At 49.7% G+C, this 57671-nt stretch carries 52 protein-coding genes, 1 pseudogene and 1 riboswitch (2 of these 54 cut by a window edge); of the genes and pseudogenes, 9 read left to right on the plus strand and 44 right to left on the minus strand.

The window, feature by feature from the left end; all coding sequences use genetic code 11:
* The 19 genes from D5E69_RS20980 to D5E69_RS21070 all read right to left on the minus strand — a co-directional run.
* On the minus strand, positions 1–1371 hold the 5' portion of the coding sequence (locus D5E69_RS20980; protein ID WP_249931626.1) for a response regulator. The gene continues 192 nt to the left of window position 1, outside the view; only the first 1371 of its 1563 coding nucleotides appear in the window; the start codon lies at positions 1369–1371; its stop codon lies beyond the left edge, outside the window.
* Between the two features lie 33 nt (positions 1372–1404).
* Positions 1405–3102, minus strand: a complete 1698-nt coding sequence (locus tag D5E69_RS20985; protein ID WP_159130213.1) for a sensor histidine kinase — start codon at positions 3100–3102, stop codon at positions 1405–1407.
* A gap of 733 nt (positions 3103–3835) precedes the next feature.
* Positions 3836–5152 (minus strand): multi antimicrobial extrusion protein MatE, encoded by a 1317-nt coding sequence (locus tag D5E69_RS20990; protein ID WP_159130214.1) that lies wholly within the window; start codon positions 5150–5152, stop codon positions 3836–3838.
* A 14-nt stretch (positions 5153–5166) separates the two neighbouring features.
* Positions 5167–6123, minus strand: a complete 957-nt coding sequence (locus tag D5E69_RS20995) for a M24 family metallopeptidase (RefSeq protein ID WP_159130215.1) — start codon at positions 6121–6123, stop codon at positions 5167–5169.
* A gap of 168 nt (positions 6124–6291) precedes the next feature.
* Positions 6292–7095: a 5-deoxy-glucuronate isomerase gene (gene iolB, locus D5E69_RS21000; RefSeq protein ID WP_249931530.1), complete on the minus strand. Its 804-nt coding sequence runs from the start codon at positions 7093–7095 to the stop codon at positions 6292–6294.
* A gap of 132 nt (positions 7096–7227) precedes the next feature.
* Positions 7228–8268, minus strand: a complete 1041-nt coding sequence (locus D5E69_RS21005) for an L-threonylcarbamoyladenylate synthase (protein WP_430757488.1) — start codon at positions 8266–8268, stop codon at positions 7228–7230.
* A gap of 316 nt (positions 8269–8584) precedes the next feature.
* Positions 8585–9019 (minus strand): GNAT family N-acetyltransferase, encoded by a 435-nt coding sequence (locus D5E69_RS21010; protein ID WP_053072106.1) that lies wholly within the window; start codon positions 9017–9019, stop codon positions 8585–8587.
* Positions 9020–9117: 98 nt separating this feature from the next.
* Entirely contained in the window at positions 9118–10005 is an 888-nt protein-coding gene (gene spoIIR, locus D5E69_RS21015; protein ID WP_048004841.1) for a stage II sporulation protein R, read from the minus strand.
* A 171-nt stretch (positions 10006–10176) separates the two neighbouring features.
* Entirely contained in the window at positions 10177–11037 is an 861-nt protein-coding gene (prmC, locus tag D5E69_RS21020; protein WP_048014156.1) for a peptide chain release factor N(5)-glutamine methyltransferase, read from the minus strand.
* A complete protein-coding gene (gene prfA, locus D5E69_RS21025) occupies positions 11037–12110 on the minus strand; it encodes a peptide chain release factor 1 (protein ID WP_159130217.1) in 1074 nt (357 codons plus the stop codon). Before prfA ends, prmC begins: the two co-directional genes overlap by 1 nt.
* A 120-nt stretch (positions 12111–12230) precedes the next feature.
* Positions 12231–12677, minus strand: a complete 447-nt coding sequence (locus tag D5E69_RS21030; RefSeq protein ID WP_048004838.1) for a hypothetical protein — start codon at positions 12675–12677, stop codon at positions 12231–12233.
* A 107-nt stretch (positions 12678–12784) separates the two neighbouring features.
* Entirely contained in the window at positions 12785–13393 is a 609-nt protein-coding gene (locus D5E69_RS21035) for a thymidine kinase (RefSeq protein WP_048004837.1), read from the minus strand.
* Between the two features lie 223 nt (positions 13394–13616).
* On the minus strand, positions 13617–13826 hold the full coding sequence (rpmE, locus tag D5E69_RS21040) for a 50S ribosomal protein L31 (protein WP_048004836.1): 210 nt from the start codon (positions 13824–13826) through the stop codon (positions 13617–13619).
* A 169-nt stretch (positions 13827–13995) separates the two neighbouring features.
* Positions 13996–15258, minus strand: coding sequence for a transcription termination factor Rho (gene rho, locus D5E69_RS21045; protein WP_048004835.1), 1263 nt, complete (start codon positions 15256–15258; stop codon positions 13996–13998).
* Positions 15259–15532: 274 nt separating this feature from the next.
* Positions 15533–16495: a class II fructose-bisphosphatase gene (gene glpX / locus D5E69_RS21050; RefSeq protein WP_048004834.1), complete on the minus strand. Its 963-nt coding sequence runs from the start codon at positions 16493–16495 to the stop codon at positions 15533–15535.
* A 137-nt stretch (positions 16496–16632) separates the two neighbouring features.
* Positions 16633–17919 carry a UDP-N-acetylglucosamine 1-carboxyvinyltransferase gene (murA, locus tag D5E69_RS21055; RefSeq protein ID WP_048004833.1) on the minus strand — a complete coding sequence of 429 codons (1287 nt, stop codon included), beginning with the start codon at positions 17917–17919 and terminating at the stop codon, positions 16633–16635.
* A gap of 164 nt (positions 17920–18083) precedes the next feature.
* Positions 18084–18725: a fructose-6-phosphate aldolase gene (gene fsa / locus D5E69_RS21060; RefSeq protein ID WP_048004832.1), complete on the minus strand. Its 642-nt coding sequence runs from the start codon at positions 18723–18725 to the stop codon at positions 18084–18086.
* 169 nt (positions 18726–18894) lie between these two features.
* Entirely contained in the window at positions 18895–19752 is an 858-nt protein-coding gene (fdaB, locus tag D5E69_RS21065; protein WP_048004831.1) for a class IIb fructose-bisphosphate aldolase FdaB, read from the minus strand.
* A 178-nt stretch (positions 19753–19930) separates the two neighbouring features.
* A complete protein-coding gene (locus D5E69_RS21070; protein WP_048004830.1) occupies positions 19931–20293 on the minus strand; it encodes a response regulator in 363 nt (120 codons plus the stop codon).
* A 189-nt stretch (positions 20294–20482) separates the two neighbouring features.
* On the opposite strand from D5E69_RS21070, the gene D5E69_RS21075 reads away from it, so the two are divergent.
* On the plus strand, positions 20483–21007 hold the full coding sequence (locus tag D5E69_RS21075) for a DUF2529 domain-containing protein (protein WP_048004829.1): 525 nt from the start codon (positions 20483–20485) through the stop codon (positions 21005–21007).
* Positions 21008–21040: 33 nt separating this feature from the next.
* Here the strand turns inward: D5E69_RS21075 and D5E69_RS21080 are convergent, their stop codons facing one another.
* From D5E69_RS21080 to D5E69_RS21150, 15 genes are all read right to left on the minus strand, one after another.
* Positions 21041–21982 carry an ABC transporter permease gene (locus tag D5E69_RS21080; RefSeq protein WP_048004966.1) on the minus strand — a complete coding sequence of 314 codons (942 nt, stop codon included), beginning with the start codon at positions 21980–21982 and terminating at the stop codon, positions 21041–21043.
* A 16-nt stretch (positions 21983–21998) separates the two neighbouring features.
* Positions 21999–23504 carry a sugar ABC transporter ATP-binding protein gene (locus D5E69_RS21085; RefSeq protein WP_048015316.1) on the minus strand — a complete coding sequence of 502 codons (1506 nt, stop codon included), beginning with the start codon at positions 23502–23504 and terminating at the stop codon, positions 21999–22001.
* Between the two features lie 31 nt (positions 23505–23535).
* On the minus strand, positions 23536–24609 hold the full coding sequence (locus D5E69_RS21090) for a sugar ABC transporter substrate-binding protein (protein ID WP_159130218.1): 1074 nt from the start codon (positions 24607–24609) through the stop codon (positions 23536–23538).
* Between the two features lie 99 nt (positions 24610–24708).
* A riboswitch (SAM riboswitch) is annotated at positions 24709–24815 on the minus strand.
* 391 nt (positions 24816–25206) lie between these two features.
* A complete protein-coding gene (locus tag D5E69_RS21095) occupies positions 25207–25353 on the minus strand; it encodes a hypothetical protein (protein ID WP_159130219.1) in 147 nt (48 codons plus the stop codon).
* A 133-nt stretch (positions 25354–25486) separates the two neighbouring features.
* On the minus strand, positions 25487–26368 hold the full coding sequence (locus D5E69_RS21100) for an IS3 family transposase (protein ID WP_159130220.1): 882 nt from the start codon (positions 26366–26368) through the stop codon (positions 25487–25489).
* Positions 26365–26658 carry a transposase gene (locus D5E69_RS21105; protein WP_048014404.1) on the minus strand — a complete coding sequence of 98 codons (294 nt, stop codon included), beginning with the start codon at positions 26656–26658 and terminating at the stop codon, positions 26365–26367. The genes D5E69_RS21100 and D5E69_RS21105 overlap by 4 nt, the downstream gene beginning before the upstream one ends.
* A gap of 352 nt (positions 26659–27010) precedes the next feature.
* The gene (gene pyrG, locus D5E69_RS21110; protein ID WP_048004827.1) at positions 27011–28615 is read right to left on the minus strand and encodes a CTP synthase; all 1605 of its coding nucleotides are present in this window, start codon (positions 28613–28615) and stop codon (positions 27011–27013) included.
* 370 nt (positions 28616–28985) lie between these two features.
* Entirely contained in the window at positions 28986–29555 is a 570-nt protein-coding gene (rpoE, locus tag D5E69_RS21115; protein WP_331457949.1) for a DNA-directed RNA polymerase subunit delta, read from the minus strand.
* A 301-nt stretch (positions 29556–29856) separates the two neighbouring features.
* Complete coding sequence (gene icmF / locus D5E69_RS21120) at positions 29857–33114, minus strand: fused isobutyryl-CoA mutase/GTPase IcmF (RefSeq protein ID WP_159130221.1); 3258 nt, start codon at positions 33112–33114, stop codon at positions 29857–29859.
* Positions 33111–33764, minus strand: coding sequence for a TetR/AcrR family transcriptional regulator (locus D5E69_RS21125; RefSeq protein WP_048014989.1), 654 nt, complete (start codon positions 33762–33764; stop codon positions 33111–33113). The genes icmF and D5E69_RS21125 overlap by 4 nt, the downstream gene beginning before the upstream one ends.
* Positions 33765–33817: 53 nt before the next feature.
* A complete protein-coding gene (locus tag D5E69_RS21130) occupies positions 33818–34957 on the minus strand; it encodes an acyl-CoA dehydrogenase (RefSeq protein ID WP_048004823.1) in 1140 nt (379 codons plus the stop codon).
* Positions 34958–34981: 24 nt separating this feature from the next.
* On the minus strand, positions 34982–36118 hold the full coding sequence (locus D5E69_RS21135) for an acyl-CoA dehydrogenase (RefSeq protein WP_048014298.1): 1137 nt from the start codon (positions 36116–36118) through the stop codon (positions 34982–34984).
* 34 nt (positions 36119–36152) lie between these two features.
* A complete protein-coding gene (locus D5E69_RS21140) occupies positions 36153–37001 on the minus strand; it encodes a 3-hydroxybutyryl-CoA dehydrogenase (RefSeq protein WP_048014299.1) in 849 nt (282 codons plus the stop codon).
* A gap of 26 nt (positions 37002–37027) precedes the next feature.
* Complete coding sequence (locus D5E69_RS21145) at positions 37028–38209, minus strand: acetyl-CoA C-acetyltransferase (RefSeq protein ID WP_048015006.1); 1182 nt, start codon at positions 38207–38209, stop codon at positions 37028–37030.
* 166 nt (positions 38210–38375) lie between these two features.
* Positions 38376–40490: a (Fe-S)-binding protein gene (locus D5E69_RS21150; protein WP_159130222.1), complete on the minus strand. Its 2115-nt coding sequence runs from the start codon at positions 40488–40490 to the stop codon at positions 38376–38378.
* A gap of 269 nt (positions 40491–40759) precedes the next feature.
* On the opposite strand from D5E69_RS21150, the gene cls reads away from it, so the two are divergent.
* The 3 genes from cls to D5E69_RS21165 are packed head-to-tail and all read left to right on the plus strand — an operon-like array spanning position 40760 to position 43614.
* On the plus strand, positions 40760–41965 hold the full coding sequence (gene cls / locus D5E69_RS21155) for a cardiolipin synthase (RefSeq protein WP_159130223.1): 1206 nt from the start codon (positions 40760–40762) through the stop codon (positions 41963–41965).
* 13 nt (positions 41966–41978) lie between these two features.
* Complete coding sequence (uvsE, locus tag D5E69_RS21160) at positions 41979–42932, plus strand: UV DNA damage repair endonuclease UvsE (RefSeq protein WP_048004818.1); 954 nt, start codon at positions 41979–41981, stop codon at positions 42930–42932.
* Positions 42933–42966: 34 nt separating this feature from the next.
* Positions 42967–43614 carry a Dph6-related ATP pyrophosphatase gene (locus D5E69_RS21165; protein WP_063191446.1) on the plus strand — a complete coding sequence of 216 codons (648 nt, stop codon included), beginning with the start codon at positions 42967–42969 and terminating at the stop codon, positions 43612–43614.
* 150 nt (positions 43615–43764) lie between these two features.
* Here D5E69_RS21165 and D5E69_RS21170 read toward each other — a convergent pair whose 3' ends face one another.
* Positions 43765–44160, minus strand: a complete 396-nt coding sequence (locus D5E69_RS21170) for a hypothetical protein (RefSeq protein ID WP_213085567.1) — start codon at positions 44158–44160, stop codon at positions 43765–43767.
* A 211-nt stretch (positions 44161–44371) separates the two neighbouring features.
* Here D5E69_RS21170 and D5E69_RS21175 point away from each other — a divergent pair, with 211 nt between their 5' ends.
* The 3 genes from D5E69_RS21175 to D5E69_RS21185 are packed head-to-tail and all read left to right on the plus strand — an operon-like array spanning position 44372 to position 44911.
* Positions 44372–44521, plus strand: coding sequence for a hypothetical protein (locus D5E69_RS21175; protein WP_159130225.1), 150 nt, complete (start codon positions 44372–44374; stop codon positions 44519–44521).
* Between the two features lie 45 nt (positions 44522–44566).
* A complete protein-coding gene (locus D5E69_RS21180) occupies positions 44567–44716 on the plus strand; it encodes a hypothetical protein (protein ID WP_159130226.1) in 150 nt (49 codons plus the stop codon).
* 45 nt (positions 44717–44761) lie between these two features.
* The gene (locus D5E69_RS21185) at positions 44762–44911 is read left to right on the plus strand and encodes a hypothetical protein (RefSeq protein WP_159130227.1); all 150 of its coding nucleotides are present in this window, start codon (positions 44762–44764) and stop codon (positions 44909–44911) included.
* A gap of 146 nt (positions 44912–45057) precedes the next feature.
* On the opposite strand, the gene argS is transcribed toward D5E69_RS21185, so the two are convergent.
* The 4 genes from argS to speE all read right to left on the minus strand — a co-directional run bounded on the left by argS (position 45058) and on the right by speE (position 49182).
* On the minus strand, positions 45058–46728 hold the full coding sequence (argS, locus tag D5E69_RS21190) for an arginine--tRNA ligase (protein WP_159130228.1): 1671 nt from the start codon (positions 46726–46728) through the stop codon (positions 45058–45060).
* Between the two features lie 4 nt (positions 46729–46732).
* Positions 46733–47182 carry a YwiB family protein gene (locus tag D5E69_RS21195; protein WP_053072050.1) on the minus strand — a complete coding sequence of 150 codons (450 nt, stop codon included), beginning with the start codon at positions 47180–47182 and terminating at the stop codon, positions 46733–46735.
* 236 nt (positions 47183–47418) lie between these two features.
* A complete protein-coding gene (gene speB / locus D5E69_RS21200) occupies positions 47419–48288 on the minus strand; it encodes an agmatinase (RefSeq protein ID WP_048014303.1) in 870 nt (289 codons plus the stop codon).
* A 63-nt stretch (positions 48289–48351) separates the two neighbouring features.
* Positions 48352–49182 (minus strand): spermidine synthase, encoded by an 831-nt coding sequence (gene speE / locus D5E69_RS21205; protein ID WP_048014304.1) that lies wholly within the window; start codon positions 49180–49182, stop codon positions 48352–48354.
* Positions 49183–49502: 320 nt separating this feature from the next.
* Here speE and D5E69_RS21210 point away from each other — a divergent pair, with 320 nt between their 5' ends.
* Positions 49503–51572, plus strand: a complete 2070-nt coding sequence (locus tag D5E69_RS21210) for a transglycosylase domain-containing protein (protein ID WP_048004810.1) — start codon at positions 49503–49505, stop codon at positions 51570–51572.
* Between the two features lie 158 nt (positions 51573–51730).
* Here the strand turns inward: D5E69_RS21210 and D5E69_RS21215 are convergent, their stop codons facing one another.
* Together D5E69_RS21215 and D5E69_RS21220 are read right to left on the minus strand one after the other, a co-directional pair.
* Entirely contained in the window at positions 51731–52237 is a 507-nt protein-coding gene (locus D5E69_RS21215) for a YwhD family protein (RefSeq protein ID WP_048004809.1), read from the minus strand.
* Between the two features lie 35 nt (positions 52238–52272).
* Positions 52273–52902 carry a site-2 protease family protein gene (locus D5E69_RS21220; RefSeq protein WP_048004963.1) on the minus strand — a complete coding sequence of 210 codons (630 nt, stop codon included), beginning with the start codon at positions 52900–52902 and terminating at the stop codon, positions 52273–52275.
* A 229-nt stretch (positions 52903–53131) separates the two neighbouring features.
* Here D5E69_RS21220 and thmT point away from each other — a divergent pair, with 229 nt between their 5' ends.
* Entirely contained in the window at positions 53132–53317 is a 186-nt protein-coding gene (gene thmT / locus D5E69_RS21225; protein WP_048004808.1) for a 2-hydroxymuconate tautomerase, read from the plus strand.
* An 80-nt stretch (positions 53318–53397) separates the two neighbouring features.
* On the opposite strand, the gene D5E69_RS21230 is transcribed toward thmT, so the two are convergent.
* From D5E69_RS21230 to D5E69_RS21240, 3 genes and pseudogenes are all read right to left on the minus strand, one after another.
* Positions 53398–53901, minus strand: a complete 504-nt coding sequence (locus tag D5E69_RS21230) for a YwgA family protein (protein ID WP_159130229.1) — start codon at positions 53899–53901, stop codon at positions 53398–53400.
* 48 nt (positions 53902–53949) lie between these two features.
* A pseudogene (locus tag D5E69_RS21235) lies at positions 53950–55250 on the minus strand (HD domain-containing protein).
* A 1146-nt stretch (positions 55251–56396) separates the two neighbouring features.
* On the minus strand, positions 56397–57671 hold the 3' portion of the coding sequence (locus D5E69_RS21240) for an IS110 family RNA-guided transposase (protein ID WP_048007797.1). The gene runs 9 nt beyond the window's last position; only the last 1275 of its 1284 coding nucleotides appear in the window; the start codon falls outside the window, past its right edge — the gene reads right to left on this strand; it ends in the stop codon at positions 56397–56399.

The following is a 57671-nucleotide window of genomic DNA, read 5'->3' on the forward strand; positions in this document are numbered from 1 at the left end:
CTCTCCTTGTTCTTTCTTGAAGAGCTTGCCGATATAGTCCGAATTCATATACAGGACGTCGTTGGAGACCTGGGAAAGGGAGAGGTCGGGATCCGAGAGATGTTCATCCACATAGTCCATCATGCGCTGGATGATGCTGCTCTGCGAGACCTTATTCCGCTGAAACCGCTCGCCGGCAATGTCTCGCGCTGCGTTTTCGATGAAACTCCTCAATTCTTCAAAGGAATCCAGGTTGCTGACGATCATCACATCTTTGAGGAGATCATCCATCCTCTGAGACTGACGGATCATGAGCATGAAGAGCTCGATGCAGTGGGATTTCAACACATTGACATGATAGCGCTTCTCTTCTATCTCAATGAAAAAATGTCTCAGATGGCACTCGGCTTCTTCCACGTTTCCGCTTTTCAGCATATAGAGGAACTCATCGTGATCAAAAAGGAGGGTATCGTTGCTCACCGCTTCATCCCTTACATCCCTTACATCCCTTGTCGTAAGGATACTGTTATTCCCCAGATAAAAGCTTTGGGACAAGCAGGAGATGGTTTCCCCGTATGCTTCTTTCAGTCTTTCCGGTGTGCTCGGTTCACTTACGGCCGTCGTAAACGTTTTACGATAATAGGAGGTATACTCTTTCCTGAATTCTTTGATATGTTCGATGAGTTCCCTTTCCCCCGCCGCTTCCCCTTCAATGAGGAGCAGGATGCGCTCTCCCGTGATGGTGGAAAGGATGATACGGTGGTGTTTCAAGAGCTCGTTCGTCAGTGCTTCCTTCAATACGAAGCGCTCATCGATGTCATGGTCATCATCAAGATGGAAGACGAGGATCCGATACGTCTCTTCCCTGAGATCAAAGAGCTTCCCGTAGTGCTCCCAGTCTTCCGGCCAATAGGTCTTCCCTGTCAGGTAATCCTTGAGGAACTGTTCCTTGGCGATGGGAAGGACCCTGTGCAGACTTTGCTGGATTTCCTGATAGACCTCCTGCTTCTGCTTTTCTTCATCAAGCCCCTCTACGATTTGTTGAAGGGCCTCCTCTATCTTCTCTTCGTTGCTCGGCTTCAGAAGATAATGCTTGACGTTATACTCCATGACCCCTTTTGCATATTCAAACTCATCATAACCCGAGAGGACGATGAACCGGATATGGGGATGGATGGCGTGAACCTTCTGGATGAGCTCCACCCCGTTCATCCCTGGCATCTTGATATCAGTAATGACGATATCGACGGGGTTTTCCCGGATCCACTCGTAGGCCATCACCCCATTATGCGCCTTGTACGTCAATTCCGTTCCGCACTCTCCCCAGCGCACGAGGGCTGCGATCCCCTCCAGGATATTCAGCTCATCATCTGCAATCAACACGCTATACATGTCCTTCACCTCCGCTATAAGGTATGATGATCTTCACTTTTGTCCCGACACCCGGGTCGACTCGATCCTGACCCCGTATTCCTCACCGAACATGAGCTTGATCCGTTCAATGATATTCTTCAGTCCTATGCCTGAGCTTTTGGAGTGGATCTCTCCCCTGTAGATCGCCTGGATGCGTTCCTCGCTCATCCCCGGACCGTTATCCTCGACAACGATCTCGATCTCCCTGCCCTTCGGATATATATAAACATTGATTTCGCACTGGGAGGTCATCTCCTCGAGACCATGGGCCATGGCATTTTCGACGATTGGCTGGATACTGAGCTTCGGGATCAAGTGGCTCTCCAGATCCAATAAGCTGTGGGATGAGAATTTCAATCGATTTTCAAACCGATATTCCTGGATGGTGACGTAATGCTTCACGATTTCCATCTCATCCTTCAGGGTCACAAGGGCTTCTTTCTTACTGATGATATTTCTCATCATATTACCAAGGGCCTCCACCATGACGGAAATCTTCTTTTGTTGGCTGATCCTCGCCATCCAGTTGATGGAATCAAGGGTGTTGTAGAGGAAATGGGGATTGATCTGCGCCTGCAGCGCCTTATACTCGGTTTCTTTGATCATAAGCTGCTTTGTATAGTTTTCCTTGATCAGCTCATTGATCTTATCGATCATGATGCGGAAGTTGGAGTGAAGGAGACCGATCTCATCTTCATTTTCTGTCTCTGTCCGCTCAAGGCTGTGTTCAAAGTTCCCCGATTGCACTTCTTTCATATTCCTCGACAAATTCTCGAGTGGCTTCGAGATGAATTCTGCCGCCTTCCTGCTTACGATGATGGAGAGGATGAACATGGAGATGAAGGTTAAGATCATGATACTCTTCACGACGGCATTTTGCTGGGTGATATCACTGAACGGAAGGAAATGATAATAGGTGAGGTCTGAAAAGCGCGAATGCACATAGGTGGTCATATAATCTTTTCCATTGACGCGCTCATTCTCATACCCGTTCCCTTTTTCCTCATCGGGCGTTCGGATGGGCCCGATTTCACTATCAGGATTCTGATAGAAGATCTCATCCCCATTGGTGATGATGAAATTTTTGTTCGGGGAAAAATTAAGGGCTTCCTCGATCAGTTTGTTCATATCAACGGATATGATCAAATAGCCCATTTTCTTGAGCTCGAGATTCTCCTTTGAACGGATGAGACGCGCAGAGGAAATGATGTTTTCCTCTTCTTTATTCTTCGACCATACATTGGACCCTTTGGAGGCAGCGACGATGGGGAGAATTTCTTTCTTATCAAGTTCTACCTTGGTATTGAATCCGTACGTGTATTTTGAGCCTGTACTGTCGATGACCTGGATGGCGGCGATGTAGGGTTCTGAGGTGGCAAAGTAAAGGAGCCGTTCCTGAAGGCGGACTTTCGCCTGATAGATGTCAATATTGACGTCGCTATCCTGGATGATGCGGAGATCTTTCTGGACCTGGTCGTCCGTGATGACCTGGAAGGATAGATCTTCAACGCCTGCCAGTTCTTCGTCGAGGACGGTGGAGGAAAGCTGGAGCATGGCAGCCGACTCCTCCGAGATCCGGTCTTCGTACATGCTGGTAAAGAATTGGTAGCTGATAATTCCCAGGAGGCCGAATATGCTGAGGAGGAGGAGGGAGACTGCAAATATTTTGTTGCGGATTTTCAGATTTCGGAATATAGGTTTGATCTGCATGCCCCGGCTCCTCCGATCGTTTCCGTCTATTATATCACCGCTACCTGTTTGTGAGAACGCTTACTTTTTTTTGATGGATCTGCTATCTTACTAGGAATTTTTTGATTTGGGAGATGAGAGACTGGTGTTGATTTCTCCTATTTCATCTGCTCATTTGATCAGAGTGCAATGCTATGGGGAACGTTTCGTTTCGCTGCGGATGGCCGCTTCACTACACTCCTTGATGCTGAAGGTAGGGTTGAGATTTACTTGTTCCTGGTTGAAGAGTTCTCATATTGAATTAGAGAATACTAAACGGGCTAGATTAAAATGACCGGGTTGTACAAAAGTTGTTCTTAGACTGGGTTGCGCGTTCTACTCAGAAGGGTTTGACAAGGGGGTTCCCTATCAACCTTTCATCCAGAAGCAAAGAGGTCATTGAAGCGGAAAAGGAGGTGCGGGGAGACCCCGCAGGCACGAGGAGGCTCACCGCCCTCCCCGCTGGAAAGCAAGCGCCTGTAGCGTAAAGGAACGATCTCTTTTTCAATTCTTCCTTTTTTAAAAGAACTCTAGTGTTCCCCAGAGGGAGGCAAGGCCTACACCTACTATATATCTAATAAAATTCACCGGTCCATTCTAAATGAGATGAATTTCAATACCAGTCCACCCCACCACGATTCCTATTGAAAATCAAAGGGTACATGGAAGCGAAAAGGAACGGTCTCCTTCAAAAACCCAAAAAAGAAGAAAGCCCTCAAGCTTCCTTCTTAAGACCAGCCTCTTCGCCCAGCACCCTTGATGCTTTACGGACAATATATATCACAGCGAAAAGACCGATCAATTCCCCGATTGAAACCGCAATGGCCCCGTTTATACCATTCCACTGTGGAACCGTATAAACAAGCAGAGTGAGACATACAACAGCAGCCACGATATTCATCACCTGAGCCATGAGCATCCGCTTCGTCAACCGTTTCAGCATCAGGAAGCCATTCAAAAAGTCCACCCAAGGGAAAACAAGCGTTTTGAAGAGAAAGAACTGCATGACATAGAGTGTAGTCTTGGATAGTTCTGGATCCGCACCCATCACCGACCTCATGAAAGCATCTCCAATCGGCGTATAGCAGAGAATGATCAGAAGAAAAGAAGGCAACAGGCTCACAAAGGAGAAGAATCTGATCACCTTTTTCTTGTTCTTATCATACAGCTGCAGAACGAGCTGATGCGTGTACATAAAAAAGCTCAAAAGTAAGTTCACGATACTATAGGCAAGGGCAAAGGAAGCGATACTCATCTCAATATTTTGAGACTGAGAAAGGAAGATATAAATAATCGGGATCAAAAAGGTCTGAATGACGAAATAGAAGACAAGGGGCGTATAGAATTGCGAGATTTCCTTAATGGTCAGACCCGGACCTTTCGCGGGGTAATAGGTCTTCAAAAGACCATTTCCCTTCCAAACACTGATGGCACATTCCACCATCATCCCGATGAGAAAGATCATGGCACCCGCCATACTCGTTACATAATCGAAGGCAACAAACAAATAGGCGGCTAAAAACATGAGGAACAGCCGAACAACGACCATGATTGAAAGCCACTTGGTTTCAAGCTGACTAATGATGATCCCCTGATAGATTCCTCTTATCCCGGAAAATATGATGACAAGGAAGATTACTTTAAACGTGTCCGAAATGGTCGAGACCATATTGAGATCGGCATTAAAAAGGGTCACATACACCCAATCCCCTACAGAGGTATAAGCCAATAGCAGACTGAATCCTGCAAGCAGGGCAATCACAATAAGCATGAACATATTTAATTTCTTAAATCCAGGACGGTCCTTCACAAGGGTCGAACACGTCTGCCGGAAAACGATGATCGGCCGTTCTACGATACCGAATAGCGAAAGGGCCACGGCGTAACAGGCAATGATAAACGCCGCATTCTCCCCTCTGCTCAGCGTACCATTGATAATGATGTGAGTGAGGGACGTCAAGCTTGCCGAAAAGCCGAGCGGAATGAAGAATGCTGCAAGATTCCCATAGGTGAATCGTGTGGATTGGTCCACTTTACCCCTTCTTTCTAAAGTCGGCGCCTCACCAGGATGGCGGGCCGCTCTTGTTGTGCTCCATCCAGCTGAACCGTTTCCACAGGAAAGTCACCCGTGAAAGTGAGAATCTTTGGTTCATCTTCCACTAGAATGGTATCCTCTGATTTTACTCCTGCAATACTTGGGTTCCAAGCATAAATCTGATCATTTTTCACATATTTCGCCGAAAGTCCGGGAAGAAGGAGCTGCTCTCGGGAGGCGAAACCGCTCAACCCCCCCTGATGATGAAAGGTCCATTCTTCTGGAAATCCTGTATCTTCGTACGCCTGCGTCATTTCATTGAAAAGGTGCGCGTAATCAGTACCGGAACGGGTGGCATTGATTATGCGCGCATCAATGGTGGCGACGGCTTCATGTCTCCTTGTGAGCTCTTCGCCCGGACTACCAAAATGAACCAGGCGCGAGACAGACATGAACCGCCCCTTCCTCCTTCCGCACAGGACAAGAAGAACGTACTCATCGATCACTGCATCCGTCGGCAGGGGATGCCTTCTCGTAAACACCCGGCGATCTGCCGCCACGAGGTTCACCACCGGTTCGATTCCCCTTTCCCAGCAGGCTTTCGCCACGAGTCCGGCCACTTCGAACTCTGTCATCCCCCGTGTAAGGTGGAAGGCCGCGTTCTCGATGGCAGCCGCCGTTTCTTTCCCGAATGTCTTCACCTCTACCTTCTCATCAGGAAGGACGGTGGTCCGCAGGGGCTGCAGGATTCCTTCCAGCTCCTGATCAGTCGTATAGCCTTCCAGTGAAAGGGGCTCATACCAGGGAAACTCCCGAACGTCATAAAAATGTGAGCCAAACTCCTCCTCGATCAGTCTCTTTCCCTCTATATTGTTCACAAACAAGGTGACGTCTTCGCCCGTCAACAGGATGGAGGCCACTGCCCTTTCCGTTGCCGGGTTGACATGACTCCTCCCCCGGTCAGCCATGATACATTTTTTTGCTGTGTGAGGAGGACCGCTTTTGTATGGCTTTCTGCAAGGACCTTCCTGAGCCCTGTCACTTTCTGTTGAAACAAATTCATTTGGCCACTTCCATTCTTTTCGTGATTTTCGTGAAAAAAGGCCCTGCACATTTCGGTGCAGAACCGTTGGATCTTATTTGTCGTGAAGCCATTTATGGTCTGGGTCTTCGTATGGATTGAGCTTGCGTCCGGTTTCTCCAGCCATGAACCATAGGTAATACACTCTGTAACCGCCGGCGCTTCCGACGGGATGGTAGCCTACATCAATGGCAAAGCTGTCCCCGTGGCGGATCGGATAGGCAGTGTCGATGGATCCGTCTTTTGTGTAGTGGTGCTGGACACCGAAGCCTTGTTCGGGATCAACCTGATAATGGTAGATTTCTTCGAGATTCGGTTCTTCGGGAGCGAATTCCCCGTCATGCTTGTGAGGTGGATAGCCTGACCACTGACCTTCATCATTGATCGTTTCCCCGAGGACGATGCGGTCCACCTTGCCATCTGCATTGTCAGCAAGAATGTCATAGACGGTCCTGTTCCACTGCTTTTCACCGCGCTTATGAACCGTGACTTGATCCGGACCGACGACGAACGGTGCGAATTTATTTTCGGCCTTCACCTTGCAGACGGCAATCTTGACGTCTGTTTCCGCCTTCACGCTGAAAGAAGATTGAATCGGCACATACACGGTCGTCGCCTGGCCATCGAACACGGAAGAACGACCGCCGAGACCTGTCCATTCTTCTCCGTCTGCCCCAATGCTAGCCTTACCGGTCAATATGACAAGAGCATGCTCATAGTCGCCTGTCTGCCCTGAAAATTCCTCTCCTTCATCAAGTTGAAGCTTTCCGAATGAAAGAAATTCGAGATGTTCATAGTCTTCTCCGAAGATATCCTGGTAGCCTTTTTGATCACTTGCTTTGATGAATCGTGTCATCATGCCATCCCCCTTAAAATAACAACGTTGTTATTTTGAAGTATACGTGATTAGTCAGAATGTTTCAACTCATAAATGAGTAGAAGTGAAAAAAGATGAACCCGGGTTTCGATCAAACCGGGATCATCTTTTCTTTTAAGGGCGGAGAATGCGGTGGCCGGCTGCTTTTTGCAGACGGTTCATGACCGCGAGACCGACGCCCTCTTCCGGGAACACTTCGGAATAGATGATATCAAGTTCATATTTGTTGAACGCTCTCAGCGTGTCATACAGATGATGAGCGACGCTGAGCAGGTCGCTCCTTGATCCCGCTGTCAAGATGACCTCGGCTTCATAAAGAGAAGCACACTCCTCCGTGGTCAGGACCCCCACTTTCAATCCTTCCCGCTTCCTGTCATCAACAAGCTTCTGGATGTCTTCCCGGGTTCCCTCCACAAGATAGACAGGAGCATCCGGGGCATAATGGGTATACTTCATTCCAGGGGACTTCGGCGCCCCTTTCCCTTCCTTCAGTGAAGGATCCACGTCTACCCGGCCCACGACTTCTTCAAGCTGCTCTCTCGTGACGCCTCCCGGGCGGAGGACCACAGGGATATCCGATGTGCAATCCACTACCGTCGACTCCACCCCGACGCCCGTTTCACCACCATCGACGACACCTGCAATCTTTCCATCAAGATCCTCGATGACATGAAGGGCCGTTGTCGGACTCGGCCTGCCGGACCGGTTGGCACTCGGTGCAGCGATGGGAAGTCCGCTTTCCTCGATGAGGGATAGGGCGACAGGATGGTCCGGCATCCTGATTCCCACTGAATCCAAACCGGCGGTCACACGTTGAGAGAAAACGCCTGGTTTATTTTTAAAGATCAAGGTGAGGGGACCCGGCCAATATGCATCCATGAGCAGATGAGCCTTATCCGGAATCTCCTCTACCAGTTCAGTCAGCTGTTGTTTGTTCTCAATGTGGACAATGAGTGGATTATCGGACGGCCTGCCTTTAGCCAGGAAAATCTTTTCGACGGCTTCGTCAGAGGTAGCGTTCGCTCCGAGGCCATAAACGGTCTCTGTCGGAAAGGCCACCGTTTCATTTCTACGTAAATGGGTAGCCGCATCCACAATCTGTGGATAACTTTTTTTGTTACCCACATCGTTTTCCACATTCCAAATTTTCATCATCGTGTTCATCCACCTTTTCCATTCGCTTGGCCACTTATTCACTGGATGGGGATAAACCCTTAATAAATAAGCTTTCTCTGCGATTGCTCTTTTGAAAGTATAAAAGAAAAGAGTGAATTTCTCAAGTGCTATCCACAATCCGTGTACAATTCGGAAACGACTGTGGATAACCCTGTGGATGAGTGTGTATAATTTCTGAAAACATCAATTGTTTTGTCATTATGGTTTTCTCTTTCTGTTGGGATTTCGCTCCAACAGGAATAAAGCGGTTCCCATTTTGACCCTTTCTAGCTCATTTTCATTATAACGAACAATGTCACATCTCCAGCTTCATGACCATACAGTTATCCACAGTGGATAACTTCTGCGCGTGGACGAATCCCGCTAAATCATCAACGAAAGAACTTTCACTGAATCCGAGAAGGTGGAAGAATCGCAGGGAAGCCTGCCGGTTCGTAATGAGATAGAGTCTTTCGATTTCCTTTTCTTTCGCAAGCTTCAAGCTTTCCTGGAAAAGGGCAAATAACTCTTCGGTGCTGAATGATGGTGTGACGACGAGGGAACGCAGGAGCCCCACTTTCCCCCGGGTCTCGATTCCCAATGTCCCGATGATGTCTCCTTCTTCATTCTCTACGACAAGGAAGCGGTCGATGCTTCCGTATACACCTTCCGTGCTTAAGTCCGCCTGCTTTAAAAAGGCAATGATCGGCAGTGCGTCGGCGATCACAGCCTGACGAATGGTCTTCGACATAATGATTGTCCTCCCTTTTCTATCATCCTTACTGTAAGTGTATGAGTAGCTAGAGAAAGTAGAACAAAAAAAGAGAGCCCGCTCGGCTCCCTTCAAGCTTATTGAAATAATCCTTTGACCATATCGACGATGAAGAAGCGTACTTCGACTTCTTCCTCTTCCTCTTCGGCAAATACCGGCTGCTTCTGAGCTTCTTCTGAATCAGGAGTCATCTGTGCCTCAACCGTTTGTACTTCTTCTGTCAGAGGCTGCTTTCCTTCTTCTGCTTTGACCGCGGTTTCTTCCACAGCAGGATCTGTGTCCGCTTTTGGAGTTGCCCCCTCCTCTGGATCCTCGGCAAGGGTGTCCTCTTCTTGAACGTCCGCTTTCGGCGCAGCGTCTTGTTTCACTTCCGGTTCTTCCATCACACGGTCATCCGCTGTGGTGACCTCCTTGCCGCTCGCTTCGACTTTCGTTTCGAATCCCTGGCTGCTGACGGCATTCCCAGTAGAGAAATCAAGGAAGCATAGGGGCGGATACAGGACGCACCACCAGTTGGCTCCTTCTCCTTTTCCCAGGGTGATCAGGACCGCTTCGTATTCCCCAGCCGGATAGAGGAACTGACCGTAAAGCTTGGTCGGAAAATCGACTTTACCGAATTCGATGGCTACATCCTGGGTTACCCCTTCTTCTTTCAACACGTCCTGGGCAATTTCCTTCAATTGCGGCAGTCCTTCCTTTATGACGTGCTTGGCTTCTTCCTTATCCTCAAGCTCCGATACCCAGCTCGTGATTTCCTTGTTGACCTCATCGCGGACGAGGCGCTTGACGTTTTGATCTTCATCCCGGTCGCTGTTGGCCAGTATCCTGAGCCTGATCGCATCCTCCGGAATCATGACGGTTTCCTGTGCGCTTGTTACGGCTTCTTGCTTCGGAATATATAAACTCAAGATCGTGCCCACTGATAGAATGAGTAAGTAGCTTAATACCAATTGTTTTGTTTTCATGTTTCTCTCCACCTTCCCTTAGTCACATTGTGGACAAGGTGGGGACATCTTAAACTAGTAAAATGATTTTTTTCTCCTTTTTTATTCTCAGGTCAGATCCTGTCATTCTATCAATCTATGTTCTGGCTAAAACAAAAGCGCCCCTGCCTTCTTAGAAGACAGGGACGCTTGCTATGCTTGCTCACAGAAGACCATCCGGTCCTTTCCGTTGATATCCATGACCACTTCGACGGACGATCGCGGGAATGCTTGGGTGAGCATTTCCGCCACTGTCTCTCCTTGTCCTGCACCGACCTCGAAGCCGATGAGGAATCGTTCGTTCATGATGCGGGGCAGCCCTTCCATGAACCGGCGATACAGGTCATATCCATCTTCTCCACCAAAAAGGGCCAGAGACGGTTCATGATCCACTACCACCTCCGACAACGTTTCACGGTCCGAAAGGGGGATATACGGGGGGTTCGAAAGCAACACGTCGAGGGAGACACCTTCTTCCACCAACGGCTGAAGCAGGTCACCATGATAGAAGGTCACATCTGCCTCCAGGCGTTCTGCATTTCCTTTTGCCACCCCGAGGGCATCCGCTGAAACATCCACGGCCCTTACGTTCACATCTCCAACGTACTCAAGAGCAAGGGAAATCGCGATGGCGCCGCTCCCCGTCCCGATATCGGCGGCTTGGATGGTATGGGAGCCGTTGAACAGCCTTTTCATCCGCTCAAGACTGTAATACACAAGTTCTTCGGTCTCAGGTCGCGGGATCAGCACGTGGCGGTTCACCGTGAAGGTACGTCCATAAAATTCTTCGCTTCCGATCAAGTGCTGAATCGGTATCCCGGACACATGGGCATCGATGCCGCTCCGGAACTCTTCCCAGAGAGAATCCTCCAAGACCGTTTTCTGCTCGGCGAAAAGCCTTGCCCGCGACCAATTCAATAGATGACGGAGATAGAGCTCACCCGCATTCTCATCCCGCCCCTGCTCCTTTAAAAAAGAAGAAGCCCATCTCAGGGCTTCGAATACCGACGGCATCAGACTTCTTCCATCCGTTCAAGAAGCTTGGATTGGTCTTCAATGATGAGTGCATCGATGACATCATCCATCTTCCCTTCCAGGATCTGATCAAGCTTCTGAATCGTCAATCCGATGCGGTGGTCGGTGACGCGGTTTTGAGGGAAGTTGTACGTACGGATTCGTTCCGAGCGGTCCCCCGTACCGACTGCGGACTTACGGGTGGCATCATATTCAGCCTGTGCTTCGCGCTGGAATTTATCATAGACACGGGCACGCAGGACCTTCATGGCCTTTTCCTTGTTTTTGATCTGGGACTTTTCATCCTGACATGATACAACGACACCGGTCGGCAAGTGAGTCAGGCGCACGGCAGACATGGTCGTGTTGACACTCTGTCCTCCGGGTCCGCTGGATGCGAATGTATCGACGCGGATATCTTTATCATGGATATCGACTTCGACCTCTTCTGCTTCCGGCAGGCATGCGACAGTAGCCGTGGACGTATGGATCCTGCCTCCGGATTCCGTTTCCGGCACACGCTGCACACGGTGGGCACCGTTCTCATACTTCATTTTGGAATAAGCGCCATTCCCGTTAATCATGAAGATGATCTCCTTGTATCCGCCAACACCGGTGGAGTTCGCTTCCATCACTTCGATCTTCCAGCCCTGGCTTTCCGCAAAACGACTGTACATGCGGTAAAGGTCACCTGCAAATAGAGCGGCTTCATCTCCGCCGGCTGCGCCCCTTACCTCCATGATAACGTTCTTGTCATCATTCGGGTCTTTAGGGATGAGGAGGATCTTAAGGCGCTCTTCAAGTGCGGTGATCTGCTCCTCGAGTTCCGACACTTCTTCCTTCACCATTTCGCGCATATCGGCGTCCAGCTTGTCGTCGAGCATGGCTTTGGCGTCCTTGTACTGTTGATTCAGTTCTTTATATTCACGATAAGCTTCCACTGTTGCCTGGATATCAGATTGTTCTTTTGAATATTCTCTTAGCTTCTTAGGGTCATTCACAATTTCCGGATCACTCAGCAATTCGTTCAATTTGTCATAGCGATCTTCCACTGCTTGTAAACGATCATACACAGCTATTCACCTCAATTTTAGTCCATAACAGTCTAATTATATTATACCGATTAGGTAAACACAAGATGGTTCACAACGGGAAGAAGACAAGCAGAACCTGCTCCTGCTTGTCGAAAAATGCTATTGTTCCGTGATCTTGACGTTCATATGAAAACGGGGCAGGGCCCTCTCAAGCTCTTCTTTGAGCATGGCTTCGTTTTTGTCGATTTCGACATGGCCCATCTGCTTCCGGGTGTGAGCCGTGACCCACATCTGGTCTCCGTTGATCCACACTTCATCCGGTTCAAAGGATGATTCATCCGCCACGACTTGCCGGGCCTTATCGACATACTGACCCATGGATGATGACGTGGCGCCCGGCTGGCTGGACAGATTAGGGAAATTTGGATTTCCATTCGACATGTCCTGTACATTCCGGTCGGATTGCTTCAGACCGTTCTTATGGTTGTTCACGAATCGCGTACCGTTTTGATCTTCATTCGTCCCGAAGCCCGATTCATGATTCACGCCACAACCCGCCGTGATGAGCACGAGCCCGCTGCATAAGCAAAAGATGATGTACTTCATCTTCCAACACCTCCTGATGGTTAGGTTTTCCCTTTCATCGGGAGGTATACAGACACAAGAAGCATGGAAAAATATGAGCATAAAAAAACCGCCTCGAAAAGAGACGGTCAGTTTTTGAGCATATCCGGAGTCACACTGACCCCTGTTGGGACTTCATGATGATGGCGGCATCTCGGCTCGTAAGCTTCCGATGCGCCGACAAGGATGATGGGATCATCATAGCATGCAGGTTCGCCGTTGATGAGGCGCTGTGTCCTGCTTGCCGGCGATCCGCATACGGCACAGACTGCTTGCAGCTTCGTCACTTGCTCGGCGATGGACAGGAGCTCCGGCATCGGGCCGAATGGCTCTCCACGGAAATCTTGATCCAGCCCTGCCAGGATAACCCGATATCCGCTGTTTGCAAGCTTCTGGGCTACTCCTACGATGGCATCGTCAAAGAACTGCACTTCGTCGATGGCGACCACGTCCACCTTCGGATTCAGATCTTCCAAGATGCTGCTTGCATTCTCCATGGCTTTGGCAATCACAGATGTTCCATTATGGGACACCACGGACTCCTCACTATAGCGGTTATCCAACTTTGGTTTGTAGACGGCAATTTCCTGTTTGGCAAATTGAGTCCTTCTGACTCGGCGGATCAGCTCTTCCGATTTACCCGAAAACATACTGCCGCAAATGACTTCAACCCAACCGGTCTGTTTCATGACATACACGAAAGCGTCGCTCCTTTCCCTGTTTCATCCTTATGTTAAGCATGCCTATATGTAAACGAATCATTCAGGTGATTTTTCCAGAAAAAAAGAGGCACGAAACGCTCCATGCCCGACTTTTGTCCTGGTAATCAGCCCGAAATCGTAAAATGGGCTAATAAAAAACAGGCAAGCATGAACATCCTTGCCTGTTCTGGAATAGAAGGGACGGTGCCCCTCTATTTCATTATTGGTTAGATTTAAGACCGTATTTTTTGTTGAAACGGTCAACACGTCCACCAGCATCCGCGAATTTCTGACGGCCAGTGTAGAATGGATGGCATTCAGAACAAACCTCAACGCGCATTTCTTCTGCTACTGAACCAGTTTCAAATTCGTTACCGCATGCACATTTCACAGTGATGGTGTTGTACTTTGGATGAATTCCTTGTTTCATTACGTTCATCTCCTTCCGCCCTGAATCATCTGAAACAGAGTAATTTATTAACGAAGATAAATATGTGATATGAGCATAAGCCTGATTAAAAGCCAGCCCCTTACCACATCCAGTTATTCAAAACACATTGATTATATTATAACAAGGTCGTCCCTATCTTGCAACCCTGTTATCTTTTTTTCGCTTCATCTGCCAGGACGTTGAAGAACTCTTCATTCGTCTTCGTTTGTTTGATTTTACGCATAAGTTTCTCGGCAAAATCAGGCTGATCCGACATGGCTTTACGGATGGCCCACAGCTTATCCAAGTGATCAGGCTGAATAAGGAGTTCTTCCTTACGCGTACCTGAACGGCGGATGTCAATGGCCGGGAAGATGCGTCGTTCAGCGAGTGAACGGTCAAGGTGAAGCTCCATGTTGCCGGTTCCTTTGAACTCTTCATAGATGACATCATCCATACGTGATCCTGTGTCAACAAGAGCCGTGGCAAGAACGGTGAGGCTTCCCCCTTCTTCGATATTCCGCGCTGCACCGAAGAAGCGCTTCGGACGGTGGAATGCTGCCGGGTCGATCCCGCCCGAGAGCGTACGTCCGCTTGGGGGAATGACGAGGTTATACGCACGTGCCAGTCGGGTGATGCTGTCCATCAGGATGATGACATCGCGCTTATGCTCCACGAGGCGCATCGCACGCTCAAGGACAAGCTCTGCCACTTTGATGTGATTCTCAGGCACTTCATCGAAGGTCGAGCTTACTACTTCCGCTTCAACGGAACGCTCGATGTCTGTCACTTCCTCAGGTCGTTCGTCGATGAGGAGGATGATCAGCTCCGCTTCCGGATGATTGGTGGTGATGGAATTGGCGATCTCCTTGATGAGCATCGTTTTACCCGCTTTAGGCGGGGCAACAACCAATCCACGCTGACCAAAACCGACAGGCGCCATCAAATCCATGATCCGCGTCGAAATTTTATTCGGTGTGGTTTCAAGTTTGATTTGACGATCAGGATATAAAGGCGTCAGCCCCGGGAAGTGGACGCGTTCTTTCGCTGCATTCGGTTCTTCCCCGTTGACCATCTCCACTTGGAGCAGTCCGAAATACCGCTCGTTCTCTTTTGGAGGGCGCACTTTCCCTGATACCTTGTCCCCATTCCTCAGATCAAAGCGTCTGATCTGTGAAGCAGAGATATAGATATCCTCCGAGCTCGGTGAATAATTGATCGGTCGAAGGAATCCGAAGCCTTCCGACTGGATGATCTCGAGCACTCCTTCCATGAAGAAGAAGCCTTCCTGTTCCGCCCTTACTTTCAGGATGGCAAAAATAAGCTCTTTTTTCGTTAATTTACTATAATATGAGACTTTGTATTGTTTGGCCAGCTCATAAAGCTCTTTCAGCTTCATATTTTCCAAGCTGGAAATCGTTAATTCTTCCATAATGACACCACGCTTTATTAATTTGTCCTTCTAAAGGGCATAGGTTTTGAGGAAATGACTGAAGAAATGATGAATGAAGCAGTTAAAATGAGTTCTAGCTGAAGTAAAAACCTTACTCATTGTACCCATACTCGTCCAATTGCGCAAGATATCGTTTTGGCCGGATGGACGATCCGTACAGGGGAAATGAAGGAAGGATATAGTGAAGAAAGGGCATGCGGCAACAGAAGTAATGAAGGGCAGAACCATTTCTGCCCTTCATTCTGTATGAGACTTATTTCATGACGAGATTCGGTTTCTTTTGAAGGCTGTGCCTTCCATCGATGAATCGTACGGTTCCGGATTTGGCACGCATGACGACCGAGTGGGTCAACCCGTAAGCGCCTTTCAGCTGAACGCCTTTCAGGAGCTCTCCATCGGTGACACCTGTAGCAGCAAAGATGGCATCATCCCCGCACACGAGATCCTCCATTCGAAGGATCTTGTCGACGTCGAGGCCCATTCCGATGCACCGTTGAAGCTCGGCATCATTCTGTGGAAGGAGCTTCCCTTGGATTTCTCCACCAAGGCACTTCAATGCGACAGCAGCGAGCACCCCTTCAGGCGCACCACCAGATCCGAAGAGGATGTCCACACCCGTATGATCAAAGGCCGTGTTCATGGCACCTGCGACATCCCCATCATTGATGAGCTTGATCCGGCATCCGACATCCCTGAGCTGCTGGATGATATGCTGATGGCGTTCACGGTTCAGGACCGTTGCCACTACATCCTCGATGTCCTTGTTCTTTGCCTTGGCAACAGCCTTCAGGTTGTCGAGGATGGATGCATTGATATCGATCTGTCCAACGGCTTCAGGTCCGACGGCAATTTTGTCCATATACATATCAGGAGCATTCAACAGATTGCCATCATCGGCTACAGCTAGGACGGCAAGTGCGTTCCAGCCACCGGAAGCGACGATATTGGTCCCTTCCAAGGGATCGACGGCTACATCCACGCGTGGACCATAGCCTGTCCCGAGCTTTTCCCCGATATAGAGCATAGGCGCTTCGTCCATCTCGCCTTCCCCGATGACGACCGTCCCTTTCATCGGTACCGTATCGAATACATCCCTCATGGCAGATGTCGCAGCGTCGTCTGCTTCATCCTTCTTACCGCGTCCCATCCAGCGAGCAGATGCAAGCGCGGCGCCTTCCGTCACCCGTACAAGTTCCATCGATAAACTTCTCTCCATGAATAAAAGCCTCCCATTCCCGTTTATGTGAGCCTTCCGCATATGAAGCGAAACAGCTTAAATTGTATAACCTAATGACAGATTTATTGTATCACATTCAAACGGGAGCGAGAGTCATTTTTCTGAAATAATTGTTTTTACGATTTTAATTGTTCCAATTCTTCCTCGGTCATCTTCTCTCTCCAGATGGTGGCTCCCAATCCTTCGAGCTTTTCGACGAGGTCGCTGTAGCCGCGGTCGATATGTTCCAAGCCCGTGACTTCCGTGACACCTTCAGCCATGAGTCCGGCAATGACAAGAGCAGCACCTGCGCGAAGGTCACTTGCCTTCACCTTGGCTCCCTGCAGTTGTACCGGTCCGTTGACGATGGCAGAACGCCCCTCGACTTTGATCGTTGCATTCATTCTCCTAAGCTCATCAATATGCTTGAAACGCGCAGAATAGATTGTATCCGTCACGACGGCTGAACCTTCCGCCCTGTTCAAGAGGGTCGTGAACGGCTGCTGGAGGTCTGTCGGAAAACCAGGGTACACGAGGGTTTTCACGTCGACGGCTTTCAGCTTGTCCGCCCTGCCGATGAAGATTTGATCATCGTTCGTCTCGACGGGTACACCCATTTCCCTGAGCTTGGCGATGACGGATTCCATATGGAGGGGAATCACATTATCGACCAATACGCCTTTACCGACGGCAGCAGCCAGGATCATGAAGGTTCCGGCCTCGATGCGATCAGGGATGATCGTGTGGCGGCAGCCGTGAAGTTCATCGACTCCATCGATCCGGATCACATCGGTACCCGCCCCTTTGATCTTCGCTCCCATATTCGATAGAAGCGTAGCCACATCGATGATTTCCGGTTCTTTGGCAGCGTTCTCGATGACCGTACGGCCTTTTGCCCGCACGGCTGCCAGCATGATGTTGATCGTAGCCCCTACGCTCACCACATCAAGGTAGATCCTGGCACCCCTGAGTTCATCCGCACGGAGATAGATCGCTCCCTGCTCATTCGTCACTTCGGCTCCCAGGGCTTCAAAGCCTTTGATATGCTGGTCGATGGGACGGGGTCCAAGGTGGCATCCCCCAGGCAGACCGATGACGGCTTTTTTGAAGCGCCCGAGCATGGCTCCCATCAAATAGTAGGAAGCGCGAAGCTTTTTCACTTTTCCGCTCGGAAGAGGCATGGACACCATGCTAGATGGATCGACATTCATTTCACCATCTTCCCCGAGGCTGACCGTGCCCCCGATTTCCTCGAGTAGGTCCTTAAGCGTCCGTACATCCGAAATATCCGGAAGCCCTTCAATCGTCACAGGGGAATCGGCCAGAATGGTAGCCGGGATCAGGGCGACGGCGCTGTTTTTGGCACCGCTCACCTTGATCGTCCCCTCAAGCGGATAGCCGCCTGCAATTTTAAGCTTTTCCATAGTTAAACTCCCTTCCTTGCTGCACAGGTTTCAGCCCGCCAGCCAAAAGGATTAATTTTCCATAAGCGAACCGTCTAAGAAGTATTGTCTACTAGTGTATACATCTTTCGTCAAATCATGTATGATTTGCTCGAAAAAATTCCACTCTTTACTATAACGCAGAGTTAGCGGTTGTTCCAGTCTGCCAGGAACGCTTCGATTCCTTTATCCGTCAGTGGATGATGGAACAGCTGCTTGAGCACTTTAAGAGGGACAGTGGCGATATGTGCCCCCCGGAGCGCCGCTTCCGTAATATGTTGCGGATGGCGGGTAGATGCCGCTATGATTTCTGTTTCAAGACCGTGGATGGCGAAGATTTCAGCAATCTTCGATACCAGTTCAAGACCGTCATGCCCGATATCATCTAGTCTTCCTAAAAAAGGCGAAACGTAGGTAGCACCTGCACGGGCGGCCAGGAGTGCTTGGTTCGCACTGAAGATTAACGTCACATTGGTCTTGATTCCTTCTTTAGCAAAAGTAGATGCCGCCGTTAACCCATCTGGGGTCATCGGCAATTTGATTGTGATATTCGGAGCGATCTTGGCCAGTTCCAACCCTTCCTTGATCATTCCTTCGGCATCCGTCGCAATGACTTCTGCACTGACAGATCCCGGTACGAGCTCTGTGATTTCCTTGAGGCGCTCTTCAAAGGTTACCCCTTTTTCCTTTGCCACCAAAGATGGATTCGTTGTCACACCAGACACGATCCCCCAGTTGTACGCTTCTCTGATTTCGTCCATGTTCGCAGTATCAATAAAAAATTTCATTTCCCTCTCCCCCAGGTTTCGACAAAATTTTCAATCAATTTAAATGAACGGAAAGGACTGGACCAGTCGTTTCCACTGGTGCCAGTCCCATCCATCTACATTCTATACGTACCACAAAAGGGAAAAGACTAACCTGACGGCACGCTTTTCCTACTTTTGACCTTATTGATTACGCTTGGTTAGAAGAACCGAATTCACGCATTTTACCGATGACTGTCGCTTTGATTGCTTCGCGAGCAGGTCCGAGGTATTTACGTGGATCGTATACTTCAGAATCAGCAGCAAGTACTTCGCGTACTTTCTTAGCTGAAGCGATTTGGTTTTCAGTGTTCACGTTGATTTTGGCAGTTCCGAAAGAGATCGCTTTTTGGATGTCTTTTGTCGGGATACCAGTACCACCGTGAAGAACTAGAGGAACACCAGTAGCTGCTCCGATTTCTTCCATTTCTTTGAAGCCTAGGTTTGGTTCACCTTTGTAAGGACCGTGAACAGAACCAAGAGCTGGAGCAAGTGTGTCGATACCAGTACGTTCTACTAGTTCTTGACACTCTTTAGGGTCAGCATAGATTACGCCATCAGCGATAACGTCATCTTCTTGACCGCCCACTGTTCCAAGTTCAGCTTCAACAGAAACACCTTTTGCGTGAGCATATTCTACCACTTTAGAAGTGATTTCGATATTTTCTTCGAAAGGACCGTGTGAAGCATCGATCATAACAGATGTGAAGCCAGCGTCGATCGCTTCTTTACATTTATCGAAGCTTGAACCGTGGTCCAAGTGGATCGCAACAGGTACAGTGATGTTCAAGTCTTCCATAAGACCTTCAACAATCTTCACGACTGTTTTGAATCCGCTCATGTAACGTGCCGCACCTTCAGAAACACCTAGAATGACAGGTGATTTCTCTTCTTCTGCAGCTTGCAGGATCGCTTGAGTGAACTCAAGGTTGTTCAGGTTGAACTGACCAACTGCATAGTTTTTTTCTTTTGCTTGAATAAGCATGTCTTTCATAGACACTAAAGGCATGACTGTTTCCTCCTTTTATCCGTCAGTATACCATCCTATCTGGAGATGGCGGTGTTAGTTATAGCACCACGTGACATTGTTTACAATTTCACTTGTATCATACCAAAACAGAATAGATTTTACCAACAGAGAAGACGAAATGCTAAAAATACTACTATTTTTATTTTTCTAACAAATTTTAGGCAGGGATGTACTGTTTGACGGCCCGTCGGATGTCGTCGATATCAAACGGCTTCGCGAAATGTGTTAGAGCCCCAAGGTCTTTCGCCTCTTGGATCATATCAAGCTCACCATAGGCGGTCATGATGATGACCCTGATCCCATCGTCCTTTTGCTTCATCCGTTTAAGGATTTCGATTCCATCCATTCCAGGTATTTTCATATCAAGGAGGACAAGGTCGGGGGAATGCTGATCGACAATTTCCAGTGCCTGTATCCCGTTCGCAGCCTGGAATGTTTGATATCCTTCCTTTTGAAGTACCTCATTCAATAGAATCCTGATACCAAATTGATCGTCCACGATAAGTATTTTCTCGTTCATAAAGCCCTATCCCCTCCGTTTATGGTGTCGGTATGTAAAAACGCTCCTTCACTGATGCCCAACTTTTATTATAAGTAATTCTCTGCCAAAGGGGAATATCCTTCTCTTCCACAACATTTTACTTCTCCACACGTCCCATTTATAATGACGTATAGTCCATTACTCGAAAATAAGGAGAATCCACATATTATGATCAAGATGTTCACGACACAGCTGACCGGTCTCTTTCAGCGAATTTCCGGCAAGCAGGAATTCGAAATCGAAGACTCTTCCCGTCTACTGGCCCAGGCTGCCATAGGAGAGGGCACGATCTATATACAGGCATTCGGTGAAATGGAAGGCGTGGCCGCAGAGGCCATTTCCGGTGCGGAGCCCCTGCCTTCAGCTGCAAGGTATCACGAAGACGTCGAGCTGACGGAAGCCGACCGCGTCCTCATTGTCACCAGGCTTTCCACTGATGAAGAAGCCGTGACCTTCGCCCGCGGTCTCGCAGAAAAAGGCATCCCGTCCGTAGGGATTTCCGGTATGGTGCCCGGAGATGGAAGCCTCGAGGAGATCTGTGACTTCCACGTTGATACGAAAGTCATCAAAGGGCTCCTTCCCGGGGAAGAAATCGGGGAAAGGGTCAGCTTCCCTTCAAGCATGGCTGCCCTCTATATTTATTTCGCTCTATCGTTCCTGATCAAAGAGATTCTATCAGAATATGAAGAATGAAATCGTCCCGCCTGATGATGGCGGGACGATTTTTTATGCACTCCGAAGTTTCCTTGCGTGGATGTAGGTGACCGCGAGCGCAAGCACAAGGACGCTCCCCTTGATGATCTCAAACGCATAGTAAGGAAGATTCATCATGGTGAGTCCATTGAGGAGGACGCCGATGAGGGCTGCCCCGAAGAAGGTGCCCAGCACATTCGGCTTCCCGGCACCGAGGACCGAGAACCCTACGAAGACCGCGGCAACGGCTTCCATCAGAAGCGGAGCCCCGGCATCGATCTGACCGGAACCGACCCTGGCAGTGAACAGGACGCCTCCGATCGAGGCGAACACGCCCGATGCGACATAGGCCAACACCTTCACCCGTTTGACAGGGATCCCCGACAGCCTCGATGCTTCCACATTCCCGCCAGTCATATAAAGGACCCTCCCCCATCTGGTGAAATGAAGGATGGCGTACACGATCGCAACGAGGACGAGCATGATCCAGACCGGTACCGGGAGCCCGAGCCATTTCCCCTGGCCGATGAAGAGGAAGGCATCCGAGAACTCTCCCGGGGCCGTTCCGCCTTTCGACATGGGCATGTGACTGTAGATCGAATAGCCTTCTGTATAGGTCCGGTGAAGCCCGGAAATGATGTACATTGCCCCGAGGGTCGCCAGGAGGTCGGGAATCCCGATCTTCACGATGAGAAGGGAGTTGAATAGACCGACAAGAGCCCCTACGGCAATCGGCAGGAGGATGACCAGCCAGAGAGGCGCCTCATACCATACCATCAGGGAGGCGGTAATGACGGTTGACAGAGAAACCGTGGAACCGACGGACAAGTCGAACCCGTCGACGGCCAGCGTAAAGGTCACTCCAATTGCAACCAGGGTAACAATGGAAATCGACCTGAGGATATCCGAGATGTTTCCATATGTGAAAAACACCGGATTATACAAACTGAAAAAAACCAATATGATGACCATCATGGCGATGGCCCCGTATTTAAACAAATAGTCGAGCGTCTTCACGTGTGTCCTTCCCTCCTGAAGCGTAGTACAAAATCGTCTCCTGGGTTGCTTCTTCCCTAGTCAATTCCTTCACGACCTCCCCGTCGTACATGACCAGGATGCGATCAGAAATTGCCATGATCTCCTGCAGTTCACAGGAGAAGTACAGGATCCCCTTCCCTTTTTCCGCAAGGGACTGGATCAAGTGGAAAATCTCTTTTTTTGCCCCAACGTCCACCCCTTTGGTGGGCTCATCGAACAATAACAGGGATGCATCCATGGTGAGCCACTTCCCGATGGCCACCTTTTGTTGATTACCCCCGCTCAAATAGTGGGCATGCAGGCTGTCACTGGACGCCTTGATGCCAAGGGATGCAATGACTTCCCGTGACATCTCCCTTTCCTTTTCCTTATTGATCCATAGGTTCTTTGAAATGGATCGTAAAGCCGGGAAGCTCAGATTCTTCCGGATGGACTCATGGACGAACAAGCCCTCCTTCCTCCGTTCTTCCGGCACCAGCGCAAGACCGTTACGGACCGCATCCACAGGGCTGGAGTGGCCGATCTCTTTTCCCTTCAGCTTGAATCGGCCTTTGGCCGGCACGGCCCCGAAGAGCGACTTGGCAAGTTCGGTCTTGCCTGCGCCGACAAGCCCGGCCACGCCTACGATCTCCCCTTCACGTACGGTGAGCGATATATCCTTCAGCAACGCACCATCCGAGACACCACTTGCCTCGAATAATACGTCACCGGTCACCGACTGATTCCGGTTGAACTCCTCTTTGTATGTCCCCCCGATCATCGCTTCGACGATGGCCCTCGGAGTGACTTCCTGCGTTTCGTACGTTCCCACCGTGCCACCGTCCTTCATGACCGTGATGCGGTCGGAGATCTGGAAGACTTCCGGCAGCCGGTGGGAAATGAAAATGATGGCAACGCCAGACGCCTTCAACTCTTCAATGACACGGAACAGTTTTTCTGTTTCCGTAGAGCTGAGGGGGGCAGTGGGCTCATCCAATATCAGGACCTTGGCATCCCTCAGGAGGCACCTCGTCAATAAAATCATCTGTTTATCCGCAAGACTGAGCCTGCCCACCGGTTCCTGCAAAGGGATCGATTCATGCTTGATCTGCTTCAACCCTTCCCCCGCCTTTTTCTCCATCGCTTTCTTCCGGATGAAGAAGGATCCTCCCGGGGAAAAATCGTCCAACAGGATATTTTCCATGGCACTCAACCCGGCTATGAGCGCCGTGTCGACTTCCTGATACACACAGTGGATCCCATGGTCCTTTGCTTCCTTAGGCGTGCGGCATGTCACCTTCTCCCCGTTCAGGCGGATCTCCCCTTCATCCTGCTCATACGCGCCGGACAGGATTTTCATCAGGGTACTTTTCCCTGCACCGTTTGCCCCCAAGAGCGCATGCACTTCTCCTGCCCTTACTTCAAAAGAAGCCTCCTTCAGTGCCTGCACCCCGGCAAACGCTTTGTTCATCTTCACCATTTCCACTACAGCAGACACATCGTCCACTCCTTTACGATTCAAATGATGCCTCGAGCTTCTTCAACTCGTCGGAATACCCTTGTTCGCTCGCCCCCCAGCCGTCGATATGCTCACTCAATTGATCGGTGGTGATCGTTTCTTCCGGAAGCTGCTCTTTCTCGACGAAGACCGGTTCAAGCTTCACCGTTTGAGGCGTTTCCTCCCCGTCAAGCTTTTGGTAAAGGAAGCGGACCTGCACGCGGCCGATATCCTTCGGGTCCACTGCTGCGGACGCCACCCATGGGCTTCCTTCTTTCTGGATGATCTGGAGATCTTCGTCGCTCATATCGATTCCGTACACCTTGATCTCGTTTCTCCCTGCCGCTTCGATGGCACGGACGGCCCCTTTGGCGAATTCATCCCACGCGGCCCATACCGCATCGATTTCTCCTTTCGGATACTGCTTCAGGATCGCTTCCATCTGTGCCTGGGTATCCAGGGCCGTGTTATTGGTCGCCGCTCCGAATGCAGCCACTTCTTTGATATCCCGGTTCTCTTTCAGGAACTCCTGATACGCGACTTGACGCCTTTCCATCGGAGCGAATCCTGCCACCCAGATTTTCACGATATTCCCCTTGCCTCCAAGCTCATCAGAGAGTTTGGAAAGGGTCTGTTCCGCCATCTGCTGATCCCCCTGTTCAAGGACGGTCACACCATCCGATTCCACATCGGCATCAAACACGACGACCGGGATCTTGGCCTCTTTTGCTTTTTCCACTCCTGATTGCAACGCCTCCTTCGTGCCGTGGTCAATGAGGATCCCATCAAACTTCTGGTTGATGGCCGCATCCAGATTCGAAGACATTTTGGCCAAGTCCCCTTCAGAAGTGAATACCTGTACTTCCCCGCCGAATTTCTTCACCTGCTCTTTTACTCCTTCAATATACTGGGCCGAGAACGTCCCCAGGTTGATCTGCATGATCAAGGCAATCTTCTTCCCTGCCAGCGGGTGCTCGGACGTCCCCTGCTTTTCTTCCCCTTTGGATTCTGACGATACGTTCGGCTGACAGGCAGCCAGTGTGATGAGTAGTGTCGCAAATAAGAGTACTGATAAAACCTTTTTCATTCTCTCTTCTCCTTCCGGGATCTTCCCGCCTCATTTTTTCTCTACAAAAATAAAAACCTCTTTTCCTGAGGAAAAGAGGTGTATGTACGGATGAACGCACTCTTATCACTCAGGAATCACATCCTGCAGGTCTTAGCACCTTTCCGTGTATACGGTAGGTTGCCGGGCATCATCGGGCCAGTCCCTCTGCCAACTCTTTATAAGAGAAAACTATGAAATTTTGACTACATATTGGATATCTTAACGAGGTGAGTGAATATTGTCAATATTCTTTTTGGAATTCTATAAGTTTAAAGCCTAATCGTTCTCTCCTTCAAAAAGCAATGAACAGGAACGGGGGGCGTTCCCTTTCGCTGCAGGGACTTGATTTCCACGGGGAGGCAGTCGAGACACTTTCGCTTCCGTCCACTCTGTGGTGACTATTACGTATGAATAAACCACTGAAAGGGTGGTTAGATGGTCCACGGGGTTTTCTAAGTTAGCATTCAGCTATTCTATGGTGAGCGGTGCGGCACGTTGGATGGAGTGAACGATGGGTTATTTCAAGAAAAGGAGGGGCGATTTTTGCCGAATGGATCAAAAATGGGTGTAGCGGGGCTATGATCGGGCTCTTTCATCCCTTAATTTGTAGAAAATCCAATCATTTTTCACCATTCCCATCCCTTTTACCTCTCCACCAACCCATTTATTACCGACTTTTTCATTTTTATTTTCAACTTCTGGAGTTTTTTGGACTTCTGTCAATAAAATAGACAGTGAAAAATGCAAATAACTTTATCTAAAAGCCCTACCGCACTACGTTTGGTGGGGCATGAAAAACCATCAATCCAACTGGAGGATTGATTCTTTTTCACGCCAAACGAGTATAAGTTGGAATTTAAAGCAGAAGTTCATGGTTATGGTTTCGCTCAAATTGGTTAGGGGATTGGTAGCCTAATGCAGAATGTTTTCGTCTCTCATTGTACTGGTTTGAAATATAGTATTGAACTGATTTTTCCGCCTCTGCGAGGGTCTTGAACTTGGTACGGTAGATCCATTCCTTTTTAAGTGTCGCATGAAAAGATTCAATACAGGCATTGTCATACGGATCTCCTTTTCGGCTCATACTGAGCTGAAAACCATGTTGCTTCAGTACCTGCACATAGTCATTTGAACAATATTGAGTGCCACGATCTGAGTGGTGAATAAGATTTCCATCCGGATTTCTGGTTGTGCTTGCCATTTCGAGTGCACGTAAAATAAGGATTGTCTTCATGGACGTCCCGAAACTCCAGCCGACAATCTTTCGTGAAAATAGGTCCATAATGGAGGCAAGATAAAGCCACCCTTCGATCGTCCGAATATAGGTGATATCCGCCACCCATATCGTATCTGGTGTAGGGGCCGTGAAATTCCTCTTAAGTAAGTTAGGATAGACCTTCAGGTCATGGTCCGAATCAGTGGTCACGACATACTTTCTTAATGGGATGGCTCGAAGATCCATATCTTGCATATATCGGGCCACAGTCTTTTGTGAAATAGAGTATCCCCACTCAATCAAATCCTGATGAACCCTGGGACTCCCGTATGTCCCAAAACTTTCATGGAAGGATTGCGCTATCTTTTGTTTCACTTCGTTTTTTAGGCGTTGCCTTTCGGTGTTCGTTTCGTTTTGACGGTTTAGCCACTTATAATAACCACTGGTTGAGACATTGAGAACCTGGCACATCTTCACCACCTTGTGTTCATCCGAATGAGATTGAATGAACTGATATTTCACATGTGCCTTTTGGAGAAGATGTGCATGGCCTTTTTTAGGATTTCGTTCTCCTCTTGAAGCTCCTTCATTTGTTTTTCGTGCTGTTTTTTTAGAGCTTCCAATTCAGAGGACGTAATGTACTCCTTAGGTGCGTTGGCAGCATCGATTTTTTGCCTATATTGGTTAACCCATCGGTTAACAGAGGAATAATGAAGATCAAGTTCAAAAGCAAGATCTGTAGCTTTTCGGCCATCCTCCACAACCATCTTCGCTACATATTCTTTGTACTCACTTGAATAATGTTTAACCATGTGAACACGTCCTTTTTAGAAGGTAAGTAAATTGTATGGATTTTCAATTCCTTGTGTCCACTTTTAAGACTAACTTTATTTTCTACCGACTTTCAACTTTTTATTACCAACTTCTGCTTTTTTATCGAAATCTACTGACAACTTTGACGGGTTATTTTCAACTTGGAAGCTTTATGATCAACTACCAACTTTTATAATCGACTTCCGACCCTTATTACCAACTTCCCCCTGCCCCTACTCCATCCCTTCCCCACCACCCTTCTCTTCCAAAGCAAAAGAAGATGTGATCCTTTTAAACGTGTCAATTCACAAAAAAACCGCCGGCATAAGCCGGCGGCGTTCATGATCGTGATCAGTTTTCTCCGTAAGCAAGCGTCGCTTCGATGAAATCTCTGAAGAGAGGCTGCGGGCGTGTCGGGCGGGATGTGAATTCCGGGTGGAACTGGGAAGCGACGAACCATGGGTGGTCGCTAAGCTCGATGACTTCCACAAGGCGTCCATCCGGGCTTGTTCCTGAGAAGACAAATCCTGCTTTCTCCATTTGCTCACGGTAGTGATTGTTGAATTCGAAACGGTGGCGATGGCGCTCATACACCACTTCTCCATCATAGGCTGCATAGGCTTTTGAGCCTTCAGTCAGCTTACAAGGGTAAAGTCCGAGGCGGAGTGTCCCACCAAGGTCTTCGATATCCTTTTGCTCAGGCAGAAGGTCGATGATCGGATGCGGTGTATCAGGATTCAATTCTGCAGAATGTGCGCCTTCCAGTCCAAGGACGTTACGTGCATATTCTACGGAAGCAAGCTGCATGCCGAGGCAGATTCCAAGGAACGGAACCTTGTTCTCACGTGCATACTGGGTTGCCACGATCTTCCCTTCGACACCGCGGTCGCCGAATCCGCCAGGGACAAGGATCCCATCGGCATCAGCCAGTTGTTCTTGAACGTTCTCTTTATTGATGAGCTCTGAGTTCAACCATTTCACTTGGATGTCGCTGTCGAAATGGTACCCGGCATGGCGGAGTGCTTCCACAACGGAAATGTACGCATCTTGAAGCTCTACATATTTACCGACAAGGGCGATCGTCGTTTTGCGCGATAGGTTGCGGACGCGTTCAACGAGCTCTGTCCATTCGGTCATATCAGGCTCATGGCATTCAAGCTTAAGGTGCTGACACGTGAGTTCATCGAGCTTTTGCTCCTGTAGGGATAGCGGGATGGAGTATAGGGTGTCGGCATCTGTTGCTTCGATGACCGCATGCTTGTCGATGTCACAGAACAGGGCGATCTTGTCCTTCATGTCTTGAGTCATCGGCATTTCTGCACGGACAACGATGACATTCGGCTGGATTCCCAGGCTGCGAAGTTCTTTCACGCTGTGTTGCGTCGGTTTTGTTTTCATTTCACCCGCTGCTTTGATGTAAGGAACAAGCGTACAGTGGATGTACATGACGTTGTCGCGACCCACATCACTCTTGATTTGACGGATGGCTTCAAGGAATGGAAGGGATTCGATATCCCCAACCGTTCCGCCGATTTCCGTGATGACGACATCGGAGTTCGTTTCACGGCCGGCACGGTATACGCGCTCTTTGATTTCATTCGTGATGTGAGGGATGACTTGAACCGTCCCCCCAAGATAATCGCCTCGACGCTCTTTTTTCAGAACCGTAGAGTAGATTTTACCTGTTGTCACAGAGCTGTATTTTGTCAGGTTGATGTCGACGAAGCGCTCATAGTGACCAAGGTCAAGGTCCGTCTCGGCGCCATCATCGGTTACGAATACTTCCCCGTGCTGATACGGGCTCATCGTTCCCGGATCCACGTTGATGTATGGATCGAATTTTTGGATCGTGACGCTGATGCCACGATTTTTCAACAATCTGCCAAGGGACGCTGCTGTGATCCCTTTCCCTAGTGACGACACTACGCCGCCTGTTACGAAAATATACTTAGTCATGTATATGTCCCCCTTCAAGAATATAGTTTGTTCAAAAAAAGTAGAGGGTGTCTCTTATGTACGCACGCCATGGGTTTATCATGTTCAAAGTACGGGAAGTCCATTCTTTGAATTATTCCATGGCATCATCGTTAAAAAGACAGCCTCTTTTTTTCGTTATACATGAGATTATAAGGGGTGAGGCGAAATCCGCCCCGATACGCCCATCTTCCGGGATCATTCCCGGAAAAAAATAAAAAACGCCCCGCTTACAAATCGTAAGGGGAGCGTTGATATACTCGATCAGTCCTCTTTTGAGGAGCCCAAATAAAATACTACCTTCCTCAAAGGAAGAAGTCAAGCATAGAATTCAGGACATGGGATGGAGAGATTACTTGTTCTCCTCTTCCTCGTCTTCTTCGAGATCTTCTTCATCTGCATCATCTTCATCAAACTCATCGATATCCAGATCTTCTTCTTCTTCGTCCAGATCTTCCACGTCGTCCGCATCTTCTTCATCTAGATCGTCATCGTCTGTAAGATCGTCTTCTTCTGTATCATCAAGGTCGTCGAAATCAAGGTCTTCATCTTCAAGATCATCGAATTCGTCCAGATCAAGATCGTCTTCATCGGTTTTCTTCGCTTTTTTCTTTTTGGCAGATGATTTCATCGTAGGAACGGTTTCTTCCTCGATTTGATCGACTGGATACCATTCCCTGAGTCCCCAACGATTATCACCAAGGGCCAGGAACTGACCGTCGATGTTGAGGTCCGTATAGAACTGGGCAAGTCTTGATTTCACTTCTTCTTTTGACGCACCTGTCAGACTAGTGATTTCATCAAGGATTTCCTGGAAACCAAGGGCCTGCTTTCTTTCTTTCAAGATGGCGTGGGCAAGCTCGATAAATGCTGTTTGACGCAATTCTTCTTTGGATAATTGCTTTAGACTCAATGTACGCACTTCCTTTCTCTATTTAAACAATCTACTAGGTAGAATAAAAAAGGGCAAAAATTGTCCATTATCAGGTTTAGACCATATTCACCATTATAAACAAATTACAAGTCTTTATGCTAGAATTATCTAGATTTTACCGAACATTTTCTTCGGAAGGTCAGGGCTGTCAGCTTCATGACCGATTCATGGGAATACGCTCATCTTATAGTTTCTAAAGAAAGATGGCAAGCACTCATTCCCCAAAGGATAAAAAAACCGAACTCTGCGCCCGGGTGAGATGGACGCAGCCGTTCGGATGCATACGTTTTTACATATTTCGGCGGTATTGCCCGCCGACTTCATAAAGGGCCCTTGTAATTTGACCGAGGCTCGCCACTTTGACCGTCTCCATCAGCTCTTCGAAAATATTCCCGCCTTCAACGGCAGACATCTTCAAGCGCTTGAGCGCTTCTTCCGTCTTGTCGCCATGGCCCTGCTGGAACGCTTTGAGATTGCGAATCTGGGTTTCTTTCTCTTCCTTGGTTGCACGGGCAAGTTCCATCCCGTCCACATCCTCTTCAGAAGGAGGATTCGGATTGAGATACGTGTTCACTCCGACGATCGGAAGCTCACCGGAATGCTTCTTCATTTCATAGAACATGGACTCTTCCTGGATCTTACCGCGCTGATACTGGGTTTCCATGGCTCCTAGGACGCCCCCGCGATCATTGATGCGGTCGAACTCTGCGAGCACCATTTCCTCGACCAGATCCGTCAGCTCCTCCACGATGAAGGCTCCCTGAAGTGGATTTTCATTCTTCGAGAGACCGTGCTCCTTCGTGATGATCATCTGGATCGCCATGGCCCGGCGGACCGATTCCTCCGTAGGCGTCGTGATGGCTTCATCATACGCGTTGGTATGAAGGGAGTTACAGTTATCCTGGAGGGCCATGAGCGCCTGTAAGGTCGTGCGGATATCATTGAAGTCGATCTCCTGTGCGTGAAGCGACCTTCCTGACGTCTGAATGTGATACTTCAGCTTCTGGCTGCGCTCGTTCGCTCCGTATTTATCCCTCATGACCGTCGACCAGATCCGTCTTGCCACACGGCCGATGACCGTATACTCAGGATCCAATCCGTTGGAGAAGAAGAAGGAAAGATTCGGTGCAAATGCATTGATATCCATTCCCCTGCTGAGGTAGTACTCGACATACGTGAATCCATTGGCGAGGGTGAAGGCAAGCTGCGAAATCGGATTCGCTCCCGCTTCGGCGATATGATAGCCGGAGATGGAAACAGAATAATAGTTCCTCACCTTATGATCGATGAAGTACTGCTGGATATCCCCCATCATCCTGAGGGCGAACTCCGTGGAGAAGATACATGTATTCTGCCCCTGGTCTTCCTTCAGGATATCCGCCTGGACGGTGCCGCGTACGACACTCAAGGTTTCTTCCCGGACGTTTGCATACTCCTCGACGGTGAGGATGCGCCCAAGCTCTTCTTCTTTGATCTTGATCTGCTGATCGATGGCTGTATTCATGTACATGGCAAGGATGATCGGTGCCGGACCGTTGATTGTCATGGAGACCGATGTGGACGGGGCACAAAGATCGAATCCTGCATACAGCTTCTTCATATCTTCAAGGGTACAGATGCTGACGCCGCTCTCCCCTACTTTCCCATAGATATCGGGACGGTGATCGGGATCCTCCCCGTAAAGGGTGACGGAATCGAATGCCGTACTGAGACGCTTGGCGTCATCATCTTTGGACAGGTAGTGAAAACGGCGGTTCGTCCGTTCAGGTGTCCCTTCTCCTGCAAATTGTCGCTTTGGATCTTCCCCTTTTCGCTTGAACGGGAATACACCCGCCGTGTACGGGAACGAGCCCGGTACATTTTCTTTATACACCCATTCAAGGATCTGCCCGTAATCCTTATATCTCGGGAGGGCGACCTTCGGGATGCTCAGGCCGGATAAGCTTTTGGTTTTGAGCTCAGTCACGATTTCACGATCGCGGACCTTCGTGACGAATGAGTCTTTGCTGTATGTTTCCTTGAGGTTCTCCCATCCTCCCAGGATCTCCTTCGATTGCTCCGTCAGTTTCTTTTCCACTTCGTCTTTCAACGTGGTGAGGGAGGCCGTGACATCCCCTTGTTCCCCGATGGCTTCAATGGCCCCTTCGAGCTGGAAGAGACGGCGGGCAAGATCGGACTGCTCCTCTGCTTTCCTGTGATAATTCCGGACCGTTTCAGCGATTTCCCTCAAATAGTAACGGCGGTCGTTAGGGATGATGACGTTTTGTTTTTCCACGTCCACATTCTTCGAAAATCCTGTTTCCCATCCGAGGTTCATCTTGCCGTTTACGGTATCGACGACAGCAGCAAACAGGGCGTTTGTTCCGGGATCATTGAACTGACTTGCGATGGTGCCGTATACCGGCATCTCATCGAGGTCCTGATCGAATAATAGATGGCTCCGCTGATACTGCTTTTGCACCTGCCTCCGCGCATCTTCTGATCCTTTGCGTTCGAACTTGTTGATGACGATTAGGTCCGCGTAATCGATCATATCAATCTTTTCCAGCTGTGATGGTGCACCGAACTCGCTTGTCATCACATACATGGACAGATCACAGATCTCTGCGATTTCCGCATCCCCCTGACCGATACCGCTCGTTTCCACCACGACAAGATCGTAGCCTGCCGCTTTCACGACATTGATCGCGTCTTGGATGGCGAGGGAAAGCTCGGTCCTGGAACCGCGCGTGGCAAGACTTCTCATGTACACTCTCGGGTTAAAGATGGCGTTCATCCGGATCCTGTCACCTAGGAGTGCCCCGCCTGTCTTCTGTTTCGTCGGATCGATGGACAAGACCGCGATCTTCTTCTCTGGCAGTTCGTTCAGGAAGCGGCGGATCAGTTCATCCGTGAGGGAACTTTTTCCGGCTCCCCCCGTTCCCGTGATTCCAAGGACCGGTACTTTGCATGCGAGACCTTTGATTTCCGTGAAGACCGATTGAGCAGCTGCTGCCACTTCCTCTTTGGCACCGACCTGGTACTCAGCGAGTGAAATCAACCTGGAGATCGCATTGACGCTCCCACCTGCGAGATTTTCCACTTCCTTACTTTCCGTCCCTTTGATCGTCGGGTAGTCGCATTCCTCGATCATCCGGTTGATCATCCCTTGAAGGCCCTGTGTCCTTCCGTCTTCCGGTGAGAAGATCCGGGCGATGCCGTACTCATGAAGTTCCTTGATCTCCTTCGGGATTATGACGCCGCCACCGCCACCGTAGATGCGGATATGGCCGGCACCCCTCTCGTTTAAAAGATCATACATGTATTTGAAATATTCGACGTGTCCACCCTGGTAAGAGGAGATGGCGATACCCTGAACATCTTCTTGGATGGCTGCATTGACGACTTCTTCCACGGACCGGTTATGCCCAAGATGGATGACTTCCGCCCCGCTTGCCTGGATGATCCTCCGCATTATGTTGATCGACGCATCATGTCCGTCAAACAGGCTCGATGCCGTGACGAAGCGGACATGGTGCTTTGGCTTATAGATCTCTACCGTGCTCATATGACTCCCCCTGTTCTTCCATGTGTCTCATATCCTACGACTCCTGCGAACAGCAGATCGATTTGAAGATTCATATAGTCTTCCAATGAAAAGCGCTTTTGGAGCGCCCAGCGGCGGAATCCCCACATCTGCCCCTGGACGAAGACATTCTGTGCAAGGAGATGGATCCGCTCTGAATCCAGATCCAGTCGTCCCCTGTCTACACAGCTTTGGATGAGCCCTTCTACCATGCCGACCATTTCCATCTCTTTTTTCAAAACGTACGGCAGGGCGTCTTTCGACAGCGACTTCGCTTCCTGATACATGACAAGCACCTCATCCTGCATCCGGTCCATCACCTGGAAGTAATGGGCGATGCCAAGCTTCAGGCTCTCCATCGTCCCTTCTCCCACATCCAATTCTTCTAGCTCCAATCTTACTTGTTCATAGATCCTGTCGCAGACAAGATACAGCACATCTTCCTTTGTCCGTATATATTCATAGAGCGTTCCGATACTGAATCCGGCGGCCTTTGCAATCTCTCTTGTCGTGGTGCGATGAAACCCCTTTTGTTTAAATAGTGAGACAGCCCCTTTGATCATTTGATCCCGCCTCTTCTCTACCAAACGTTCATCCTTGACCGACGCATGGACTTCTCTTTTGTCTTTCACTACAATCGACCGCCTTCCCGTGCTTTATGACCCCTTAACCCCTTTGTTTCTCTTTATTTCGTTACCATCCGTGAGATGACGAGGCGTTGGATTTCCTGCGTTCCCTCATAGATTTGTGTGATTTTCGCATCCCTCATGAACCGTTCCACCGGGTAGTCTTTCGTATAGCCGTATCCACCGAAGATCTGGACGGCTTCTGTCGTCACCTTCATGGCTGTATCCCCTGCCATCAATTTTGACATGGCCGATTCTTTCCCGTATGGAAGGCCTTCCGACTCGAGCCATGCTGCTTGATAGGTCAGGAGTCTGGATGCTTCGATGCTGGTCGCCATATCAGCAATCTTGAAGGAAATTCCTTGATTCGCAGCAATCGGCTTCCCGAACTGTTCCCTTTCCTTCGCATAGTCAACGGACGCATCGAGGGCACCCTGGGCAATCCCCACTGCCTGGGCTGCGATGCCGTTCCTGCCTCCATCAAGGGTCATCATGGCGATCTTGAAGCCTTCCCCTTCTTTTCCGAGAAGGTTTTCCTTCGGTACTTTGCAGTCTTCAAAGATGATTTCCGTCGTCGGTGAAGAGCGGATTCCGAGCTTCTTCTCTTTTTTCCCTACTGAGAAACCTGGGAAATCCTTCTCGACGATGAAGGCACTCGTCCCGCGCTGACGCTGTGATGGATCGGTCAGGGCGAATACGATGTAGGTATCGGCGATGCCGCCGTTCGTGATGAAGATCTTCGAGCCGTTCAACACGTAGTGGTCCCCATCAAGGCGTGCAGTCGTCTTCATACCGCCCGCATCTGATCCCGATGCCGGCTCCGTGAGACCGTATGCCCCGATTTTCTCCCCTTGTGCCATCGGCCGGAGATATTTCTGTTTCTGTTCTTCCGTACCGAATTTATAGACCGGCCAGCCGGCAAGGGACGTATGGGCGGAGAGCGTCACCCCGATCGATGCGCACACCCTTGAGAGCTCTTCTACTGCGATGCAATAGGCGAGGAAGTCACTTCCGATACCGCCGTATTCCTCCGGCCAGGGAATGCCCGTCAGTCCGAGTTCGGCCATCTTATGGAAAAGCTCCATATCGAAGCGCTCTTCTTCATCTCTCTCAGCAGCCGTCGGCGCCACTTCGTTTCTGGCAAAATCGCGGACCATCTTCCGGATCATTTCATGCTCTTCGGATAATTTGAAATTCATCTTCGTTCCCCCATCTCATGATTGTTAAACAAGCAGGTGCTTCCCGATCACCATCCGCTGGATCTCGCTCGTACCTTCGTAGATTTCCGTCACTTTGGCATCCCGGAAGAGCCTCTCCACGGGATATTCCTTCGTATAGCCGTACCCTCCGTAAACCTGGATCGCTTCCGTCGAAACGTCGACGGCGGCTTTTGAGGCGAATAACTTGGCCATGCTCGCTTCCTTGCCACAGGAGACTCCGCGCGAACGGAGATCTGCCGCCCGGTATACAAGAAGCTTCGATGCTTCCACGGCCGTTGCCATATCGGCAAGCTTAAAACCGATGCCCTGCTGGGCGGCGATCGGCTTCCCGAACTGCGCGCGCTCTTTAGCGTAAGCCGTTGAGAAATCGAACGCGGCTTCAGCGATCCCAAGAGCCTGGGCCGCAATGCCGATGCGGCCGACATCAAGGTTGTTCATGGCGATCCTGAATCCGTCCCCGCGCTTGCCGAGAAGATTCCCGGCAGGTACCTTCATGTCTTCAAACGTTAGCTGGACCGTCCGTGATCCGTGGAGCCCCATCTTATGTTCGTCCTTCCCGATCACGAGCCCTTCCGTCCCTTTCTCGACGATAAAGGCCGAGACGCCGCGGCTTCCCATATCGGGATCCGTCACGGCGAACACGATGTACGTATCCGCTTCCCCGCCATTCGTGATGAAGACCTTGGAGCCGTTCAACACAAAGTGATCACCCCGGTCTTCAGCCTTCGTTTTCAAGCTCTTTGCATCGGATCCCGCACTCGGCTCCGTCAGGCAGAATGCACCCAGGTATTCCCCGCTGGCAAGCTTCGGGATATAGGTTTGTTTCTGTTCTTCCGTACCGAAATAGAGGATCGGATTCGTGCCGACCGACGTATGGACCGACAGGATGACCCCGATTGTGGCGCTCACCCTCGACAGCTCATGGATGGCGATGATATAAGAGGTGAAATCCATCCCTGCGCCTCCATACTCTTCAGGAATCGTGATCCCCATCAACCCGATTTCTGCCATCTTGTTCAGGATCTCCCGGGGAAACTCCCCAGCTTCCATCCTCTCGATGAATGGACTGATCTCAGAATCAGCAAAGTCCCTTACCATCTTCCTCATCATCTTCTGCTCTTCTGTGAAACGAAGTTCCATGCTTCATTCCTCCCTGTTGTATGGCCTATGGGACTCAATATTCGTAGAAGCCTCTTCCTGTCTTGCGTCCAAGCCAGCCTGCCTTGACATATTTCCTAAGCAGCGGACATGGACGGTACTTGTCGTCGCCGAACCCTTCATGGAGTGTTTCCATGATGTACAGGCATGTATCGAGTCCGATGAAGTCTGCCAACGTAAGCGGGCCCATCGGGTGATTCATTCCGAGCTTCATCACACTGTCGATGTCTTCCTTGCTTGCGACCCCTTCATACAAGGTGTAGACCGCCTCATTGATCATGGGCATGAGGATCCGGTTTGCCACGAACCCTGGGAAGTCTTCCACTTCAACCGGCGTCTTCTGGAGCTTGTTCGTCATGTCTTCGATGGCTGCATACACTTCGTCTGACGTGGCCAGACCCCTGATGATCTCAACGAGCTTCATGACCGGCACGGGGTTCATGAAGTGCATCCCGATCACCTGTTGAGGACGATTGGTCGCAGCAGCAATCTCGGTGATGGGAAGGGATGATGTATTCGTCGCAAGGATCGTATGCTCCGGCGCAATTTCATCCAGCTGAGCGAAGATCGTCTTCTTGATGTCCATGTTCTCAACAGCCGCCTCGATTATAAGGTCCACCCCTTTGGCATCTTGTAGGTCTGTGGAGGAACTCAGTCTTCCTGTCGTCTGATCTTTCTCATCCGCAGACATCCTGCCCTTCTCTACGGCGCGAGCGAGATTCTTCTCGATGGATGATAGACCCCTCTCGACGAATTCCCCTTTCAAATCGTTCAGTGTCACGTCATATCCTGCCTGGGCACATACCTGGGCGATTCCTGATCCCATTTGACCCGCTCCGATTACCATTACCTTTTGAATCGACACACTCATTTCCCCCTTTTTGGATTTCCTCACTTCTTCGGTACCTCAATCATGACGGCATCTCCCTGGCCGCCTCCACTGCAGATGGAAGCAATCCCGATTCCGCCTCCACGTCTTCTCAGTTCATATGCAAGGGTCAGGATGATCCTGGCTCCGCTGGCCCCGATCGGATGACCGAGGGCTACTGCCCCTCCATTGACATTCACTTTTTCTTTATCAAGACCGGCGATCTTGGCGCTGGTCAATGCCACTGCCGCAAATGCTTCATTGATTTCGAACAAATCGATCTCTTCCAATCTCTTGCCTGTTTTCTCAAGCAGCCCGTTGATGACGAGTCCCGGAGTTTGAGGGAAATCCTTTGCCTCCACGGCTACGGCATGGGAGCCGATGATCGTGGCAAGGGGTTCCTTCCCTTCTTTCCCGGCCCGCTCTTCGCTCATCAGGACCATGGCGCATGCTCCGTCGTTGACTCCCGGCGCATTTCCCGCCGTGATGCTCCCATCGTGATCGAACACCGGTGAAAGCTTCGATAGCGCCTCGAGGGACGTACTCTTTCTCGGTGCTTCATCCTGAGAGATCACCAATGGCTCTCCCCTTCTCTGCGGAACGGAGACCGGTACGATTTCTTCCGACAGCAGTCCAGAAGCTTCCACGGCTCGCTGATGACTGCGCAGCGCCCACTCGTCCTGTTCTTCCCTTGAGAGATCGAATTCCTTTGCGGTTGAATTTCCGTAGGTACCCATGTGGACCCCATTGAAGCTGCAGGTCAGACCGTCATGGACCATGAGATCCTTCACGCTCGAGTCACCCATCTTATAGCCCCAGCGTGCTTTCGGGAGAAGGTAGGGAGCGTTGGACATGGATTCCATCCCGCCTGCGACGATGACTTCCCCGTCCCCGGCACGGATGATCTGATCACCGAACGTCACACTCCTCATTCCGGATGCGCACACCTTATTGATCGTCTCGGTCCTGACCTCCCACGGAAGTCCGGCATGCCTCGCCGCCTGTCGGGAAGGGATCTGACCCTGCCCTCCCTGGAGTACGCTGCCGAGGATCACTTCTTCGACGTCTGCCGGACTGACCCCGGAGCGCTCCAGTGCTTCCTTGACGGCCAATCCACCGAGTTCCGAAGCCGTAAAACCGCTCAATCCGCCCCCGAATTTACCGAACGGGGTCCTTGCCCCTTCCACTATGACTGTTCTGCCCATCTCCATCGCTCCCTCTCTTTTTTGTATACGCTTACAATATTGTTGAAATAAAAAAGCTGACGACTGAACGCTCGCTCACCAACTGACCAAATGAAGAGGGACTGAAAACGTCCCTCCTTCTTCATTGTACTTGAAATTAATTCCTTTTCAAACCTTTTTTACTAGATTAAGAGGCGGCTTGATCCGGACCGCTTCCACAAACGGCTTTCTCAAGCAGTTCTGCTACATCCAGGGTCGATACCGTTTCTTCCACTTCCTTTGCCTTCGTCCCATCAGACAGCATGGTGAGGCAATATGGACAGCCGGAAGAGATGACAGAAGGTGCGACAGCAAGCGCCTGCTCTGTACGCGATACGTTCACGCGGTGCCCTGCGTCTTCCTCCATCCACATGAGTCCGCCACCGGCTCCGCAGCACATGCCTTTTTCACGATTCCGGTCCATTTCAACCAACGTCACGCCGGAAATGGCTTTGAGGATCTCACGCGGCGGATCATATACTTCATTGTAGCGCCCGAGGTAGCAGGAGTCATGGAAGGTGATCGTTTCCCTCACTTCATACGTTGGCTTCAACCTGCCATCCCTCACCAGTTCGTACAGGAGTTCTGTATGGTGATAGACTTCCGCTTCGAGCCCGAAGTCCGGGTACTCATTCTTAAAGATGTTGTATGCATGCGGATCGATGGTCACGATCTTCTTCACGTCGTTCTTCTCGAACTCTGCGATATTCTGGCCTGCAAGCTCCTGGAACAGGAATTCATTCCCGAGGCGGCGAGGCGTGTCACCGGAGTTCTTCTCCTTGTTACCGAGGATGGCGAATTTCACACCCGCTTCATTCATCAGCTTGGCGAAGGAAAGGGCGATCTTTTGACTGCGGTTATCGAATGAACCCATGCTTCCGACCCAGAAGAGGAATTCGAACTCTTCGCCGGCCTTCTTCAGTTCCTTGACCGTCGGGATGTGAACATCTTCGCGAGCTTCACGCCAGTTCTCACGTTCCTTCCGGTTAAGACCCCACGGATTCCCCTGGCGCTCGATGTTCTGCATCGCACGCTGGGCGTCGGAATCCATCTTTCCTTCCGTCAGGACAAGATAGCGACGGAGGTCGATGATCTTATCGACGTGCTCATTCATGACCGGGCATTGGTCTTCACAGTTACGGCAGGTCGTACATGCCCAGATCTCTTCTTCCGTGATGACATCCCCGATGAGGCTGGGGCTGTAGGCAGATGCCGAAGCCGCTTCTTCTGCGGCAGCAGTCGCCCCTGCCATGGCTAGCTGGTTCCCCTTCGTATGATTGAAGGCAAATGTCGGGACCCACGGTTTTTTCTGCGTGACTGCAGCCCCGTGATTCGTCAGGTTGTCACGCAGCTTCACGATGAGATCCATCGGCGAGAGCATCTTACCTGTACCCGTCGCAGGACACATATTCGTACATCGTCCACACTCCACACACGCATAAAAATCGATCATCTGCGTCTGGGTGAACTCTTCGATCTTCCCAACACCATAGCTTTCGACCGTTTCATCTTCAAAATCGATGGCTTTCAGCTTGCCGGGTGGATCAAGACGGTTGAAGTACACATTGGCCGGTCCTGCAATCAAGTGAGCGTGCTTGGATTGAGGCACGTACACAAGGAATGCGAGAAGGAACAAAAGGTGAATCCACCAGGCGACGTAGAAGATCGCGACAGAGGCCGTTTCCCCGATTCCACCAAGCGCTCCCCCAATGAGGGATGCAACCGGCTCCGTCCATGAAAGTTCTTCAGCGTGCCAGATCAGGCTCATGCCGTTCCCGACAAGGACTGACAGCATGAGACCCCCGATGAACAGGAGCACGAGGCCGGACTTGAATCCACGCTTCAAACGCACAAGTTTCTCCACATACCGGCGATGGAAGGCCCATACGACGGCGACCAGGATCATCAGCGTGACGATCTCCTGGAAGAAAGTAAAGCCGGGATACAACGGACCAAGCGGCAGATGACTGCCCGGTGCTAAGCCCTTCACGATGAAATCAATGGCACCGAATTGCACAAGGATGAATCCATAAAAGAACATCACATGGATGATCCCGCTCTTTTTATCCTTTAGTAGCTTTTTTTGACCGAATACATTCACCAGGATCTTCTGGAAACGCTCTTTGAAACGTTGATCGAACTCTACTTTCTTTCCGAGCTTGATGAATTCTATTCTTGTTTTCACTACATAGACGAACAAACTGATTGCGTAGACAGTCACCAAGATGAATGCAATCCAGTTCACGATCAATAATCCGTTCATGGAACAAACCCTCCCCCTTCTTTGGTCCAGTTCCGCGCGAACTTTTCAAACCAAATAAATATTCTGAATAATCCTTACCTCCATTATATAATGAATGAGCATTCAGTCAATGATTTTTCTTTATTTTTGAAAACCTTTTCATTTCCTTCGTTGCAGGATCCATCCCCGCCAGGTTTCCACCGTCATACGAAAGGGAAAAGAAGAAAGGATGCAAAGGAAATACCTCGTACGGACATACTAATAAGAACTCGAATGAGAGAGTGATGTAGATGTGGTGGATCATAATCATTGGAATACTATTCATTGCGGCTGCCTGGGTGGCAGTCGATTTTAAACTGGGAAGACAACATTTCATCCGGACGCGCATGAAACGCGATTACACGGTACGCGAGAGCGATATCCGGCTCTTTTCGAGGGGACCGGATCTTTTTGACACGATGTTCAAAGAAATGAAGATGGCGACCTCGTCGATCCATGTGCTTTTCTATATTGTCCAGGATGACCATCTCGGCTTCCGGTTCATGGACCTGCTCATGGAAAAGGCAAGGGAAGGTCTGGAAGTGCGACTCCTCATGGATCAACTCGGGAGCTTCAGCGTTTCTAAATCAAAGGTCAGGGAAATGAAAGATGCTGGCGTGGAGGTTGCCTTTACACAGAAAGTAAGGCTCCCCTACCTCTTCTTCTCCTCCCAACAGCGGAACCACCGGAAGATCACCGTCATCGACGGGGTCATTGCCTACATGGGTGGCTACAATGTCGGGAAAGAGTACATCGATGAGAACGACAAGCCAGAGCTTTCTCCTTGGAGGGATTATCATCTGAGGATCGTAGGTGAGGGCGTGCATGATCTGCAGACGGAGTTCACCATTGATTGGTACCGTGGCTCCCGAAAGCAGATCGAGGATGATCCGAAATACTTCCCTGAACCGGAGAAGGGTCTGATCAAGCATCGGATCTTCCCTACAGAAGGAGTCAACATCGAAGATTTCTTCCGGGAATTCATCGACGAAGCCAAGGAAGAAATCATCATCGGGACGCCCTACTTCATCCCTACTCCCATCTTGATGGATGCCCTTTGCCGCGCACTCGACCGTGGCGTTGATGTGTCCATCATCGTCCCGGACAATGCCGACCATATGATCGTCAAAGAGACCGCCTTCCCTTATTTCAGGGAGCTTATCCCAAAAGGTGCGAAGGTTTACCAATTTCTGAATGGCTTTTATCATGCGAAGATTCTTGTCATCGATGACCACTTCTGCGATATCGGCACGGCCAATTTTGATCAGCGGAGCTTTTTCATCAATTTGGAATTGAACAATCTGATCTTCGATAAGGCCTTCATCGGTACGCTTAAAAAAGAGATCGCGAAGGATATGATGGAATCGGACCTGCTTTCAGCAGAGGACCTGTCGAACGTATCCGTCATGACCAGGATCAAGGAAAAGATCGGCGGAGCCATATCAATCTTACTCTAGGAGGGATCGCCTGATGAAGATACGCTTCGGATTCGTGGCCAACTCCCTCAGCCTGTGGGATGCAAGCCCAGCCAAAACGATGACATTCAAACGCTACACGGAGCTTCCAGCCTCCGAACGGATGGATAAATTGAAGGAAGTGACCGCACTCAACCTGTACCATACGAAGCGGATCCTCTACTTCTGTGCCTCCCATGAAATCGAAGTATACCGGCTCTCGAGTTCCCTCGTACCCCTCGCTACCCATCCAGAGGTGGAATGGGACTTCCACGCACCGTTTAAAAATGAATGGAAAGAACTTGGAGACCTGATCCGGAAATTCGGGATCCGTGCAAGCTTCCATCCGAACCAATACACCCTTTTCACCAGTCCCCGGGACCATGTAACGGAAAACGCGGTCAAGGATATGATGTACCACTACCGGATGTTGGAACTCATGGGCATAGAGGATCAAGGCGTCATCAACATCCACATCGGCGGGACCTATGGGGACAAGGAAAAAACCTTGGAACGGTTCCATGAAAACCTTAAAACGCTCCCGGATGAAGCACGCAGGGTCATGACGCTCGAGAATGACGACAAGACCTACGACGCTGGCGAAACGCTGGCTGCGTGCAAACAATCGCACATCCCCATGGTCCTCGATATCCATCACCACGAGGCGAACCTAAGTGAACAGCCGCTCGAGGATCTTTTACCGGACATCTTCAACACCTGGCATCACCGGGATTTAGTACCGAAAATCCACGTCTCTTCCCCAAGATCGGAGAAGGCGTTCCGCTCCCATGCCGATCTCGTCGACTCATCCTTTGTCGAGGGCTTCATGAAACAGGTGAAAGAGCTCGATCAGGACATCGACATCATGGTGGAAGCAAAGCATAAAGATCTCGCCATGCTGAAGCTCGTGGAGGACCTTTCCTCCATCCGGGGTGTCAAACGCATTTCCGGTGCCTCCCTTACCTGGTGAGTTTGATATACTGGGAAGAAAAAGGATGATTCCCATGACCAAAATATGCCTGTCCTGGAGCGGGGGACGCGACAGCATGATGATGCTGGACAAAATCGGAACCGCTCATGGACTACTGACCACGTTCCAAAAGGCCTCTTCCACGATGATGATGCACGAGGTCCCCCTGGAGCTTGTAAAGATCCAGGCTGAAGCCCTGGGCATCCCCCTATATCCCGTTTTATTCGAAGATACGCCGTCCAATAAACAATACGAAGAGACCATGGGCACAGCCGTCCATGGGCTTTTGCATGAGGGCTTCACCGAGATGGCGTTCGGTGACCTCTTCTTAGCCGAGATCCGGAACTATAGGGAGAAGCAACTGGAGTCGTCTGGACTGCAGCCCGTCTTCCCTTTATGGGGAGAGGACACGAAAAGCTTGTCTAAGCGCTTCATCCAACGCGGCTACCGGGCCATCATCGTCTGTGTGGATGAAGAGCAGCTTGATTCTTCCTTTTTAGGCAGGGAGTATGATGAATCTTTCCTCCAAGACCTGCCTGAACATGTGGACCCCTGCGGAGAAAACGGTGAATTTCATTCCTTTGTCTTCGACGGCCCCCTCTTTGCATTCCCTGTACCGTTTTCCATTAAAGGGACGTTTCAGAAGTGGGAGCGGTTTGGATATGTGCGTTTGGAAACTTGAGGTCCATCCTTCAGACAGTGGAATGTAGAGTCTGTGCTGGACTTTCCCATGCACAGGGTGACCCGAACTGCCTACACACTGGAACCCGGGCAACTGCATACAACAGGAGGTCAGGACTTCTTGGTTCGCCTTCAAAAGCAATGGGCTATCTTACTTGGTATTGATAGAAAGAGCATATATGCCGTCCCCTTCCGGCCACTCAGCTCTAATGACGTATAGGAATGCCCCCTTTTCATCCGGTAGGTTAATGGTACGGCCGGCAATTCGTTTAAGATCCACGTCTTCATCCTCCCAAACGCCAACCTCAATCAAAGTCGGCTCCTGTTCAAACTCGATCGATACTGTTTCCCCTGCTTCTACCTCATTGGTCCCATCGACAAGGTCAGGAATAGAAGGAGCGTCAGACGCAACCGCCCTTTTATTTTCCGACCAAGTAAACGTACCCAACGTATACGACAAGTCCTCTTCCCCCGCAGAAATGATCAGATCAGGCGGCTTCAAATCATCCCAATCCGTCACCCCACACCCCGTCAAAAAACACAACACAGCAAACACACATAGATACTTCCTCATCATCCACCCCTCCGTCTCTTATTGAATGATCATAACAGGAAAATTATTACACATCAAAGAGTACCTACTCACTCCCCGAGGAAAGCAGGCGGCCGCAGCGGAATGAAACGGTCCTGATTCCACCTTGTTCCTCATCTAAAGCAGATAGTAGCCTTCACAACCTCCTCCATCACTACACAGTGCAATGCAGCGAAAACCGGCCGACTCCTTCGGAAATAGAGGAAAGCTCGAGACCCCGGAAGCGCAGCTGAGGAGGCTCGACTCACTCCCCGAGGAAAGCAGGCGGCCGCAGCGGAATGAAACGGACTTTGATTCCACCAAGATCCTCTTCTAAAGCAGAAAGGCATCATGCCTACCTACTCCATCACCACAGAGTGCAATGCAGCGAAGGCCGACTGACTCCTTCGGGAATAGAGGGAAGCTCGAGACCCCGGAAGCGCAGCTGAGAAGGCTCGACTCACTCCCCGAGGAAAGCAGGCGGCCGCAGCGAAATGGAACGGACCTTGATTCCACCAAGATCCTCTTCTAAAGCAGAAAGGCATCATGCCTACCTCCTCCACCACCACAAAGTGCAATGCAGCGAAGGCCGACTGACTCCTTCGGGAATAGAGGGAAGCTAGAGACCACGGAAGCGCAGCTGTGGAGGCTCGACTCACTCCCCGAGGAAAGCAGGCGGCCGCAGCGGAATGAAACGGACTTTGATTCCACCAAGATCCTCTTCTAAAGCAGAAATGCATCATGCCTACCTACTCCATCACCACACAGTGCAATGCAGCGGATTGAACGGCCCCTATTCCCACATCTCTCCATATCCACAACACAAAAAAACGAGCACGCTCCAAAACGAAGCGTACTCGCTAAATAAAAACCTTACATTTTCTCCGGTGCAGAAACCCCAATCAATGCCAAAGCATTCTGAAGCGTAATCCGTACCGTCTTCACTAGCGCCAGACGGGCCGTTGTCAACTCACGGTTCTCCCCATCAAGAACTTTATTCGCATTATAGAAGCTGTGGAAAGCCGAAGCCAAGTCATTGATGTAATTGGCCATGCGGTGAGGCGTACGTTTCTCGGCTGCATCCGCGATCGTCTGCGGGAATTCACCAAGCTTCTTCAATAGATCGATCTCTTTCTCCGTCCCGATAAGGCTCAAGTCCACCTTGTCTTCAGACGCAAGCCCCTGCTCCTCAGCCTGACGAAGGATACTGCAGATCCGCGCATGGGCATATTGTGCATAATAAACCGGGTTCTCATTCGACTGGGAAACGGCAAGATCCAGATCGAAGTCCATATGCGTATCCGCACTTCTCATCGCAAAGAAATAACGAACGGCATCGAGGCCGACTTCTTCTACCAATTCACGAAGCGTCACGGCTTTACCTGTACGCTTGCTCATCTTCATCTTCTCGCCGTTCTTGTACAGATGGACGAGTTGGATGATTTCCACTTCAAGCTTGTCGCGGTCGAAGCCAAGTGCCTCGACAGCAGCCTTCATACGAGGGATGTAGCCGTGGTGATCTGCTCCCCAGATGTTGATGAGGACATCATGGCCGCGGTCGAACTTATCTTTATGATACGAAATGTCAGGGGTCAAGTACGTGTACGTACCGTCATTCTTGATCAACACACGGTCTTTATCGTCCCCGAGTTCAGTTGATTGGAACCAGGTCGCTCCGTCTTTTTCGTATACGTGGCCGTTGTCTTTAAGCGTTTGTAGGGCAGCATCGATCTTCCCGTTATTGTAAAGGGATGTTTCGGAATACCAGACGTTGAATGGTACACGGAACATTTCCAGATCCTTTTGAAGCTTCGCCATTTCAGTCTTCAAACCGTATTCACGGAAGAACGCATAGCGATCCTCTTCACTTGCTTCTGCGTATGTGCGGCCGTACTCGGCAGCGATATCCTTCCCGATCTGGATGATATCGGCACCGTGGTACCCATCCTCAGGCATGGCTTTGTCTTCGCCGAGTGCCTGGAAGTAACGTGCTTCCACTGAGACAGCAAGGTTATGGATCTGGTTCCCTGCATCATTGATGTAATACTCACGCGTTACCTCATAGCCTGCCTTCTCGAGGACGTTGCATAGGGAATCACCGACAGCAGCTCCACGGGCATGACCAAGGTGAAGGTCACCGGTAGGATTGGCGGATACGAATTCCACGTTCACACGCTCTCCGTTTCCGGCATTGGATTGTCCATAGTCATGGCCTTCATCAAGGATGACAGGAATCAAGTCGTTGAGGTAGGCATTGTCCATGAAAAAGTTGATGAAGCCCGGTCCTGCGATGTCCAGCTTCTCGATGGACGCTTTGGATTGATCAAAGTGGTTGATCAGCTCTTCTGCAATCATGCGTGGAGCTTTTTTTGCCACCCGCGCGAGCTGCATCGCCATATTCGTGGAATAATCCCCGTGGGTTTTATCCTTCGGAGTCTCCAGGATCACATCAGGGATCTGGTCTTCAGTGGCAAGTCCCGCTTTAATGACAGCGTCCTTGATTTCAGCTTTCAGTTTTTCTTGCACGTTTTCAACAATATTCATGGGTCTACGCTTCCTCCTTGTAATGAATGGACATGATATACTCTCCAACCGGATTGCCTTGCATCTTCAGTTGATAGGTGAGATTGAAATCCCCTTCAAGGGATGTATCCATCTGTGTGTGGGATAGGGAATGGGTCTTGGTGGTCAATAACAGTGTCCCCAACTGACTTTCATACGAGCCATTCTGTTCTTCCTCTTCGTTGAAGGCCATCCTCATCTTGACGGCTCCGCTACGGAGGATCAGGGCCTGACGGTCGGTCAGCTTGACGATCGTATTGGTGGTGCCCTCTTCTTGTACCTCATCGTATTTCAGGAAAACGGCTCCTGCTTTCTCATAATATCGGCCGAACGAGATCAATTCATATGAATCGCTCTCTTCCCCGATGGTAATCTTCGTTTTCAAGTGAATTTTGACAGGGGTGGAATCGGTCGGTGAAGCTGTCAAACCACTCACATCCTTTTTAGTATGCTGTATTGGTGCTATGTGTAATGGCTCAGATCGGTCTTGTCTCACCTGAACCATTGAATCGTCTATTCATTGGACTCGGCTGCCTGTTGGAGCCTGCCCTCTAACTTATTAATTATAAGAACTATCCTGATAAAATGCAATGGAAGGTCCGGGATTTCGGTGAGGATATGAGGAAAAAGCCCCTTGGACCGGAGTCTCAAGGGGCTTAGGAAAATCATTGATTACATCCAGCCGAGAAGCATTTCACGGATCAGCTTGCTCGCTGTGTTGGCCGTTTGCTCGGATGGGTCATAGATCGGCGCAACTTCCACCAGATCTGCACCGACGATGTTCACTTCAGAACGGGCGATTTCATGAATGGACGCAAGAAGTTCTTTGGACGTGATGCCTCCAGCATCCACTGTACCCGTGCCCGGAGCATGGGCCGGATCAAGGACATCGATGTCGATGGTGACATAAACCGGACGTCCCGCGAGTGTCGGCAGGATTTCCTTAAGTGGTTCCAGGACTTCGAATTTTGAGATATGCATCCCATTTTCCTTCGCCCATTGGAACTCTTCTTTCATACCGGAACGAATCCCGAAGGAGTACACATTTTCAGGTCCGATATGCTCAGCGATCTTGCGGATCGGAGTCGAGTGGGAAAGGGGCTCTCCTTCATACTCTTCACGAAGATCGGTATGGGCATCCATGTGGATGATGGCAAGATCCGGATGCTTCTTGGCTACGGCTTTCATGACCGGCCACGATACAAGATGCTCCCCACCCATGCCGAATGGTGTCTTCCCATCTGCCAGCAGACCATCGATGTAGTCTTCGATCATATCCAGACTGCGCTGGGCGTTCCCGAATGGAAGGGGGATATCCCCTGCGTCGTAGTATTTTACTTCTTCCAGCTCACGATCAAGGTAGGCGCTGTACTCTTCAAGTCCGATGGAAACCTCGCGGATACGGGTTGGGCCGAAGCGTGAACCCGGGCGATAGCTGACGGTCCAGTCCATCGGCATGCCGTACAGGACGACTGAACTTTCTTCATAAGAAGGATGACTCTTAATAAATACATTGCCTGAATAGGCTTCATCAAAGCGCATGGTGTTCTTCCTCTCTTCAAGAAGGACGGACCCTGATTCGGAGGTCCGTCCTTTTCATTTGTTTTATTCTGTCAGGTCTTTCACGAATTTAGGCAGGACGAATGCTGCGTTGTGTAGCTCTTTCGTGTAGTACTTCGTTTCGATTTCGTGGAAACGCTCTGCCGGTACGTCTGTCGGATCGTATTTCTTTGAACCGATCGTGAATGCCCACATGCCGCTTGGATAGGTCGGGATGTTCGCAGTGTAAAGACGCGTGATCGGGAAGATCTCTTTCACGTCCTTTTGTACTTGGCGGATCAGGTCTGCTTTGAACCATGGGTTATCACACTGAGCGACGAAGATCCCGTCTTCTTTCAGCGCTTTGGAGATCCCAGCATAGAAGCCTTTTGTGAAGAGGTTCACGGCAGGTCCTACAGGTTCTGTTGAATCGACCATGATGACGTCATATTCATTTTCACTTTTGGCGATATGCATGAATCCGTCACCGACTTGAACATCGACACGTTCGTTTTCAAGTTCTCCTGCAATCTCTGGAAGATACTTCTTGGAATACTCGATGACTTTTCCGTCGATATCAACCAATACCGCCTTCTTCACGCTTGGGTGCTTCAACACTTCACGGATGACACCGCCATCTCCTCCACCGACGACCAGGACGTTCTCGGGATTGGGATGGGTGAAAAGGGGTACGTGTGCGACCATTTCATGATAAACGAATTCGTCTTTCTGACTTGTCATGACCATTCCGTCTAGGAAAAGCATGTTCCCCCATTCTTCCGTTTCGGCCATTTCAAGATATTGAAAATCCGTTTGCTCCGTATGTAAAGTCTTCTTGATCTTCATCGTGATCCCGAAGTTATCCGTTTGTTTCTCTGTATACCAAAGTCCGCTCATTTGTTCTACTTCCTTTCCTTGTAAAGTATGGCTGCAGTAAAGGTATGCTGCAGCAGGCTCTATTGTTCAGTCCCTAGACCGGTTGTCTTCATTGTCCAACATTATCCTTCCCTTTCAGGATAAATACAAACATGAGAAAAAGTATAGTGGAAACTCGCAAAAATTCAAGTGAAATTTTCAGGAACATTCCACACTCCCCGAATAGGAAGTGAATATTCGACTGATGATGTTTAAAACCCCTCAAATTATCTCATACTACTAAATAAGAAAGGCAGGTTCTGATAGATTCTGCTTGAGAACGACAGAAAGAGGGGGAAGGAATGGAGACGATGGTCAAACAATTCGGTAAATCGAAAAAATATATCAGGCTGGCAGCAGCCGCTTGCCTTGCCATAGTGGTACTCCTCCTATTGATGCTCCTTGCCATACTCATTTACGCCAAAGTAAAAGGTCCACCCCCGCTCGCTGTCCCCCAGGCCAGTCTCCTTTACGGAGAAGACGGGTCGGTGATCGGTGAAACGAATACGGGCGAGAAGCGATACTGGGTCGACCTTGATAACATATCTCCCTATTTGATCGAAGCGACGATTTCCGTCGAAGATAAACGGTTCTATGAGCACTACGGCTTCGATTTCAAACGGATGGGAGGCGCAGCCCTTGCTGATCTGAAGGCGATGAGCAAGGTGCAGGGGGCCAGCACCATCTCCCAACAGTACGCCCGGAATCTCTTCCTCTCCCATGATAAAACATGGAAACGAAAGATTTCCGAAGCGATGTACACCTTGCGCATCGAAATGAATTACTCCAAGAAAGAAATCCTTGAAGGCTATCTGAATACGATCTATTACGGTCATGGCGCCTACGGAATCCAGGCAGCGAGCCAGTTCTACTTCGGAAAAGACGCGAAGGATCTCACCCTTGAAGAAGCGGCGGTTCTCGCCGGGGTTCCGAAGGCCCCTGTCTACTACTCACCGATCAGCCATCCTGACAACGCGGGTAAAAGACAGGACCTTATCCTGGATTCCATGGTGGAAGATCGTCGCATTACGCAAGAAGAGGCCGATTCTGCCAAAAACCATAAGCTCGCCATTACGGGTACCCATCCGAATCAGACGGCGAATGTCGCACCCTATTTCCAGGATGTCGTCAAAAGCGTGCTTCATTCAGAGCTTGGGATCGATGAGCGCACGATTGAAATGGGAGGGTTGAAAGTCTATACAACCTTGAATCCCGATCACCAGAAGATTGCCGAGAGAGTCGTGGCTGAGCAGATTCCACAGGATTCCGACCTTCAGCTCGCATTCGTCTCGATGGATCCTTCTTCAGGGTACGTATCGGCAATGGTCGGAGGCAGGGATTATGAACAGAGCCCTTTCAACCGTGCCGTCCAGGCCATCAGACAGCCCGGATCCACGATCAAGCCGCTCCTTTACTATGCAGCGCTGAAAGAAGGCTATACGCCGTCGACCAGGATGAAGAGCGAGCCCACCTCCTTCACCTTCAATGACGGAGAGTCGACGTATGAACCCCATAATTATAATAATCAGTACCCCAATGGGGACATCACGCTTGCGCAGGCCATCGCCCTTTCCGATAACATCTACGCGGTCAAGACCCATCTATTCATCGGCCAGGACACGCTGCCGAAAACAGCCAAGGAACAGTTCGGAATCACGACGGATATCAAAAAGTACCCATCCTCTGCCCTCGGAACATCCGGCGCCAGGGTCATCGATATGGTCAACGCCTACAATATGTTTGCCAACGGTGGATACAAAGTGAAACCCGTTTTCATTACCAAGGTGGTGGACTATTCAGGGAAGACGATTTACGAGCATGCTTCCAAGAAGGAACCTGTCCTTGACCATGATCTTGCTTTCGTCATGACCCATATGCTGACCGGTATCTTTGATCCGAAGCTGAACGGCTATGCCAATGTGACCGGCACCCAGATCATCGGAGATGCCACCCGTCCCTATGCCGGGAAATCGGGCACGACGGACACGGACAACTGGATGATCGGGTTCACCCCTCAGCTGACGGCAGGGGTGTGGACCGGATTCGATAAAGGCGAAGAAGTCAATCTCGCCAACGACAAGTATTATGCGAAGAAAATCTGGGTGAACTTCATGGAACAGGCCCTGAAGGACGAGCCCATCAAAAGCTTCAAACCGACGAAGAATGTAATCGGAGTGGCAGTGGATCCACAAAGCGGAAAACTTGCCACCAAGGACTGTCCCGTCCAGCGTTTCACTTATTTTGTGAAAGGGACGGAGCCGACCGACTACTGCCAGACCCATCTCCGTGACGGGAATCATGGCAAAGAGCATCATCCCCCATCCAAGAAGCGGAAGCCATGGCTGGACCGGTTCAAGGAATGGATCTTTTAGACAGACAAAAAAGAAAGACCCGGATCTGTGCGTGATCCGGGTCTTTCCATGTCCTAGTTCATGTGCAAACTGTGCTTTCATTTTACTTTTATTCTCAACAAAGTACAAGATAGGAAAGTCACATAGAGTAAATGTTCACATTTTGTTCACAAACGCTTTCATTGGCTTAACAGTGCGCTTTTCAGCTCATCCTTCGAACGATCCCACATCCCCTGATCATGATTCTTCAGGAACGTTGCGAGGACGCCCTTGGACTTTTCATCCATCTGTTCGACGATGATATGGCGTTTGATCGACTTATCCATGTGGTTCACGTGCTCCGGCATGGATTTATAGCCCCTTCTCTTTTCCCTGTTCACCACAAGCTCACAAGCTGTCACACCTGCATAGTAAGGACCGTCTTCCATCCGGTCGATCGTCACCCATATCAGCCAATAATTTTTCCCGCCTGCCGAATCTTCCCTGTTATTCGTAAACTTGATGCCCTTTTCAATGGGGCTCCGTGCATGCATGGCTCCGACTTCGATGGTGGCTTCGCCTGCTTCCACGTCGATCATGACGGGTGATACATTGTCCAGACTGAGGGCGCCGACACCGTATCCTCCATGCCCATCCGTCGGGTCATTTTTGATGATGTTGAATCCGATATTTTTCTTCTTCTCCATCCTGTCTCACTCCTCTATACTTCAATTGATTTTGACTACGAAAATAGTGAATAGATTGCCGTGAAAATGCTGTTAAACGTTTGATTCACCGCGGCAATCCCGTTGAAAAGCAACGGTCTGATCGTATAGTTCCCCAATGGGGTAATGACGAGTACGATGAAAATCAGTGCACCATACTGCTCATACTGGCTCATCTTTGAACGCACATGGGGCGGTGCCAGATCCTCTATCACCCGGTATCCGTCCAACGGCGGAACCGGTATCAGATTGAAGACGAACAGCAGGACATTTAAGTAAACCATCATCTGTAGAAGATTCACGATGAACGACGGGACCGCGAATCCACTGACGCCAATGAAGAAAAAGAACAGGGCGTAAGCGATGAAGGCCACTAGAAAGTTGCTGAGCGGGCCGGCAAGGGACACAAGGATCCCGGCAAGCTTCGGATTTTTAAAACGCGAACGCTGGACCGGTACCGGTCTTGCCCACCCGAAACCTGCGATCAGGAGCAGAAGCGTCCCGATCGGATCTAGATGCTGAGCCGGATTCAGCGTCAGGCGTCCCTGATCCTTCGCCGTATGGTCGCCGAAGCGGTAGGCTACATACGCGTGGGCAAACTCATGGACCGTGAACCCCACGACGAGGGAAATGATGACAAACGGCATCTCGTTCAGCCGAAAAATGGAAATGGCTTCAAAAAGCTGACGGAATGTTTCCAAGGTATGTACTCCTTTATCTGTTTCATATATTTTCTTATTCCCCAGTATACAGGAAAAGTCCTGCATCCGTAGGCTGAATATGTCTTGCCTGTCCAAGCGTTACCCGATACAGTTAAGGTATAGGCAAAAGCCTATCACAGATTGTATCAAATTCAAAAGCAGGGAGCGAATGTAAATGCCTTATGTTACCGTGAAGATGCTGGAAGGACGCACCGATGATCAGAAGCGCGCACTCGTTGAGAAAGTGACGGAAGCCGTCAGCGAAACGACCGGTGCACCTGAAGAGAAAGTCGTCGTCTTCATCGAGGAAATGACCCCTAACCACTACGCGTCAGGCGGCAAGCGCTTAAGCGACCAATGAACCATGACGGCCCTATGTTGCGGCCGTTTTTTCTTTGCCCAACATAAAAAAGGACCGCTTCAAGCGCAGTCCCCTCCATCCTAGTGAATGACCTTTTTCAAGCTTTCGATGTAGGCATAGGCCTCATCCACTTCTTCATTCGTATACTTTTGTTTGCTCTTCAGGGTGAAGACCTTTTCCGCCACTTCTTCTTTCGGCAAGGTATCAAAGTAAAGGACCGTCGATACGAGCTCAAGGAAACGGGCCGATTGACCGTTCATATCCGTTAAGCAATCCTTGAGGAACGGCATGTCCTTTTCATAGATTCTCAAAAAGTCCTCCCCTTCTTCCGTGACGGAGTAGCGGTATTGATAATAGCCGCCCTTCTTCTCCTTCACTTCCGAGATGAACCCCATATTGCATAATTCTTCCACTCTGAGAGTCAGTTCCTCTGAATAGGGACCATAGAAATGAAATTCAAAGCGCTCCTGAAACGGGAAGGCCAGCTTCTTCGCGATGAAGATCATCTTCTGAAGCTTCTTCCTCCCGATCACTTCTCCCGATGCCATGAAGGCGCTCATCAATTTTGCGTGTTCTTTCAACAATGTACGTCATCTCCTACTCCTAGTATTGCATGTCTAGCCACCGTGTCGTCATGTGAGTTCTAAGATGCTGCGAATCTGTCTTTTTATATTCTTCTTCGTGGATTCGTCATAGAGAAGATCCACTGGATAGTATAGTTTATGGTCTGTCCGGCGCTTCCCGGAGATGGAATCGACGATATCCGACTGCCTTGAAAGCTCCCTCAGCTCATCGTTCTTCATCAGAAGGTGAATCGGAAGGCGTTCCTCCTCTTCACCGGGACGGTAAAAGTCGTACGGCAGATCTGATGAGGAATCGACAACAAGATAGTAGTCGGGATCGATGCCTGCTTTTTTGAAGAGGGCTTCGAGTTCACTATGCTTCTTGTATTCCTTAGCCGGGTCGAATTCGACGTATTTGAACAGGTTGCGATTCATGAACCGCTCGCACAGGTCGCGGAGGATCGGGTCTTCTTCTTCCTGCCAAATCTGAAAATAGTACGTGATGACCCCTTCATCAAGCTTCAGGTAATCCTCCAGGGAAACATCCCCTGGAACAATGAATAAAAGTGGATCGGTTCCTGTTTGAAGGAATAGGAATCTTCGTAAAGCTCCTTCGCCCTATGTAAGATCTTCGTCAGGATTACTTCCGCACTCCGTGTGACGGGGTGGAAGTATACCTGCCAATACATTTGATAGCGGCTCATGATGTAGTCCTCGACGGCGTGCATCCCGCTCTGCTTGATGACGACCTGATCTTCACGCGGTCTCATGACACGAAGGATCCGCTCCATATCGAAGTGGCCGTAGCTTACTCCGGTGAAATAGGCGTCCCTCTGCAGATAATCCATGCGGTCAGCATCGATCTGGCTGGATATGAGGCTGACGACAAGTTTATTCTTATAGGTTTTAGCAATCACTTCCGCGACATGTTTCGGGAAGTTCTTTGACACTTTTCTCAGCACTTGGTTGACCTCGGTGTCCCCAAGGATGATCGCCTGGGTGAAATGCTCGTGATCCATATGGAAGACCTTTTCGAATGAGTGGGAGAACGGTCCATGCCCAAGGTCGTGCAGCAGGGCGGCACAAAGGGATAAGAGGCGCTCATCGTCGCTCCATTCTGGTCTTCCAGCGAATACATCATCAATGATCCTGCGGATGATTTCATAGACTCCGAGGGAATGGTTGAAACGGCTGTGTTCCGCACCGTGGAAGGTCAAGTAGGTAGTTCCCAGCTGACGGATCCTGCGAAGGCGTTGAAACTCTTTTGTTCCAATCAAATCCCAGATCACCCGGTCCCTTACATGAACGTATCGATGAACAGGGTCTTTAAATACTTTTTCTTCATGTAATTTCTGCTTGGCATACTCCATCTTTTACCCTCTTCCTAACTAGCATCTTTCTATTATAGCGGCTTTTTACCCACGATTCATCTCGAATCGTGTCGAAAAAAATAGGTAATTGTCTTCGAGGCTTTTCATTCCTGATGTTTTGGGGATGAAATTTTTTTGTGATTCTGACCCCTCTTGACAGGAGTAGAGAACCGCTGGTTTTTGAATCGTTCTGCATTGTTCCTATATTTCCTTTTTCTGTTTGGTGCAAACCTGTTTGTTGGATTTATGGTGGTTCATAGTTATTCTGGATGGGACGTTCCATTCCGCTTCGGGACCGGCTTTCCTCGGGAGGGCGCCCGAGCCTCCTCGTGCCTGCGGGGTCTCGGTCATCCCTCTTTTCCGAAGGAGTCCGGATCCCTTCGCTTCTTTTCACTCTTGGTGATACTTTGATTCCCTTTTTTCATTCATTGTTTCCGCCTAGTTCGTTTTTGGTTCTTATTCATTGGTGTGATGGATTGGGCGTTTCATCCCGCTGTGGGACCGGCTTTTCTTGGGAGGGTGTCCGAGCCTCGTCGTGCCTGCGGGGTCTCGGTCATCCCTCTTTTCCGAAGGAGTCCGGATCCCTTCGCTTCATTTCACTCTTTGGTGACATTTTGATCCCTTTTTGCCATCGTTTCCGCCTAGCTCATTTTTGGTTCTACTTCATCGTCGTGCTGGATTGGGCGTTTCATCCCGCTGTGGGACTGGCTTTTCTCGGGAGGGTGTCCGAGCCTCCCTCATGAAAATTCAGTAGTTCTTATTATTCCTCGGTTTTTCTCAGGTTTTCGTTTGGGTTCAAAAGAGGCGACATAGTACAAGTAAACAGATCCATCCATATTTAAACATATATGGAAACACACTGAGCGTTTGAAGAAACTTGGCGTCTTTTTTTCCATTAATAGGTACTAACTTATGATCGCACTATTGGATCTCCACATACGACATGGCGGTGGACCCTCCCATTTCTCTCAGCGTCTATGCGCGTAAATTCCTTCGTTCGACCTGACCATGTGTGGTTGCCGGATATGCTCCTCGGGTGGGTCTATGCCCTAATGCTCGGAATAGTGACCGGCTTATCCGTGCTTCTTTTGATCACCTAAGAAACCATTAAAAAACCAAGAGATATTGATTGCTGAACCTCATATGTTAAGCTGCCTGCCCGTCTCTCATATGAGGGATATCGCGAAGCATATGTTCCTCACTAAACGCACACTTTCGTGTGCCTATTACAAATAAGACCTTAATCAGTTTACGTCCTAATGCGACAAAAGACTGTTTCCCTTTAAGAGGATTCGTTCGACGGTGTTTATAATACTGATGAAGGGCTTTAAAGGCGTCATTATGAAAAGTTAAAGGGCGGGCGACTTGATACAGAATCGAACGCAACCTTCGTCGCCCACGCTTAGTAATGGTCGTTTTCCCTCGATGTGTGCCGGATTGGTTCATCATCAAATTCAGTCCTGCTAATTTAATAATCTGTCGTGGATCTTTGTAATTTGATAAGTCACCAATCTCGGCAAAGAAACCAACAATGGTCATCGCTCCCACGCCATTGATCGCCATCATAAGATCTGCTCCAGGAACCGTGAGAACCAGTTCTTCAAGTTCTTCTTTCAGGTTGTCCAGACGTTCGTTTAAGGACTCATACTGATCAACGAGATAGCGAAGCTCTTCACGAGCCATTCGGAGACCTACGGTCATTCCAACACTGGAGTCAGCTGCTTTCTTTAAGTGGCGCATACGCGCCACCCCTACATTTTTGGTCCCTAATGCCTTTACGTCGTATAGAAGTTCCTCTTCTGTCTTCTGTCGAATATCTGTTGGAAGATAGCCTAACTTCAGAATTGCCATCGCCATTTTTCCATTCCACTTCTTAAACACCGTCATGAATTCAGGGAAATACCGATCCAGAAGGTTATGGATCTGTGCTTTGATGGAAGAGAGATCTTCTTGAATGATGTCAAAGAGTTTCACGCCTTCACGTAACTCGGCATAGATGCCTTCTGGCAAGGTAGGCTCATGATACCGCCCTGCCCTCATGACTTGGGCGATGACCTTCGCATCCTTAGTATCATTTTTGGTAGGCGAGTCATCATCCAGTTCTTTTGATTTCTTAACCTTCATCGGATTTACCACCACAGGGCGCTCGCCCTGTGATTTCAAGAAGTAAGCTAGATTCATCCAATAATGTCCCGTGGGCTCCATCCCCAACATCAAGTTCGGACGGGATGTGTCCGCACTTAATTGTCGAGCCCACTCTAGTAACAATTGGAAGCCTTCTAACGAATTCGGAAAAACCAGACGCTTCGATAAGTCGATTCCTCGATCATCAATAGCCCTGGCGACGTGTTTATGCTTGGCGATATCAATGCCGATGATTAAAGTCTGTTCATTAATTTGATTAAGTCGTTCATTTTGTGT

The sequence above is a fragment of the Rossellomorea marisflavi genome (assembly GCF_009806575.1).
GTDB classification, from domain to species: Bacteria; Bacillota; Bacilli; order Bacillales; family Bacillaceae_B; genus Rossellomorea; species Rossellomorea marisflavi_A.

What these genes read in the sequence shown, in the direction of transcription:
- uvsE (WP_048004818.1), top strand. Translation starts at nt 41,979, where the DNA reads ATGAAGATACGCTTCGGATTCGTGGCCAACTCCCTCAGCCTGTGGGAT.
- D5E69_RS20995 (WP_159130215.1), bottom strand. Translation starts at nt 6,123, where the DNA reads ATGGCTGACCGGGGGAGGAGTCATGTCAACCCGGCAACGGAAAGGGCA.
- D5E69_RS21145 (WP_048015006.1), bottom strand. Translation starts at nt 38,209, where the DNA reads ATGGGCAGAACAGTCATAGTGGAAGGGGCAAGGACCCCGTTCGGTAAA.
- murA (WP_048004833.1), bottom strand. Translation starts at nt 17,919, where the DNA reads ATGGAAAAGCTTAAAATTGCAGGCGGCTATCCGCTTGAGGGGACGATC.
- fdaB (WP_048004831.1), bottom strand. Translation starts at nt 19,752, where the DNA reads ATGCCTTTAGTGTCTATGAAAGACATGCTTATTCAAGCAAAAGAAAAA.
- D5E69_RS21005 (WP_430757488.1), bottom strand. Translation starts at nt 8,268, where the DNA reads ATGATGAAAATTTGGAATGTGGAAAACGATGTGGGTAACAAAAAAAGT.
- rho (WP_048004835.1), bottom strand. Translation starts at nt 15,258, where the DNA reads ATGGAAGAATTAACGATTTCCAGCTTGGAAAATATGAAGCTGAAAGAG.
- glpX (WP_048004834.1), bottom strand. Translation starts at nt 16,495, where the DNA reads ATGGAGAGAAGTTTATCGATGGAACTTGTACGGGTGACGGAAGGCGCC.
- speE (WP_048014304.1), bottom strand. Translation starts at nt 49,182, where the DNA reads ATGAGCGGACTTTGGTATACAGAGAAACAAACGGATAACTTCGGGATC.
- D5E69_RS21130 (WP_048004823.1), bottom strand. Translation starts at nt 34,957, where the DNA reads ATGAATTTCAAATTATCCGAAGAGCATGAAATGATCCGGAAGATGGTC.
- D5E69_RS21165 (WP_063191446.1), top strand. Translation starts at nt 42,967, where the DNA reads ATGACCAAAATATGCCTGTCCTGGAGCGGGGGACGCGACAGCATGATG.
- thmT (WP_048004808.1), top strand. Translation starts at nt 53,132, where the DNA reads ATGCCTTATGTTACCGTGAAGATGCTGGAAGGACGCACCGATGATCAG.
- D5E69_RS21175 (WP_159130225.1), top strand. Translation starts at nt 44,372, where the DNA reads ATGCAGCGAAAACCGGCCGACTCCTTCGGAAATAGAGGAAAGCTCGAG.
- D5E69_RS20985 (WP_159130213.1), bottom strand. Translation starts at nt 3,102, where the DNA reads ATGCAGATCAAACCTATATTCCGAAATCTGAAAATCCGCAACAAAATA.
- spoIIR (WP_048004841.1), bottom strand. Translation starts at nt 10,005, where the DNA reads ATGAAAACAAAACAATTGGTATTAAGCTACTTACTCATTCTATCAGTG.
- D5E69_RS21070 (WP_048004830.1), bottom strand. Translation starts at nt 20,293, where the DNA reads ATGAACGAGAAAATACTTATCGTGGACGATCAATTTGGTATCAGGATT.
- D5E69_RS21215 (WP_048004809.1), bottom strand. Translation starts at nt 52,237, where the DNA reads ATGGAGAAGAAGAAAAATATCGGATTCAACATCATCAAAAATGACCCG.
- iolB (WP_249931530.1), bottom strand. Translation starts at nt 7,095, where the DNA reads ATGATGACACGATTCATCAAAGCAAGTGATCAAAAAGGCTACCAGGAT.
- D5E69_RS21085 (WP_048015316.1), bottom strand. Translation starts at nt 23,504, where the DNA reads ATGGTGAAGATGAACAAAGCGTTTGCCGGGGTGCAGGCACTGAAGGAG.
- D5E69_RS21210 (WP_048004810.1), top strand. Translation starts at nt 49,503, where the DNA reads ATGGAGACGATGGTCAAACAATTCGGTAAATCGAAAAAATATATCAGG.
- pyrG (WP_048004827.1), bottom strand. Translation starts at nt 28,615, where the DNA reads ATGACTAAGTATATTTTCGTAACAGGCGGCGTAGTGTCGTCACTAGGG.
- cls (WP_159130223.1), top strand. Translation starts at nt 40,760, where the DNA reads ATGTGGTGGATCATAATCATTGGAATACTATTCATTGCGGCTGCCTGG.
- D5E69_RS21080 (WP_048004966.1), bottom strand. Translation starts at nt 21,982, where the DNA reads ATGATGGTCATCATATTGGTTTTTTTCAGTTTGTATAATCCGGTGTTT.
- D5E69_RS21105 (WP_048014404.1), bottom strand. Translation starts at nt 26,658, where the DNA reads ATGGTTAAACATTATTCAAGTGAGTACAAAGAATATGTAGCGAAGATG.
- D5E69_RS21185 (WP_159130227.1), top strand. Translation starts at nt 44,762, where the DNA reads ATGCAGCGAAGGCCGACTGACTCCTTCGGGAATAGAGGGAAGCTAGAG.
- D5E69_RS21135 (WP_048014298.1), bottom strand. Translation starts at nt 36,118, where the DNA reads ATGGAACTTCGTTTCACAGAAGAGCAGAAGATGATGAGGAAGATGGTA.
- D5E69_RS21150 (WP_159130222.1), bottom strand. Translation starts at nt 40,490, where the DNA reads ATGAACGGATTATTGATCGTGAACTGGATTGCATTCATCTTGGTGACT.
- D5E69_RS21010 (WP_053072106.1), bottom strand. Translation starts at nt 9,019, where the DNA reads ATGTCGAAGACCATTCGTCAGGCTGTGATCGCCGACGCACTGCCGATC.
- speB (WP_048014303.1), bottom strand. Translation starts at nt 48,288, where the DNA reads ATGCGCTTTGATGAAGCCTATTCAGGCAATGTATTTATTAAGAGTCAT.
- icmF (WP_159130221.1), bottom strand. Translation starts at nt 33,114, where the DNA reads ATGAGCACGGTAGAGATCTATAAGCCAAAGCACCATGTCCGCTTCGTC.
- D5E69_RS21030 (WP_048004838.1), bottom strand. Translation starts at nt 12,677, where the DNA reads ATGAAGTACATCATCTTTTGCTTATGCAGCGGGCTCGTGCTCATCACG.
- D5E69_RS21090 (WP_159130218.1), bottom strand. Translation starts at nt 24,609, where the DNA reads ATGAAAAAGGTTTTATCAGTACTCTTATTTGCGACACTACTCATCACA.
- D5E69_RS21180 (WP_159130226.1), top strand. Translation starts at nt 44,567, where the DNA reads ATGCAGCGAAGGCCGACTGACTCCTTCGGGAATAGAGGGAAGCTCGAG.
- D5E69_RS21220 (WP_048004963.1), bottom strand. Translation starts at nt 52,902, where the DNA reads ATGCCGTTTGTCATCATTTCCCTCGTCGTGGGGTTCACGGTCCATGAG.
- fsa (WP_048004832.1), bottom strand. Translation starts at nt 18,725, where the DNA reads ATGAAATTTTTTATTGATACTGCGAACATGGACGAAATCAGAGAAGCG.
- D5E69_RS21075 (WP_048004829.1), top strand. Translation starts at nt 20,483, where the DNA reads ATGATCAAGATGTTCACGACACAGCTGACCGGTCTCTTTCAGCGAATT.
- prmC (WP_048014156.1), bottom strand. Translation starts at nt 11,037, where the DNA reads ATGCCGTCGGTATTCGAAGCCCTGAGATGGGCTTCTTCTTTTTTAAAG.
- rpmE (WP_048004836.1), bottom strand. Translation starts at nt 13,826, where the DNA reads ATGAAACAAGGAATTCATCCAAAGTACAACACCATCACTGTGAAATGT.
- argS (WP_159130228.1), bottom strand. Translation starts at nt 46,728, where the DNA reads ATGAATATTGTTGAAAACGTGCAAGAAAAACTGAAAGCTGAAATCAAG.